Origin of the sequence: Chitinimonas koreensis (assembly GCF_014353015.1) — a bacterium.
Taxonomy (GTDB): Bacteria; Pseudomonadota; Gammaproteobacteria; order Burkholderiales; family Chitinimonadaceae; genus Chitinimonas; species Chitinimonas koreensis.
Genome location: NZ_CP060704.1, coordinates 760,344 through 816,701 on the forward strand (window position 1 = coordinate 760,344; position 56,358 = coordinate 816,701).

At 69.9% G+C, this 56,358-nt stretch carries 50 protein-coding genes (2 of these 50 running past the window's edge); 26 read left to right on the plus strand and 24 right to left on the minus strand.

What is annotated here, in order from left to right:
• Both H9L41_RS03210 and H9L41_RS03215 read right to left on the minus strand, forming a co-directional pair.
• Positions 1-927, minus strand: the 5' portion of a protein-coding gene (locus H9L41_RS03210) for an efflux RND transporter periplasmic adaptor subunit (RefSeq protein WP_051318877.1). 222 nt of this gene lie to the left of the window's left edge; the window shows 927 of its 1,149 coding nt (coding positions 1-927); the start codon lies at positions 925-927; its stop codon lies off the left edge, out of view.
• 994 nt (positions 928-1,921) lie between these two features.
• Complete coding sequence (locus H9L41_RS03215; RefSeq protein WP_028445626.1) at positions 1,922-2,599, minus strand: YiaD family glycine zipper/OmpA-like lipoprotein; 678 nt, start codon at positions 2,597-2,599, stop codon at positions 1,922-1,924.
• Between the two features lie 441 nt (positions 2,600-3,040).
• Here H9L41_RS03215 and H9L41_RS03220 point away from each other — a divergent pair, with 441 nt between their 5' ends.
• The 6 genes from H9L41_RS03220 (at position 3,041) to H9L41_RS03245 (ending at position 8,866) form a co-directional block, all read left to right on the plus strand.
• Positions 3,041-3,679, plus strand: coding sequence for a peroxiredoxin (locus H9L41_RS03220; protein WP_028445627.1), 639 nt, complete (start codon positions 3,041-3,043; stop codon positions 3,677-3,679).
• A gap of 187 nt (positions 3,680-3,866) precedes the next feature.
• A complete protein-coding gene (locus H9L41_RS03225; protein ID WP_028445628.1) occupies positions 3,867-4,415 on the plus strand; it encodes a hypothetical protein in 549 nt (182 codons plus the stop codon).
• A gap of 263 nt (positions 4,416-4,678) precedes the next feature.
• The gene (locus H9L41_RS03230) at positions 4,679-5,680 is read left to right on the plus strand and encodes a sulfate ABC transporter substrate-binding protein (protein ID WP_028445629.1); all 1,002 of its coding nucleotides are present in this window, start codon (positions 4,679-4,681) and stop codon (positions 5,678-5,680) included.
• Positions 5,681-5,896: 216 nt separating this feature from the next.
• Positions 5,897-6,721: a sulfate ABC transporter permease subunit CysT gene (cysT, locus tag H9L41_RS03235; RefSeq protein WP_028445630.1), complete on the plus strand. Its 825-nt coding sequence runs from the start codon at positions 5,897-5,899 to the stop codon at positions 6,719-6,721.
• Between the two features lie 10 nt (positions 6,722-6,731).
• Positions 6,732-7,610: a sulfate ABC transporter permease subunit CysW gene (gene cysW / locus H9L41_RS03240; RefSeq protein ID WP_028445631.1), complete on the plus strand. Its 879-nt coding sequence runs from the start codon at positions 6,732-6,734 to the stop codon at positions 7,608-7,610.
• Positions 7,611-7,825: 215 nt separating this feature from the next.
• Positions 7,826-8,866 (plus strand): sulfate/molybdate ABC transporter ATP-binding protein, encoded by a 1,041-nt coding sequence (locus tag H9L41_RS03245; RefSeq protein WP_028445632.1) that lies wholly within the window; start codon positions 7,826-7,828, stop codon positions 8,864-8,866.
• A 228-nt stretch (positions 8,867-9,094) separates the two neighbouring features.
• Here the strand turns inward: H9L41_RS03245 and H9L41_RS03250 are convergent, their stop codons facing one another.
• The 3 genes from H9L41_RS03250 to H9L41_RS03260 all read right to left on the minus strand — a co-directional run bounded on the left by H9L41_RS03250 (position 9,095) and on the right by H9L41_RS03260 (position 11,006).
• On the minus strand, positions 9,095-9,664 hold the full coding sequence (locus tag H9L41_RS03250) for a YceI family protein (protein ID WP_028445633.1): 570 nt from the start codon (positions 9,662-9,664) through the stop codon (positions 9,095-9,097).
• A gap of 164 nt (positions 9,665-9,828) precedes the next feature.
• On the minus strand, positions 9,829-10,377 hold the full coding sequence (locus H9L41_RS03255; protein ID WP_028445634.1) for a YceI family protein: 549 nt from the start codon (positions 10,375-10,377) through the stop codon (positions 9,829-9,831).
• Positions 10,378-10,478: 101 nt separating this feature from the next.
• Positions 10,479-11,006: a cytochrome b gene (locus H9L41_RS03260; RefSeq protein WP_028445635.1), complete on the minus strand. Its 528-nt coding sequence runs from the start codon at positions 11,004-11,006 to the stop codon at positions 10,479-10,481.
• Positions 11,007-11,239: 233 nt separating this feature from the next.
• On the opposite strand from H9L41_RS03260, the gene H9L41_RS03265 reads away from it, so the two are divergent.
• From H9L41_RS03265 to H9L41_RS03315, 12 genes are all read left to right on the plus strand, one after another.
• Positions 11,240-12,949 carry an Hsp70 family protein gene (locus H9L41_RS03265; protein WP_028445636.1) on the plus strand — a complete coding sequence of 570 codons (1,710 nt, stop codon included), beginning with the start codon at positions 11,240-11,242 and terminating at the stop codon, positions 12,947-12,949.
• Between the two features lie 16 nt (positions 12,950-12,965).
• Positions 12,966-15,068, plus strand: a complete 2,103-nt coding sequence (locus H9L41_RS03270) for a hypothetical protein (protein ID WP_028445637.1) — start codon at positions 12,966-12,968, stop codon at positions 15,066-15,068.
• A gap of 29 nt (positions 15,069-15,097) precedes the next feature.
• On the plus strand, positions 15,098-15,955 hold the full coding sequence (locus H9L41_RS03275) for a J domain-containing protein (RefSeq protein WP_028445638.1): 858 nt from the start codon (positions 15,098-15,100) through the stop codon (positions 15,953-15,955).
• A 489-nt stretch (positions 15,956-16,444) separates the two neighbouring features.
• Complete coding sequence (locus H9L41_RS03280) at positions 16,445-19,036, plus strand: CHASE2 domain-containing serine/threonine-protein kinase (protein ID WP_028445639.1); 2,592 nt, start codon at positions 16,445-16,447, stop codon at positions 19,034-19,036.
• On the plus strand, positions 19,033-19,863 hold the full coding sequence (locus H9L41_RS03285; protein WP_051318878.1) for a Stp1/IreP family PP2C-type Ser/Thr phosphatase: 831 nt from the start codon (positions 19,033-19,035) through the stop codon (positions 19,861-19,863). Before H9L41_RS03280 ends, H9L41_RS03285 begins: the two co-directional genes overlap by 4 nt.
• Positions 19,864-19,884: 21 nt before the next feature.
• A complete protein-coding gene (locus H9L41_RS25465; RefSeq protein ID WP_308419581.1) occupies positions 19,885-20,316 on the plus strand; it encodes an FHA domain-containing protein in 432 nt (143 codons plus the stop codon).
• Positions 20,289-20,621, plus strand: coding sequence for a hypothetical protein (locus H9L41_RS25470; protein ID WP_308419582.1), 333 nt, complete (start codon positions 20,289-20,291; stop codon positions 20,619-20,621). Before H9L41_RS25465 ends, H9L41_RS25470 begins: the two co-directional genes overlap by 28 nt.
• Positions 20,622-20,660: 39 nt before the next feature.
• The gene (locus tag H9L41_RS03295) at positions 20,661-22,886 is read left to right on the plus strand and encodes a CHASE2 domain-containing protein (RefSeq protein ID WP_034606563.1); all 2,226 of its coding nucleotides are present in this window, start codon (positions 20,661-20,663) and stop codon (positions 22,884-22,886) included.
• 73 nt (positions 22,887-22,959) lie between these two features.
• Entirely contained in the window at positions 22,960-23,682 is a 723-nt protein-coding gene (locus tag H9L41_RS03300; RefSeq protein WP_245589182.1) for an MBL fold metallo-hydrolase, read from the plus strand.
• A gap of 32 nt (positions 23,683-23,714) precedes the next feature.
• A complete protein-coding gene (locus H9L41_RS03305; RefSeq protein WP_028445644.1) occupies positions 23,715-26,069 on the plus strand; it encodes a GspE/PulE family protein in 2,355 nt (784 codons plus the stop codon).
• Between the two features lie 29 nt (positions 26,070-26,098).
• Positions 26,099-27,682 (plus strand): HD family phosphohydrolase, encoded by a 1,584-nt coding sequence (locus tag H9L41_RS03310; RefSeq protein WP_028445645.1) that lies wholly within the window; start codon positions 26,099-26,101, stop codon positions 27,680-27,682.
• Complete coding sequence (locus H9L41_RS03315; RefSeq protein ID WP_028445646.1) at positions 27,682-28,884, plus strand: O-antigen ligase family protein; 1,203 nt, start codon at positions 27,682-27,684, stop codon at positions 28,882-28,884. Before H9L41_RS03310 ends, H9L41_RS03315 begins: the two co-directional genes overlap by 1 nt.
• A gap of 13 nt (positions 28,885-28,897) precedes the next feature.
• On the opposite strand, the gene H9L41_RS03320 is transcribed toward H9L41_RS03315, so the two are convergent.
• The 19 genes from H9L41_RS03320 to H9L41_RS03405 form a co-directional block, all read right to left on the minus strand.
• Positions 28,898-30,739: a polysaccharide biosynthesis protein gene (locus tag H9L41_RS03320; protein ID WP_051318879.1), complete on the minus strand. Its 1,842-nt coding sequence runs from the start codon at positions 30,737-30,739 to the stop codon at positions 28,898-28,900.
• Positions 30,736-31,347, minus strand: coding sequence for a sugar transferase (locus H9L41_RS03325; protein WP_028445647.1), 612 nt, complete (start codon positions 31,345-31,347; stop codon positions 30,736-30,738). The genes H9L41_RS03320 and H9L41_RS03325 overlap by 4 nt, the downstream gene beginning before the upstream one ends.
• Positions 31,344-32,513, minus strand: a complete 1,170-nt coding sequence (locus H9L41_RS03330; RefSeq protein WP_028445648.1) for a DegT/DnrJ/EryC1/StrS family aminotransferase — start codon at positions 32,511-32,513, stop codon at positions 31,344-31,346. The genes H9L41_RS03325 and H9L41_RS03330 overlap by 4 nt, the downstream gene beginning before the upstream one ends.
• The gene (locus H9L41_RS03335; protein WP_028445649.1) at positions 32,510-33,673 is read right to left on the minus strand and encodes a D-alanyl-lipoteichoic acid biosynthesis protein DltD; all 1,164 of its coding nucleotides are present in this window, start codon (positions 33,671-33,673) and stop codon (positions 32,510-32,512) included. Before H9L41_RS03335 ends, H9L41_RS03330 begins: the two co-directional genes overlap by 4 nt.
• On the minus strand, positions 33,652-33,897 hold the full coding sequence (locus H9L41_RS03340) for a phosphopantetheine-binding protein (RefSeq protein WP_028445650.1): 246 nt from the start codon (positions 33,895-33,897) through the stop codon (positions 33,652-33,654). The genes H9L41_RS03335 and H9L41_RS03340 overlap by 22 nt, the downstream gene beginning before the upstream one ends.
• On the minus strand, positions 33,894-35,339 hold the full coding sequence (locus H9L41_RS03345; RefSeq protein WP_028445651.1) for an AMP-binding protein: 1,446 nt from the start codon (positions 35,337-35,339) through the stop codon (positions 33,894-33,896). Before H9L41_RS03345 ends, H9L41_RS03340 begins: the two co-directional genes overlap by 4 nt.
• Positions 35,336-36,490, minus strand: a complete 1,155-nt coding sequence (locus H9L41_RS03350; protein WP_028445652.1) for an MBOAT family O-acyltransferase — start codon at positions 36,488-36,490, stop codon at positions 35,336-35,338. Before H9L41_RS03350 ends, H9L41_RS03345 begins: the two co-directional genes overlap by 4 nt.
• 6 nt (positions 36,491-36,496) lie before the next feature.
• Complete coding sequence (locus tag H9L41_RS24325) at positions 36,497-36,622, minus strand: hypothetical protein (protein WP_265583926.1); 126 nt, start codon at positions 36,620-36,622, stop codon at positions 36,497-36,499.
• A gap of 2 nt (positions 36,623-36,624) precedes the next feature.
• Positions 36,625-37,866 carry a glycosyltransferase family 4 protein gene (locus H9L41_RS03355; RefSeq protein ID WP_028445653.1) on the minus strand — a complete coding sequence of 414 codons (1,242 nt, stop codon included), beginning with the start codon at positions 37,864-37,866 and terminating at the stop codon, positions 36,625-36,627.
• The gene (gene wecB, locus H9L41_RS03360; RefSeq protein WP_028445654.1) at positions 37,863-38,954 is read right to left on the minus strand and encodes a non-hydrolyzing UDP-N-acetylglucosamine 2-epimerase; all 1,092 of its coding nucleotides are present in this window, start codon (positions 38,952-38,954) and stop codon (positions 37,863-37,865) included. The genes H9L41_RS03355 and wecB overlap by 4 nt, the downstream gene beginning before the upstream one ends.
• Before the next feature lie 122 nt (positions 38,955-39,076).
• On the minus strand, positions 39,077-40,417 hold the full coding sequence (locus H9L41_RS03365; protein ID WP_028445655.1) for a glycosyltransferase: 1,341 nt from the start codon (positions 40,415-40,417) through the stop codon (positions 39,077-39,079).
• Positions 40,417-41,490, minus strand: a complete 1,074-nt coding sequence (locus H9L41_RS03370) for a glycosyltransferase (RefSeq protein ID WP_028445656.1) — start codon at positions 41,488-41,490, stop codon at positions 40,417-40,419. Before H9L41_RS03370 ends, H9L41_RS03365 begins: the two co-directional genes overlap by 1 nt.
• Positions 41,480-42,421, minus strand: coding sequence for a GNAT family N-acetyltransferase (locus tag H9L41_RS03375; protein ID WP_028445657.1), 942 nt, complete (start codon positions 42,419-42,421; stop codon positions 41,480-41,482). Before H9L41_RS03375 ends, H9L41_RS03370 begins: the two co-directional genes overlap by 11 nt.
• The gene (locus tag H9L41_RS03380) at positions 42,412-43,422 is read right to left on the minus strand and encodes a formyltransferase family protein (RefSeq protein WP_028445658.1); all 1,011 of its coding nucleotides are present in this window, start codon (positions 43,420-43,422) and stop codon (positions 42,412-42,414) included. Before H9L41_RS03380 ends, H9L41_RS03375 begins: the two co-directional genes overlap by 10 nt.
• On the minus strand, positions 43,419-44,741 hold the full coding sequence (locus H9L41_RS03385) for an MATE family efflux transporter (protein ID WP_187523673.1): 1,323 nt from the start codon (positions 44,739-44,741) through the stop codon (positions 43,419-43,421). Before H9L41_RS03385 ends, H9L41_RS03380 begins: the two co-directional genes overlap by 4 nt.
• 59 nt (positions 44,742-44,800) lie before the next feature.
• Positions 44,801-45,898, minus strand: coding sequence for a DegT/DnrJ/EryC1/StrS family aminotransferase (locus H9L41_RS03390; RefSeq protein WP_028445659.1), 1,098 nt, complete (start codon positions 45,896-45,898; stop codon positions 44,801-44,803).
• The gene (locus tag H9L41_RS03395; RefSeq protein WP_051318881.1) at positions 45,895-46,473 is read right to left on the minus strand and encodes an acyltransferase; all 579 of its coding nucleotides are present in this window, start codon (positions 46,471-46,473) and stop codon (positions 45,895-45,897) included. Before H9L41_RS03395 ends, H9L41_RS03390 begins: the two co-directional genes overlap by 4 nt.
• Positions 46,470-47,504: a Gfo/Idh/MocA family protein gene (locus tag H9L41_RS03400; RefSeq protein WP_308417303.1), complete on the minus strand. Its 1,035-nt coding sequence runs from the start codon at positions 47,502-47,504 to the stop codon at positions 46,470-46,472. The genes H9L41_RS03395 and H9L41_RS03400 overlap by 4 nt, the downstream gene beginning before the upstream one ends.
• Before the next feature lie 11 nt (positions 47,505-47,515).
• Positions 47,516-48,820 (minus strand): nucleotide sugar dehydrogenase, encoded by a 1,305-nt coding sequence (locus tag H9L41_RS03405; RefSeq protein ID WP_028445660.1) that lies wholly within the window; start codon positions 48,818-48,820, stop codon positions 47,516-47,518.
• Between the two features lie 175 nt (positions 48,821-48,995).
• Between H9L41_RS03405 and H9L41_RS03410 the strand changes: the two genes are divergently transcribed.
• The 8 genes from H9L41_RS03410 to H9L41_RS03445 form a co-directional block, all read left to right on the plus strand.
• Entirely contained in the window at positions 48,996-49,343 is a 348-nt protein-coding gene (locus H9L41_RS03410) for a hypothetical protein (RefSeq protein ID WP_028445661.1), read from the plus strand.
• An 86-nt stretch (positions 49,344-49,429) separates the two neighbouring features.
• Positions 49,430-49,612, plus strand: coding sequence for a prepilin-type N-terminal cleavage/methylation domain-containing protein (locus tag H9L41_RS26000; RefSeq protein ID WP_028445662.1), 183 nt, complete (start codon positions 49,430-49,432; stop codon positions 49,610-49,612).
• An 86-nt stretch (positions 49,613-49,698) separates the two neighbouring features.
• Positions 49,699-50,052, plus strand: coding sequence for a hypothetical protein (locus H9L41_RS03420; RefSeq protein ID WP_028445663.1), 354 nt, complete (start codon positions 49,699-49,701; stop codon positions 50,050-50,052).
• Positions 50,053-50,223: 171 nt separating this feature from the next.
• Positions 50,224-51,036 (plus strand): ABC transporter permease, encoded by an 813-nt coding sequence (locus tag H9L41_RS03425; RefSeq protein WP_028445664.1) that lies wholly within the window; start codon positions 50,224-50,226, stop codon positions 51,034-51,036.
• A gap of 30 nt (positions 51,037-51,066) precedes the next feature.
• Positions 51,067-54,573 carry a tetratricopeptide repeat protein gene (locus tag H9L41_RS03430; protein WP_084300064.1) on the plus strand — a complete coding sequence of 1,169 codons (3,507 nt, stop codon included), beginning with the start codon at positions 51,067-51,069 and terminating at the stop codon, positions 54,571-54,573.
• Complete coding sequence (locus H9L41_RS03435; RefSeq protein WP_051318883.1) at positions 54,570-55,418, plus strand: hypothetical protein; 849 nt, start codon at positions 54,570-54,572, stop codon at positions 55,416-55,418. Before H9L41_RS03430 ends, H9L41_RS03435 begins: the two co-directional genes overlap by 4 nt.
• Positions 55,415-56,197, plus strand: a complete 783-nt coding sequence (locus tag H9L41_RS03440; RefSeq protein WP_028445665.1) for an FkbM family methyltransferase — start codon at positions 55,415-55,417, stop codon at positions 56,195-56,197. Before H9L41_RS03435 ends, H9L41_RS03440 begins: the two co-directional genes overlap by 4 nt.
• A 10-nt stretch (positions 56,198-56,207) precedes the next feature.
• Positions 56,208-56,358, plus strand: partial view of an ABC transporter ATP-binding protein gene (locus H9L41_RS03445; protein ID WP_034606564.1) — the start only. It continues 767 nt past the right edge of the window; the window shows 151 of its 918 coding nt (coding positions 1-151); it begins with the start codon at positions 56,208-56,210; its stop codon lies beyond the right edge, outside the window.

The window sequence follows — 56,358 nt, forward strand, 5'->3', positions numbered from 1 at the left end:
GGGCCCGGTCTGCACCGCGCCGACCGGCAGCACCACGGCCTGCTTCTCGGTGCCGAGGTCGATCGAGATGCGGGTGAAGGCGCCGGGCCACAGCTTGCGGTCGGGATTGGCGAACTCGGCCTTGAGCCGGATGCTGCCGCTGGCGCTGTCGACCGCGTTGTCGATGAAGGTGAGCTTGCCCTCGAGCGTGCGGCCGTCGGCTAGTTGCACGCGGGCGGCCACCGGGCCGGCGGCCTGGTTGGCCAGCAGCCGGTTCAGTTCGGCCTCGGGCAGGGTGAAGCCGACGCCGATCGGGTCGAGCTGGGTGAGCGTCAGCAGCGGCGCGGTCATGCCCGGCTGCACCAGCGAGCCCGGGTGGACGTCGATCGCGCCGACGCGGCCGGCGAACGGCGCGGCGATGCGCTGGTAGCCCTGGCTGACGCGGGCGCCGGCCAGTTCGGCGCCCTTGGCGGCGAGGCCGGCCTTGAGCGCGTCGTAGTTGGACTGGGCGGTGTCGACCGCGCTTTGCGAGACGAAGCCCTGCGCCTGCAGCGCCTTGCTGCGCGCCAGGTTGCGCTCGGCATCGGCGAGCTGGGCGCGCGTCTGGGCCAGCTCGGCGCCGCCCTGCGCCACCCGCGCGCTGTCGGCCCGGTCGTCGAGCGTGAACAGCGGCTGGCCGGCGCGCACCTCCTGGCCCTCGCGGATATGCACCTGGCGCACCGTGCTGGCCACCTGCGGCCGTAATTCGACGCTGTTGAGGGCGGTGACGGTGCCTTGCGCCTCGAGCTGCAGCGGCACGTCCTGGGCGCGGCTCAGCGCGGTGACGACCAGCTGCGGCCGGTCGCCCTGGCCAGCCGCGGCCTGGCCGCCGGCGGGTTTCAATGCGGCATAGGCGACCAGGGCCACGACTCCGGCCCCCACCAGCCAGAATGCGATACGGCGGGACATGCGTTTCCTCGATGCTGCGGATGACGGCGGTGGCCGGACCGCTGGCGGTCCGACCGGACGGCCGGCGAAATGCTCGCCGACGCTGTTCTCGATAAGGGCGGCGCGGATCGGTTCCGCGGCGCCGCATGATGCCGGCCGATGCCCTGCTTCCGCGCGCCGGGCGGCGCTTACGGCAGGCTTTCGGACGGCGCGCCGAGTGTAGCACCGGGGCTGTAGCGCTCCGATTACACAGATGTATATAAGTACTACGAGCCGGGTGGGCGAATGGATAGCCGTTTGGGGGATATAGGCAGCGCAGGCACCCGGCGGAGCCGGGCGCTCATCGTCGGTGCGTGCTCGACCGCGGCTCGTCCCTGATCCACCCCGACTCCCGCCGCCCTCGCCGCCGCGAGGGGGCCTCGCTGGCGCTCGTTCGCTCTCCGTCGAGGCGGCAGTTAGGCATGTCGCTGCGCTCATGCCGATACCGACGCCGATGCTGGGACGGAACGGTTTTCAAGCCCCTCTCCCGTGTACGGGAGAGGGGTTAGGGTGAGGGCTGATTCATCAAACCACTGCCCCGCCGCCGCGAGGGAGCAGTCGCGCTCTCCGTAGAACGATCACGCAGGCTCAATCGATCGATCAGGCGCCCGGCGTAGCCGGACGCTAATCATTCAGTGAATGCTGAATCGTTGGCGCTCCCCTGATTGATTCCAACTCCCCCGCCCTCGCCGCCGCGAGGGGGCCTCGCTGGCGCTCGTTCGCTCTCCGTTGCGATGGCAGTTAGGCATGTCGCTGCGCTCATGCCGGGACGGGTGCCGATGTTGGAACTGATGTTGGGGCGGTGATCGGTTTTAAGCCCTCTCCCGCGCGCGGGAGAGGGGTTGGGGTGAGGGCTGGTTCTACGAAGAGCAGTCCTTATCTGGCCCTCCGGCCACCTTCTCCCGCGCGCAGGAGAAGGGCCGAGTGCGGCTCGACGGTCAGGGCAGAAGAGGCGAGGCTCCTTATCAATGAACGATCAGTTCGCCACCACCGGCATCACGTAAAGCTCGACCCGGCGGTTCTGCGCGCGGCCCGCTTCGGTGTCGTTGCTGGCGATCGGTTCGCGCTTGCCGTGACCCTGGGCGTCGAGGCGGGCGTCGGCCACGCCGCGGGTGCGGAAGTAGCCGGCCACCGATTCGGCGCGCTTTTCCGACAGCGTCTGGTTGTAGGCCTCGCTGCCCTGGGCGTCGGTGTGGCCGACGATGGTGAGCGCGGTCTTGTTGTAGGTGGTCACCACCTTGGCGATCTTGTCCATGGTGCCGTAGAAGCCAGGCTTGATCTCGCTCGAGGCGGAGTCGAAGGCGGTCGCGGCGGTCATGGTCACCTTGATGGTGTGGTCGGACAGCTTGGCGATGTCGATGTTGCCGGCCTGTACCTCGGGCGCCAGCACCTTCTGCAGATCCTGCGCCTGCTTGTCCATGTAGGCGCCGACGCCGGCGCCGGCCAGGCCGCCGCCGACCGCGCCGATCAGCGCGCCCTTGCCGCGGTTCTTGTGGCCGATGGCGGCGCCGGCCACCGCGCCGCCGAGCACGCCGATCAGCGCGCCTTTCTGGGTGTTGGTCATCGGCTGGCCGTCGCTGGCGCAGCCGGCGGCGAACAGGGTGGCGATCAGGGCGAGGCAGACGCCCTGCTTGGGCTTGAGGATATGGGTCATGAGCGGTTCTCCGGTTGGATCGGTCCCGTCGGACTGGCGGCCGGCCGGCCGGTTCTCGTTCGACGGGACAAGGAACGAGGGGCGCGGATTGTGCCCGCGCGCGCGGCGCGGTTCAAATCGGTCGAATTCGGTTCAATATTCATAAATGGAATAAATGTTGAATTCATAATTCGTTATGGTAATTTTGCGGCGGGGCTAGACTGCCCTTCATCGCTGCGTACGGCGTCGCCATCCCGGCGTTGGACCGCAAGCGGCCCGATCCGTTGTGGCTGCCAGATATGCCAGCGGTTCCCTGTACCGAATCCGTTCAGAATCGCTGCGACGGTCGGCAGAGGGCAGGGCACCTCGTTCGATTTCACGGATGCGGCGCGGCCGGGATGGGCCGGGAAGCCGTCCGGGCCGCAGTCCGCATCCACCTCACCCCCAGCAAGGAGTTTTGCCATGACCCTGCGACTCGGCGACATCGCCCCCGACTTCACCCAGGAATCCACCGAAGGCCCGATCCATTTCCACCAGTGGGCCGGTTCGAACTGGGTGGTGCTGTTCTCGCACCCGGCCGACTTCACGCCGGTGTGCACCACCGAGCTCGGCTACACCGCCAAGCTCAAGGACCAGTTCGCCCGGCGCAACGTCAAGGCGCTGGCGGTGTCGGTCGACCCGCTCGACTCGCACCAGCGCTGGGTGGCCGACATCGAGGAGACCCAGGACGTGAAGCTGAACTTCCCGATCCTGGCCGACCCGGACCGCAAGGTCGCCACGCTGTACGACATGATCCACCCGAACGCGCTGGCCAACCTGACGGTGCGCACCGTGTTCGTGATCGACCCGGACAAGAAGGTGCGCCTGACGCTGACCTACCCGGCCAGCACCGGCCGCAACTTCCACGAGATCCTGCGCGTGATCGACTCGCTGCAGCTGACCGACGAGCACAAGGTCGCCACGCCGGCCAACTGGCAGGACGGCGACGAGGTGGTGATCGTGCCGAGCCTGACCGACGCCGACGAGATCGCGCGCCGCTTCCCCAAGGGTTACCGGGCCGTGCGGCCCTATCTGCGGCTGACGCCGCAACCGAATCGCTAGGACGCCGGCCGGGCGTCCGCGGCGGCCGGGCGGACCTTGCATGCGTCCGACCGGTTCCGCGATCGCCCGATCGGCGGCCTGCGGTGGCGGCCGACCGTCCCGCACGGGCGGCCGTCGTTCCTGCAAGTCGTCCAACTCCATGCTTCGCCCGGCTCGGCCGGGCATTTTTTTCTGGATGGAATCCTTCATGCAGCCCGAACTCCAGCTCCGCCTCGATGCCCTGCTCGCCACCCTGCCGCAGCAATGGGTGGCCGGCCTGCCGCTGGCGGTCGACGAGGCCGGCGTGGTCGGCCGCTTCTTCAAGTGCGAGCTGCGCAGCCGCTTCGTCGCGGCCGACATCGGCGGCGCGACGCTGACGCGGGCCGAACTCGAGGTGCAGGGGCCGGGCGGCGAGCCGTTCCCGCCGGCCAAGCTGTTCACCCTGGCGGCCGGCGCCGACGGCCTGCTCAAGCTCGACCGGCTGTGCCGGCTGATCCACGCGCTCAACCACTTCGTGGTGGCCGGCCGCAGCGAGCCCCTGCTGCTGTCCATCCATCCGCGCCTGTTCGACTACGTCAAGACCGCGCACGGCCGCACCTTCGCCCGGCTGCTCGCGCACTTCGAGCTGGCGCCGGCGCAGGTGGTGCTCGAACTGCCGTCCGGCCTGCCGCAGGCGACGATCGACGGCTACCTGGGCGAGGGCTTCGCGTTGCGCATCGCACCGGCCGAGGCCGCAGCGGAACTGGCCAAGGCCTGAATCAGACTTTGCGGTAGCGAGATAGGTCGGGCTTCATGCCCGACAGCGATGCCGATCGAGGTCGTTGTCGGGCATAAAGCCCGACCTACGAAAACCCTGCCCGGCATGGCGTCGATCGTATCCGTGCGCAGTGAATTGACCCGGCCTGGCCATGCCGGCCACATATTCCAAATATGGTTGATGCTCGAATAAACCATTCTTAATCTGCATAAGGCACCGCTGTTAAGCTCCGCACGTCCCAACCTCGCCCTGGAGCGCTTCTCATGCGGAAGCTCGGCCGTCTGATCGCCCCCCTGCTGCTCGCCAGCCTGTCCGCCGCCGCGCTGGCCGGCCCCGAACTGCTCAACGTCTCCTACGACGTGATGCGCGACTTCTACAAGGATCTGAACCCGGCCTTCCAGAAGGCCTACAAGGCGCAGACCGGCCAGGACGTGACGGTCCAGCAGTCGCACGGCGGCTCGGGCAAGCAGGCGCGCGCGGTGATCGACGGGCTCGAGGCCGACGTGATCACCATGAACATGCCGCCCGACATCGATGCGCTGTACGACAAGGCCAAGCTGATCCCCGAGAACTGGGCGGCGCGGCTGCCCAACGCCAGCCTGCCGTTCACCAGCCTGCAGGTGCTGATCGTGCGCAAGGGCAACCCCAAGGGCATCAAGGACTGGTCCGACCTGGCCAAGCCCGGCGTGCAGGTGGTGATGCCGAACCCGAAGGTGACCGGCAACGGCCGCTACAGCTACCTGGCGGCCTGGGGCTACGCGCTCAGGCAGCCGGGCGGCAACCCGCAGAAGGCGGCCGAATTCGTCGGCGCCATCCTGAAGAACGTGCCGGTGCTCGATTCGGGCGGCCGCGCGGCGACCACCACCTTCATGCAGCGCCAGATCGGCGACGTGCTGCTGACCTTCGAGAACGAGGCCGAGATGATCGCCCGCGAATTCGGCCGCGGCGGCTTCGAAGTGGTCTACCCGAGCCTGAGCGTGCGCGCCGAGCCGCCGGTGACGGTGGTCGACAAGGTGGTCGACAAGAAGGGCACGCGCAAGGAGGCCGAGGCCTACCTCAAGTTCCTGTGGAGCCCGGCCGCGCAGGAGATCGCCGCGCAGAACTACCTGCGCCCGCAGGACCCGGCGGTGTTCAAGAAGTACGCGGCGCAATTCCCCGCGGTGAAGCTGTTCACGGTCGACGAAGTGTTCGGCGGCTGGCGCAATGCGCAGAAGACGCACTTCGACGATGGCGGGACGTTCGATCAGATCTATACGAAAAAGTGAGGAGAGAGGCGTGAGGTGTGAGGGGTAAAAGCCCTCGCAGGCGCGGCAGTGAATCGATTGCCCGTGCTTGCCACGCATACCTTTGCCCGATCACGCCATGGCATTCGATACGAAGCACGGAGGCAGGGCAGTCGCAGTTCCCGCGGGCACTGCCGCTGAGTGCCTCTCTGCCCGTCCCACGCGCCCCCTCACCCCTAACGCCTCACACCTCTCACGATGAAACCCCGCGTCCTCCCCGGCTTCGGCCTGTCGTTCGGCTACACCATCGTCTACCTCTGCCTGATCGTGCTGCTGCCGCTGTCGGCGCTGGTGCTCAAGACCAGCGAGCTGACGCTGGCGCATTTCTGGCAGGTGGTGACCGGCGAGCGCGTGATGGCGGCCTACCGGCTCACCTTCGGCGCCAGCCTGATCGCGGCCCTCATCAACCTGTTCGCCGGCCTGCTGGTCGCCTGGGTGCTGGTGCGCTACCCGTTTCCCGGCAAGCGGCTGATCGACGCGCTGGTCGACCTGCCGTTCGCCCTGCCCACCGCGGTGGCCGGCATCGCGCTGACCACGCTGTACGCACCCAACGGCCTGATCGGCCAGTACCTGGCGCCGCTCGGCATCCAGGTCGCCTTCAAGCCGCTCGGCGTGGTGGTGGCGCTGACCTTCATCGGCCTGCCCTTCGTGGTGCGCACCGTGCAGCCGGTGCTGCAGGATCTCGAGGCCGAGCTCGAGGAGGCCGCCGCCTGCCTCGGCGCCAACCGCTGGCAGACCTTCCGCAAGGTGATCTTCCCGGCCGCGCTGCCGGCGCTGCTGACCGGCTTCACGCTGGCCTTCGCCCGCGCGATCGGCGAGTACGGCTCGGTCATCTTCATCGCCGGCAACATCCCGCTCGAGTCCGAGATCGTGCCGCTGCTGATCATCGGCAAGCTCGAGCAGTACGACTACGCCGGCGCCACTGCGATCGCGACCGTGATGCTGGCCATCTCCTTCGTCCTGATCTTCGTCATCAACCTGATCCAGTGGTGGCACGGCCGCCGCCACGGCATGCGCAAGTGAGGGCGACCCGATGCATACCCTGACCCTGTCCCGCCGTTCGGCCGCCACGCAGGAGCCGGCCTGGATCCGCGGCCTGCTGATCGCCGGCGCGCTGGCCTTCCTAGGCTTCTTCCTGGTGCTGCCGCTGTTCGCGGTGTTCGCCGAGGCCCTGCGCAAGGGCTGGGCGCTCTACTGGACCGCGCTGGCCGAGTCCGACGCGCTGGCCGCGATCAAGCTCACCTTCGTCGTCACCGCCATCGCCGTGCCGCTGAACCTGGTGTTCGGCGTGGCGGCCGCCTGGGCCATCGCCAAGTTCGACTTCAAGGGCAAGAGCCTCCTGATCACGCTGATCGACCTGCCGTTCTCGGTCAGCCCGGTGGTGGCCGGCCTGATCTACGTGCTGATGTTCGGCGCCCAGGGCTGGTTCGGGCCGTGGCTGATGGAGCACGGCGTCAAGATCATCTTCGCGGTGCCCGGCATCGTGCTGGCCACGGTGTTCGTCACCTTCCCGTTCGTGGCGCGCGAGCTGATCCCGCTGATGGAGGCGCAGGGCACCGAGGAGGAGCAGGCCGCGCTGGTGCTGGGCGCCAGCGGCTGGCAGACCTTCTGGAAGATCACCCTGCCCAACATCAAGTGGGGCCTGTTGTACGGCGTGATCCTGTGCAATGCGCGGGCGATGGGCGAATTCGGCGCGGTCAGCGTGGTCAGCGGCCATATCCGCGGCCTGACCAACACCATCCCGCTGCACGTCGAGATTCTCTACAACGAGTACAACTTCGTCGCCTCCTTCGCGGTGGCCTCCATCCTCGCGCTGCTGGCGCTGGTCACCCTGGTCGTCAAGAGCTGGGTCGAGTGGCAGGCGGAACGGGCGATGGCGGCCGAGCGGGCGATGGCGGCGGAAGGAATGTGAAGCGTAAGGGGTGAGGCGTGGGGGACGAGGTGTCGACCCCATCCCCACCCCGGCCCTCCCCTGGAAGGGGAGGGAGCTAGCTGCGGTTGACTGAAAGATCACAGGCGGTGGAGCCGTCGCTGCACGGCTCCTCCCCCTTCAAGGGGGAGGCAGGGAGGGGGATGGGGTTGCACCTCACTCCTCACGCCTCACTCCTCACACACAAGAGGTTTCCGATGAGCATCGAAATCCAATCCATCGCCAAGCGCTTCGGCAACTTCGTCGCGCTCGACAACGTCGATCTCAAGGTCGAGACCGGCGAGCTGCTGGCCCTGCTCGGCCCCTCGGGCTGCGGCAAGACCACGCTCTTGCGCATCATCGCCGGGCTGGAGACGCCCGACGCCGGCCAGATCCGCTTCCACGGCGAGGACGCCACCGGTACCCATGTGCGCGAGCGCCAGGTCGGCTTCGTGTTCCAGCACTACGCGCTGTTCCGCCACATGACGGTGTTCGAGAACGTCGCCTTCGGCCTGCGCGTGCGGCCCAAGCACACCCGGCCGAACGAGGCCGAGATCCGCCGCCGCGTGCACGAGCTCTTGGGCCTGGTCCAGCTCGACTGGCTGGCCGACCGCTACCCGGCCCAGCTGTCGGGCGGCCAGCGCCAGCGCATCGCCCTGGCCCGCGCGCTGGCGGTCGAGCCGAAGGTGCTGCTGCTCGACGAGCCGTTCGGCGCGCTCGACACCAAGGTGCGCAAGGAACTGCGCCGCTGGCTCAAGCGCCTGCACGAGGAGGTGCACGTGACCTCGGTGTTCGTCACCCACGACCAGGAAGAGGCGCTCGAGGTGGCCGACCGCGTGGTGGTGATGAACAAGGGCCGGATCGAGCAGATCGGCACGCCGGAGCAGGTCTACGACGCGCCGGCCACGCCCTTCGTCTACCAGTTCCTCGGCGACGTGAACCTGTTCCACAGCCGCGTGCACGGCGGCTTCGCCCAGGTCGGCGAGCACCCGGTCAGCGCCGGCAGCGCGGTCGCCTACGTGCGTCCGCACGACATCGAGCTGCTGCGCGAGCCGGCGCCGCAGACGCTGGCGGCCAAGGTCGACCACGTGCGTGCGATCGGCTCGGTGGTGCGGCTCGAGCTGAGCCTGGACAACGGCGACCCGGTCGAGGCCGAGCTGAGCCGCGAGGCCTATGCCGGCAAGCGCTACGCCAGCGGCGAGCAGGTCTACATCCGGCCGCGCTCGGCTCGGGTGTTCGCCGAAGATTACTCAATCTAGCCGGTAACACTGGCGGCAAGGCTGTCACCGCAGAGGACGCGGAGGACAGGGAGGAAAGCCACGGCGAGCAAGCTTGCCTCTGCGTCCTCCGCGTCCTCTGCGGTGAATCATTCGCCAGGACGACCTCGGCACAGTGAGACCCGAGCCAGCAAAGACAGCGCAAAACAAAAAGCGAGCCGATCGGCTCGCTTTTTGTTTTGCACCGGCCGGTCGCGCCGGCCGCCCAGCTTACTTCTGCTTCACGGCCTCGACCTGCACCACGATCTTCACGTCGTCGCCGACGAAGGGCACGTAGGCCTTCATGCCCCAGTCGCTGCGCTTGATGGTGGTGGTCACGTCGGCGCCGCAGACGAAATCCTTGCCCATGCGCAGGTCGCACTTGAGCGGCTGGATGTTCAGCGTCACCGGCTTGGTCACGCCCAGGAGGGTCAGCGTGCCTTCGGCCTTGACCGGCTTGTCGCCGTCGAAGCTGAACTTGTCGGCCTTGACCTGCGCGGTCGGGAATTGGGCGACGTCGAAGAAATCCTTGCCCTTGAGGTGTTCGTCGCGCTTGCCGAAGCCGGTCTCGAGCGAGGTGGTCTTGATCGTGGCCTCGAGCTTGCCGCTCTTGGCTGCGCGGTCGAGCTCGAGCGTGCCGGCGGTTTCCTTGAAGAAGCCGCGGGTGATCGAGAAGCCGAGGTGGTTCACCTCGAAGCTCGGGTAGGTGTGGGTTTCGTCCAGCACGAACTTCTCGGTGGCGGCGAAGGAAGCGGCCGACAGGCCGGCGGCGATCAGGGTGGCGAGCAGTTTGGTATGCATGGGAATCCTTTGATGGACGGTGTGTGAGGTGTGGAAGACGGCGTGAAATGTGAAAAGTGAAACGTGAAATGTGGTGCAGCCTTCGGCCGGCGTTGCGTTGCGGCTGCACCGCGTACGTTTCACCGAGCCGCGCAGCGGCGAATCACCTTTCACGTTTCACGGTTTTACTTCGGTACGTACAGCTTGAACTTCACCTGCACCGCATCGGCCACTGCGCCGACGTCGGCCCATTCGCCCTCGCCGACCTTCCAGGCGAGGCGCGACAACGGGAAACTGCCTTCGAACCACTGGCCGCCGGCGTCCGGGCGCACCGTGAACGGCACGTTGAGCGCGGCGGTGCGGCCCTTGAGGCCGAACTGGCCGGTGGCGATGAACTTGCCGGCGCCGTTCGGCTTGAACTGGGTCGCGCTGAAGGTCGCCTTGGGGAAGCGCGCGGTATCGAACCACTCCTTCATCTGCACCGCCTGGTTGGCGTCGCCGGAACCGGCGTCGGTGGCGGCCAGCTCGACCGCGATCGCGACCTTGCCGGTCTCCGGCTTGGCGGCGTCGAAGGCGATGTCGGCGCTGAACTTCTTGAACTGGCCTTCGACCGGCACGTTCATCTGGGTGAAGACGAACTTCACCGAGCTCTTGGCCGCGTCGACCGGCGTCGCGTGGGCCTGGCCCAGGCCGGCCGCGGCCAGCGTCGCGAACAGGAATGCGTATTGTTTCATGGCGGGTTCTGCTCCTTGGGATTCCGGGGCCGCCGCCCGGCGGGCGGCGAGTGTTCTTCTGCTTACGGTATTTCGATGCGGCTAAATACGGCTGGATGCGGCTAGACCATGCGTCGGAGCACGTCGTCGCGGTCGATGAAGTGATGCTTGAGCGCGGCGGCCGCATGCAGCACGGCGAGCGCGATCACGCTCCAGCCGCCCAGCATGTGCAGGGTCTTCAGCGTGCCGGCCAGCGCCTCGTTCTTGTCCATCAGGTTGGGCAGCGGGACCAGGCCGAGCCAGACCACCGGGTAGCCCTTGGCCGACGAGTACAGCCAGCCGCCCAGCGGCACGCCGAACATCAATAGATAGAGCAACGCATGGCCGGCGTGCGCCGCCAGCTTCTCCCACGCCGCCATGTGGGCCGGCAGCGCCGGCGGCCGGTGGCCGAGCCGCCACAGCAGCCGCAGCGCGGCCAGGCCCAGCACGGTGATGCCGATCCACTTGTGGTAGTTGATCAGCTTGAGCTTGCCCGGGCTCAGCGGCATGTCGTCGAACGACAGCGCCAGCGCGAAGGCCGCAATGATGCCGAGCGCGACCAGCCAGTGCAGCAGGCGGGCGGGCAGCGTGTATTTCTGAACGGCGGTCATGAAATCCCCCTAAGGATCGAGCGATGTTTCGCTTTGTGAATCGTTTCGTGCCTTGAGTCGCATTATTCATGCGAGTTCCGCCATGCGATAGCGGATGTTTTTCACGAGCTCATTCAATTTTGGCGAACAAGTGTATCCGGTCCCTCCGCCGCGAGGCCGCTACAGCCGGATTCGCCCTCTGACGTAAAATGGCGGCTTTCCCATTCCAACGATCGCCCTCAAGCGGCATGCCCATGATCATCGGTATCGACCTCGGCACCACCAACAGCCTCGTCGCCATCTGGCGCGACGGCCGCGCCCACATCGTTCCCAACGCGCTCGGCCATAACCTCACGCCCTCGGTGGTCGGCCTCGACGACGACGGCGCCGTGCTGGTCGGCCTCGCCGCGCGCGAGCGGCTGATCACCCATCCCCACCTCACCACCTCGGTGTTCAAGCGCTACATGGGCTCGGACCGCGAGACCGCGCTGGGCCGCCAGCGCTTCCGGCCCGAAGAGCTGTCGGCGCTGGTGCTCAAGTCGCTCAAGGAAGACGCCGAGCGCTTCCTCGGCGAGCCGGTCGAGGAAGCCGTCATCACCGTGCCGGCCTACTTCAGCGACGCCCAGCGCAAGGCCACCAAGATCGCCGGCCAGCTCGCCGGCCTCAAGGTCGAGCGGCTGGTCAACGAGCCGACCGCCGCGGCGCTGGCCTACGGCCTGCACCAGGGCGAGCCGGAAAGCCGTTTCCTGGTGTTCGACCTCGGCGGCGGCACGTTCGACATCTCGATCCTGGAATTGTTCGAGGGCGTGATGGAAGTGCGCGCCAGCGCCGGCGACAACTTCCTCGGCGGCGAGGATTTCAGCGAGGCGCTGATCGACGGCTTCGTCGACGCGGTCGGCAAGCGGCACGGCCTGGCCGACAAGCAGGCCACCCCGGCGGTCTACCAGGCGCTGCGCAAGCAGGCCGAGCAGGCCAAGCGCGCGCTGACCGGCGGCGAGAGCGTGACCATGGAAGTGCTGCACGGCGGCGAGACGCTGAGCTGGGCGATCAGCGACGCCGAATTCCAGAAGCTGTGCGAACCGCTGCTCAAGCGCCTGCGCGAGCCGATCGAGAAGGCGCTGCGCGACGCGCGCCTCAAGGCGATCGACCTCGACCAGATCGTGCTGGCCGGCGGCGCCACCCGCATGCCGATGGTGCGCAAGCTGGTGGCCAAGCTGTTCGGCCGGCTGCCGGCGATGAACATCAACCCCGACGAGGTGGTGGCGATGGGCGCCGCCGTGATGGCCGGCCTCAAGTCGCGCGACGTCACGCTCGACGAAGTGGTGATGACCGATGTCTGCCCCTACACGCTCGGCGTCGAGGTCAGCGAACAGATCGGCCCGGGCCGCTTCCAGCCGGGCTTCTACCTGCCGATCATCGAGCGCAACTCGGTGGTGCCGATCTCGCGCGAGCAGACCGTCAACACCATCGTCGACAACCAGGCGGCGCTGCACGTCAGCGTGTTCCAGGGCGAGAGCCGGCTGGTCAAGGACAACATCTTCCTCGGCGAGATCACCATCCCGGTGCCGGCCAAGCCGGCCGGCCAGGTCAGCGTGTCGATCCGCTTCACCTACGACGTCAACGGCCTGCTCGAAGCCGAGATGACGGTGAGCGAGACCGGCGAGAAGCACCGCCTGATCATCGAGGAGAACCCCGGCGTGCTGACGCCCGAGCAGATCGAGGAGAAGCTCGCCGCGCTGGCCAAGCTCAAGACCCATCCGCGCGAGCTGTTGCCCAACGCCCAACTGCTGGCGCGGGCCGACCGGCTGTTCCAGCAGACGCTCGGCGACGAGCGCCAGTGGGTATCGCAGGCGACCGCCCAGTTCCAGGCGCTGCTCGAGCAGCAGGACGAGGAGGCGATCGCCAAGGGCCGCGAGGAGCTGAAGAAGCTGCTCGACGAGATCGAGGGAGAAGGCTGGCTGTAGGCCGGCCGCTCGAGCCATGCCCTGGGACGAGCTCGGCATCGCCGCGACCCGCGACGAGCGCGCCATCCGGCGCGCCTACGCGGCGCGGCTGAAGACGACCCGGCCCGAGGACGACGCCGCGGGGTTCGTGCGGCTGCGCGAGGCCTACGAGCGCGCGCTGTGGCTGAGCCGGCAGCCGGCCGGGACGATGGCCGATCCGGACGCGGCGGCCGATGAGCCGGCGGGCGGCGCTCCGCGGGCCGCCGATGCGACGGCGGATGGCCCGGCGGCCGGCCTGCCGGCGACCGATCCCGCGGCGACCGCTTCCATCGCAAGCATCATCGAACCCGCCGGGCAGGCGCCGCAGGCGGCGCCCGCCATGGTGGAACCTGCCCCGGACGACGCGCCGGCCGTGCGCACCGTGTTCTGGCGCGACAGCGCCGAGCCGCCGGGCAGCCGGCTGGCCGCCGAGCGGCTGCAGCGCGCCGCCCACGACGCCGCGCTGCCCGACGAAGAGGTGCTGCAATACGCCGAGCAGTACGGCTGGCTGACGATGCCGCCGGGCAGCTCGGCCGCGCAGGCCGAACTGCTGGCGCGGGTGCGCACGCGGGTCCATTTCATCCAGGCCAACCAGGCCGCCGGCCTGATCTGGGATGCGCTGGCCGCCGGCGAGCCGCGCGCGGTCGAGCGCTTCGGCCTGATCGCGCGGCAGTCGCGCTGGGAGCCGCTCGACGCGCGCGAGCTGTTCAAGCAGGTGCTGGCGCATCGCCTGCGCGGCCATCAGCCGCCGCAGCCCGGGCTGGCCGCGGCGATCGCCGACTGGGCCGACTGGCGGACCGCCGCCGGCGCGCCGCGCCCCGGCATCCCCTTCGACGCGGTCATGGTCTGCCTGCAGCTGGCATTGATCGAGCGCTATCCCGAGGCCGATCCGGGTGCGCTGCAGCTCGGCATGGAGGCGCTGAACTGGGTCGCGCATGCGCCCGAACTCGAGGTGGACGCGTTGCTGGCGGCGACGGTCGAGCATGGCTGGTTCGAGCTGGAGCGCGACTGGAGCGGCTGGCCGCAGGAATGGCTGGGCAGCGCTCGCGCGCGGATCTACCAGGTCTGCGCCCGCCGCATGCTGCAGGCGCTGGATGACGGTGACCGCAACGGCTCGGAGCACGCACGGATCGAGCTGTTCCGGCAGTTCGGCGCCGAACCGGCCTGGCGCGATCCGGCCGCCCGCCAGGAGATGGCCGAGCTGCTGGTCCAGCAGTTCCACCAGCACGCCGACTGGCGACCCGACCTCGACTACATGACCCGGCTGGCCGACTGGGCCGGCTGGCTCGACGTCGACGGCACGCCGGCGCCGAACGGGCGCGGCGCGTCGCAGTGGCTGTGCCGGCAGCTCGAACTCGAACAGCGCTGGCAACGCTGGCAGCGCCTGGCCGATTCCGCCCAGCCCGGCTCCTCGCAATACGACCACCGGGTCTTCGCCAGCCTCATGGGCCGGCCCGGACCGTGGCGCCGCCGCTGGTGGTCGCTGTCCTGGCCGTTCCAGCAGTCGGTGCGGCAGACGCTGGCCGAGATCGCCGAACACCTGCCCGAGCTGCATGCGCGCCTGCCGGCCGAGGCGCTCGCCTGGTGGAGCCGACCGCGGGCGAGCGTCTGGAGCGGCAATCCGCTCGCCGTCGTGCTGTGCTGCGTCCTGGCCCTGGCCGGCGGCGGACTGCTGGCGCGCGCGACGGGGATCGGCCCCGGCCTGTCCATGCTGCTCTGCCTGGCCGTGGTGCCGGTGGCGCTGCTTGCCGGCAGCCTCGTCCAGCAGGCCTGGCTACGCGTGCTCGAGACCGGCCGCAGCCGCTGGCCGGCGCTCGATCAGGCCATGCGACGCGGTTTCCGGCCGGTGACCGGCCTGGTCGCCTGCCTGGTGGCGGCGCTGCTGCTGGCCGGGCCGCTCGACGATATGCTGGCGCTGGGCAAGGGCCGATCGGCATTCGGCCTGCTGGTCGCCACCTATGGCTCGGTGTTCGTGTTTTACCGTTATCGCAAGCAGCCTGCCCCGTCCGACCCGCTGGCCGGCGGAGGGTCGATCTTCCGCTGGTGGTGGCTGATCTGGTTCGCCGCGGCGCTGCTCCGTATTGTCTCCGGTACCCATTGAGGGCCGGTGTTTCCACAGAGAACCCAACCATGGACCGCAACGCCTGCTGGCACATCCTCGGCATCGCCGCCACCGCCGACGAGCGCGAGGTGAAGCGCGCCTACGCCAAGCTGCTCAAGACCACCCGGCCCGAGGACGACCCGGACGCCTTCCAGCGCCTGCGCGATGCCTTCGAAGCCGCGCTGTGGGCGGCCGACGAGCTGCGCGGCAAGGGAGAAGGCGCCGAGGCGGACGACGCCGAGCGCGATCCGCGCGAAGTCGCGATCGAGGCCGAACTCAGGCCGCGCATCGAGAAGCTGGCCGACCTCAACGAACAGGGCACGGCGGAGGAGGCGATGGCCGAGCTCGACGCGCTGCTCGACGCCTACGCGCTGCGCGACCCGGCCGCGCGCGATCCGCTGGTGTGGCAGCTGTTCGAGGACGGCATGCTGTGGGTGTGCTGCGACATCGCCGCCAACCACGACGATTTCCTGCGCGCCGCCTGCACGCTGTTCGGCTGGGTCGAGCCGGGCAACTGGCTGGCCGAGAAGGACCCGAAGACGGTCGAATGGCTGAAGCTGCGTCTCAAGGAGGCCGACGCGCTGGTCTCGGTCGACCGCCTGCTCGACCTGTCGGAGGACGGCAGCGAGGCCCAGGCGGTGGCCGAACTCGAGCAGCTGGTCGAGAGCGAGCTGCTGGTCAACGTCGATGTGCGCCACCTGTTCGAGGCTGAGCTGATGGTCGGCCTGTCGGAATTCCAGCCGATGCCGCTGGCGCTGGCGCGGCGTGCCTTCGAGCTGTTCGGCTGGCGGCGCGACCACCGCCACCTCGAGGAATACCACCCCGATGCCTGGCGCGAGTTCCGCAAGAAGGCGGCCATCCTGTCCTTCCTCGGCCGGGCCGGCTGACGGCGTCCGGCGTTTGCCGCGGCTCGAGCAGCTGAATCGAATGCCCGGCCTGATCCAAGACGCTGCCGGAGCCTTGGCGGACGCCCCCATGGCGGGACATGCCCTTGGGCTTTCTCGGGCGTCCAGCGTCCGTTGCCCAGGCTTGCCCGCACTCATTCGCAATTCAACGTCTGAATGAGGTCGGGTGGCTGAATCACGGGCGGTTGCCCCGGGGCGCTGTCGAGCGTCAGCGAGCTTCCCCGCGGCGGCGGGGCGGAGGGAGAGGGCTCGATCGGAGGCCGCCGTCGTTCGAGCCTTCACGGACGGCCAGCGCCGGGTTCCCCGGGGCCTGTGCTGCACCAGGTCGTGATTCGACGTTCGAAGTTGCAATCAGGCGCCACGCAAGCCAACTTTTTCCGACCGGGAAACCGCATCCACGCTGGCGTTGCGCGGCATCGCCATCTAATCTTCCAACAACCCGTAAAGCATCCCGGGTAGGGAGAGAACAATTTGAAATCCGCCTTCTGGAAAGCCGACTGGTTCGTCGGCCTGGTCGTCGTCGTCGTGTTCACCGTGGCGAGCCTCAGCACCAATCTGCTGGCCGCCCTGGAGCGCAAGGCCTACGACACCGGCGCCGGCCTGACCCATCGTGCGCCGAGCGACCGCATCGCGGTGATCGGCGTCGACCAGCAGAGCCTCGACAACATCGGTCGCTGGCCTTGGTCGCGCGATGTCCACGCCCGCCTGATCGACAAGCTGGCGGCCGCCAAGCCCAAGGTGATCGCCAGCACGGTGCTGTTCACCGAGGCGCAGGAAGACAAGGGCGCGGGCTATATCAAGCAGCTGCTCGACCTCTACCGCAAGCAGCATGCCGCGGCGCCGGCCGCGGATGCGCCGGCCGAACCCGCCGCCGAAGGCGAGGCGGCCGCCGAGCCGCCGGCTCCGGCCCCGCGCGACCAGTTCGGCGCGCTGCTGGAGGACGCCGCCCGCAAGCTCGATTTCGACGCCCAGCTGGCCGCCAGCATCGCCCGCGCCGGCAACGTGGTGGTGCCGATGCTGCTTGACCTGGGCGACCCGCAGGGCAACCCCGACCACGAGACGCCCGACTACGTGCGCCGCAACGAGGTGCAGGCGACCGGCGACCCGTCCGGCGGCCTGCCGCTGCCGACCCAGCGCATGGTGGCGCCGATCGAGCGCATCGGCGCCAAGGTGGCCGGCATCGGCCACCTGGTCACGCTGCCCGACGCGGCCGACGGCGTGGTGCGGTCCGAGGCGCTGGCGGTGCGCTACTACGACCAGCTCTATCCCTCGCTGGCGCTGCGCATCGCGGCGCAGAGCCTGAACCTGCCGCCCAAGCAGGTCGCGGTGCAGTTCGGCGACAAGGTCGCGCTCGGCGGCCTGACGATCCGGTCCGACGCCGATTCGCTGATGCTGACCTACTACTACCCGGACCGCGACGGCAAGCTGGCCTTCCAGCCCGATTCCTTCTTCGACGTGCTGAACGACAAGGTGCCGGCCGACAAGTACCGCGACAAGATCGTGCTGATCGGGCCGGTCGCCCCCGGCCTCGGCACCTCCTTCACCACCCCGGTCGGCAGCGGCTACTCGCCGGTGATGATGCTGGCGCACAACGTCTCCAGCATCCTGCAGCAGGACTACTACAGCTCGCCGGGCTGGGCGCCGTGGCTGCAGCTCGCGCTGTCGCTGCTGGTCGCGGCCTACCTGATCGCGCTGCTGCCGCGGCTCAGCGCCGGCCAGGCGGCCAGCGTCACCGCGCTGCTGTTCGTGCTGCTGGTCGGCATCCAGTTCGGCTTCCTGGTCGGCAAGCTGCTGTGGCTGCAGCTGATGACGCCGGCGGCGCTGCTGCTGGTCGGCCACCTGGTGCTGACCACCAAGCGCTTCCTGGTCACCGAGCGCGGCAAGGAGGCGTCCGAGCTGTCGGCCGCCGAGTCGAACCGCATGCTGGGCCTGGCGTTCCAGGGCCAGGGCCAGCTGGACATGGCCTTCGACAAGTTCCGCAAGGTGCCGATGGACGACACCATGATGGACACGCTGTACAACCTGGCGCTCGATTTCGAGCGCAAGCGCCAGTTCAACAAGGCCGAGTCGGTCTATCGCCACATGGCCGGCCACAACCCCAAGTTCAAGGATCTCGAGCAGAAGCTGAGCCGAGCCAAGCAGATGGCCGAGACGGTGATCCTCGGCGGCGGCGGCAACCGCGGCAACGCCAGCACGCTGATCCTCGACGGCGGCGCGGTTGAGAAGCCGATGCTGGGCCGCTACCAGGTCGAGAAGGAGCTGGGCAAGGGCGCCATGGGCGTGGTCTATCTGGGCCGCGATCCGAAGATCGGCCGCGTGGTGGCGATCAAGACCATGGCGCTGAGCCAGGAATTCGAGGCCGACGAGCTCGAGGAGGCGCGTACCCGCTTCTTCCGCGAGGCCGAGACGGCCGGCCGCCTCAACCATCCGAACATCGTCACCATCTACGACGCCGGCGAGGAGCACGACCTGGCCTATATCGCGATGGAATTCCTCAAGGGCAAGGACCTGGCGCCGCACACCAAGCCGGGCCAGCTCTTGCCGGTGATGGAAGTGATGCACATCGCGGTGCAGACCGCCGAGGCGCTCGACTACGCGCACCGCCAGCACGTCGCCCACCGCGACATCAAGCCGGCCAACATCATGTACGAGCACGACAGCAAGGTGGTCAAGGTCACCGACTTCGGCATCGCGCGCATCACCGATTCGAGCAAGACCAAGACCGGCATGGTGCTGGGCACGCCGAGCTACATGTCGCCCGAGCAGTTGAGCGGCAAGAAGATCGACGGCCGTTCCGACCTGTTCAGCCTCGGCGTGATGCTGTACCAGATGAGCGTGGGCATGCTGCCCTTCCAGGGCGAGTCGATGGCCGAGCTGATGTACCGCATCGCCAACGAGCCCTACCGCAATCCGAAGGAACTGAACCCGAACCTGCCCGACGCGCTGGTGGCGGTCATCGACAAGGCGCTGAAGAAGAACGCCGACGAACGCTTCCAGACCGGCCAGGAATTCGCCGACGCGATCCGGCAGGCCGCCGCCACGGTGAAAGGTCGGACCGCATGAAGACCCTCGCCCACGCGCTCGAGATCCACGGCCTGACCGATGCCGGCATGGTGCGCGGCCACAACGAGGACGCCATCGCCTACGACGCCGATGCCGGCCTGGCCATCCTGGCCGACGGCATGGGCGGCTACAACGCCGGCGAAGTCGCCAGCGGCATCGCCACCACGCTGCTGAGCCAGAGCATCAAGGCCGCGATCGAGGTGGTCGCGCCGCACCTGCCCGAGTCGATGAGCGGCAAGCCGGCCGCCCACCGCATCCTGCGGCTGGAGATCGAGAAGGCCAATCTCGCGATCTTCCAGACCGCCCAGAGCCAGCCGCAGTGCGCCGGCATGGGCACCACGCTGGTCACCGCGCTGTTCTACGACAACCGCCTCACGGTCGCCCACGTCGGCGATTCGCGGCTGTACCGGCTGCGCCAGGGCGAACTCGTCGCGCTGACGCGCGACCATTCGCTCCTGCAGGAACAGCTCGACGGTGGCCTGATCACGCCCGAGGAAGCCAAGCGCTCCCAGAACAAGAACCTGGTCACCCGCGCGGTCGGCATCGACCCGCAGCTGGACCCGGAACTGAACGATCACGAGGTGCAGGTCGGCGATCTCTACCTGATCTGTTCGGACGGGCTGAACGACATGGTCGACGACGAGGACATCGCGCTGGTGCTGACCACGCTGACCGGCAATCTGCCGCTCGCCGCCGAGCAATTGATACAGATGGCCAACGACAATGGCGGACGCGACAATGTCTCCGTCATACTGATCCGGGTCAACCGCGACTTCGCAGCCGTCCGCAGCTTGTGGAGCAAGCTGTTCGGCTGGCTCGGCCGCTGAATAATTCGAGGACATACACCGATGGCAAAACTGATTCTGAGTCTGGACGGCATGGTGCTGCGCGACTTCAAGCTCGACCGCAGCGAAGTGAAGATCGGGCGCAAGCCGCACAACGACCTGCAGATCGACAACCTGGCGGTCTCGGGCGAGCACGCGCTGGTGGCCGTGATCGGCGGCGACGCCTTCATCGAGGATCTCGACAGCACCAACGGCACGCTGGTCAACGGCCAGCCGGTCAAGCGCCAGCTGCTCAACGACGCCGACGTGATCGAGATCGGCAAGTACAAGCTCAAGTACCTGAGCGAGGCGCCGAGCAAGGCGGCGCCGGGCGCCGAGGATTTCGAGAAGACCATGGTGATCCGGCCCGGCGCGCTCAAGCAGGCCGCGCCGTCCCCGCGCCGGCCCCGGCACCGGCGCCCGCGCCGATGTCGTTCCAGGCCGGCGACACGGTGATCGAGCTGCCGCCGTCGCAGCCCAAGCCGGCGCCTGCGGCCGAGCGCGCCGCCGCGATCAAGGTGCTCAACGGCGCCAACGCCGGCAAGTCGCTCGACCTGGTCAAGAACCTGACCTCGATCGGCAAGCCGGGCGTGCAGGTCGCCATCATCACCAAGCGGCCCACCGGCTACTTCATCACCCATGTCGAAGGCCCGAGCCGGCCGCTGGTCAACGGCCAGCAGATCGGGGTGCAGGCCGAGGAGCTCAAGTCGCACGACGTGATCGAGCTCGCCGGCGTGCAGATGGAATTCTTCTACAAGTGAGCCACAAGGCCGCGGCCACCGGCCGCGGGTGCCCAATCTATGAAGACGTTGCGCAAGTACTGGCTGCAGCTGCTGCTCAGCTTCCTGGTGGTCGCCTACCTGGTCGGCTACGCCGCCCTCGCCTGGCGGCCGCGGGCGCTCGAGCACCTCGACCTGTGGCTGTACGACGCCCGGGTGATGCTGACCATGCCCGATACGGTCGACCCGCGCATCGTCATCGTCGACCTCGACGAGAAGAGCCTGGCCGAGGTCGGCCGCTGGCCGTGGTCGCGCGAGGTGGTGGCGCGGCTGGTCGACCGGCTGACCGGCGAATACAAGGCGGCCGCGGTCGGCTTCGACATCGTGTTCGCCGAGAAGGACGACAGCTCAGGCCTGCCGGTGCTGCGGCGGCTGGCGCAGACCGAGTTCCGCGACGACGCCAACTTCCAGGCCAAGCTCGAAGGCCTGGCCGGCCGGCTCGACTACGACAGCGTGTTCGCCGCCAGCCTGAAGGGCCGGCCGGTGGTGATGGGCTACTACTTCAGCTTCGAGGAGCACGCGCCGGCCGCCGGCATGCTGCCGCAGCCGGTGCTGCCGGCCGGCATGTTCAAGGGCCGCAACGTGCTGCCGATCCGCGCCTCGGGCTACGGCGCCAACCTGCCGGTGCTGATGCAGTCGGCCACGCTGGCCGGCCACTTCAACCCGCTGCCCGATACCGACGGCGTGACGCGCCGGGTGGCGATGCTGGTCGAGCACGACGGCAAGTACTACGAATCGCTGTCGCTGGCGATGGTGCGGACCTTCCTCACCTTCCCCAAGATCGAGCCGATCTACGGCGAATCGCCGCTGAAGTCCTACCAGCCGCTCGAAGGCCTCAAGGTCGGCCCGCTGCGGGTACCGGTCGACGAGAGCGTGCGGGCGCTGGTGCCCTACCGCGGCGGCGCGCGCAGCTTCCGCTACGTGTCGGCCACCGACGTGCTCAACGGCCGCGTGGCGCCGGCCGAGCTGGCCGGCCGCATGGTGCTGGTCGGCACTACCGCGCCGGGCCTGCTCGACTTGCGGGTGGCGCCGGTCGGCGCGGTCTACCCCGGGGTCGAGGTCCACGCCAACCTGATCGCCGGCATGATGGACAACGCGCTGCCCTCGCAGCCCGACTACCTGCGCGGCGCCGAGATCCTGCTGCTGCTGGCGATCGGCGGCGGGCTGATGTTCGCGCTGGTTCGGCTCAACCCGATGCCGGGCACGCTGGTGACGGTGGCGCTGGCATTGCTGGTCACCGCCGGCGATTTCGTGCTGTGGAAATACGCCCAGCTGGCGCTGCCGCTGGCGGCCACGCTGATGGCCATCGTGCTGCTGTACGCGATCTCGATGGCCTACGGCTACTTCTTCGAATCGCGCAACAAGAAGCAGATGGCCAGCCTGTTCGGCCAGTACGTGCCGCCCGAGCTGGTCGAGAAGATGAGCGAGGAGCCGGAGAAGTACTCGATGGACGGCCAGAGCCGCGAGCTCACCGTGCTGTTCTCCGACGTGCGCAGCTTCACCACCATCTCCGAGAGCATGGAGCCCAAGGAGCTGACGCGCTTCATGAACGAGTTCCTGACCGCGCTCTCGGACGTGATCCGCACCCGTTACCTCGGCACCATCGACAAGTACATGGGTGACTGCGTGATGGCCTTCTGGGGCGCGCCGATCCACGATCCGGACCACGCGCGCAACGCGGTGCTGGCCGGCCTCGACATGCAGCGCGCGATGGCGGCGCTGGGGCCGACCATGAAGGAACGCGGCTGGCCCGAGATCCATATCGGCGTCGGCGTGAATACCGGCCGCATGACGGTCGGCGACATGGGCTCGCAGATCCGCAAGGCCTACACCGTGATGGGCGACGCGGTGAACCTCGCCTCCCGGCTCGAAGGCATCACCAAGCAGTACGGCGTCGGCATGATCGTCGGCGAGCAGACGCGCGATGCGGTCAAGGAAGGCATCGTGTTCCGCGAGCTCGACCGGGTGCGCGTCAAGGGCAAGGACGAACCGGTCACCATCTACGAACCGATCGGCGCGGTGGAGGTGGTCGAGAAGGCGCAGAAGAGCGACATCGACGTGTTCCACAAGGTGCTCAAGCTCTATCGGGCGCAGGACTGGGACATGGCCGAGCTGCAGCTGATCAACCTGCGCAACCGCCAGCCCGACTGCAAGCTGTACCAGCTCTACCTCGACCGCATCGCCGCATTCCGCCAGACGCCGCCGCCGGCCGACTGGGACGGCGTCTACGCGTTCGATACCAAATAAGACCGGAACGGACGGGCAGGGGACAATCATGCGGCTCAAGGTGCTCGGATGCAGTGGCGGGATCGGCGGCGGGATGCGCACGACCTCCTTCCTGGCCGGCCGGCATACCCTGATCGACGCCGGTACCGGGGTCGGCGATCTGTCGGTGGCCGAGCTCAGCCAGATCGACCACCTGTTCCTCACCCATGCGCATCTGGATCACATCCTGATGCTGCCGCTGCTGGTCGACACCGTCGGCGCGATGCGCGACAAGCCGCTCAACGTCTACGCCAGCAGCGCCACGCTCGACATCCTTTCCACCCACGTGTTCAACTGGCGCGTCTGGCCGGACTTCCGCGAGATCCCGAACAAGGCGGCGCCTTTCGTGCGCTTCGTGCCGTTCGAACTCGGCGAGTCCTTCCAGGTCGAGCCGGAGCTGACCATCACCGTGCTGCCGGCGCTGCACACCGTGCCGGCGGTCGGCTACCGGCTCGACTCGGGCCGCCACAGCGTGGTGTTCACCGGCGATACCACGGTCAACGACGCGTTCTGGCCGGTGGTCAACGAGGTCGACAACCTCAAGGCGCTGATCATCGAGACTGCTTTCTGCAACCGCGAACGCGCACTGGCCGAGGCCTCGCGCCACCTCTGCCCGGCCATGCTGGCCGAGGAGCTGGCGCGGCTCACCCGGCCGGCCGAGATCTACATCACGCACCTGAAGCCGGGCGAGATCGAGCTGACCATGCAGGAGATCGGCGAGGACGCCGCCGCCTTCCGGCCCCGGATGCTCAAGAACGGCCAGACCATCGAATTCTGATCGCGTCACATATTCCTTCGATCGCGTAAGTCATGAACCAGCCCGCCGCACCCGAACTCAGCATCGAACTGCAGCTCATCCGCGACCTGCAGGCGGTGACCAACAAGATCCACGCGACCACCAACGTCGACGAGATCATGCTCGAGGTGAGCCAGCCGATCTGCGAGCTGTTCAACGCCGACCGGCTGACCATCTACGTGGTCAACGAGGAAAAGAACGCGATCGTCTCCAAGGTCAAGACCGGGCTCAATTCGTTCAAGGACCTCAAGCTGCCGATCTCGGAGCAGAGCGTGGCCGGCTACGTGGCGATGAGCGCCTCGCTGGTCAACGTCAAGGACGTCTACGATCAGGCCGAACTCAAGGCCATCCACCCGCAGCTGAGCTTTCTGCAGGAAGTCGACAAGCGCACCGGCTACCGCACGCGCCAGATGATGGTGGCGCCGATCGTCGAGGAGAAGAGCGGCGAGCTGATCGGGGTGGTGCAGCTGATCAACAACCGCGCCAGCCGGCCGTTCCCGGCGCTGGCCGAGAAGGGCGTGCAGGAGCTGTGCAAGACGCTGGCGATCGCGCTCAAGCAGCGCCGGCCGGGCGGCCCCTTCATCGCCAAGTCGCGCTACGACTACCTGGTCAGCGACGGCCTCCTGTCGGCGACCGAGCTGGAGCAGGCGATCCGCGGCGCGCGCGAGCACGGCCTCGACGTCGAGGAGATCCTGGCGCGCGATTTCCAGGTGACCCAGACCCAGCTCGGCGCCGCGCTGGCGCGCTTCTTCAACCTCGAGCACGAGCCGTTCAAGCCCGACCGCGTCAAGCCGATGGACCTGCTGCGCACCATCAAGCGCGATTTCGCCGAGGCGACGCAGTGGCTGCCGGTCGAGGAGGGCCGCGAAGGCCTGGTGGTGGTCGCCACCGATCCCGAGCGCGTGCGCAGCAGCGGCATGGCCATCCAGGTGTTCCCCGGCAAGAAGCTGATCTACCGCGTCTGCACGCTGCGCGAATTCCGCCAGACGCTGGAGCTGTTCTTCGGTTCGGACGGCAGCGACGGCAGCTCGATCGGCGACCTCCTGTCGAGCATGGGCGAGGACGACGACGAGGACGGCGGCGTCAGCAGCGAGGCGATCTCGCTGGCGCAGGACAACGAGCTGGTGAAGCTGGTCAACAAGGTGATCGTCGACGCCTACCACCAGGGCGCTTCCGACATCCATATCGAGCCGTTCCCCGGCAAGGCCAAGACCGAGATCCGCTTCCGCAAGGACGGCTCGCTGCAGCCCTACATCGAGGTGCCGGCGGCCTACCGCGACCCGATCGTGACGCGGCTCAAGATCATGTGCGACCTCGACATCTCCGAGCGCCGCAAGCCGCAGGACGGCAAGATCAAGTTCAAGAAGTACGGCCCGCTCGACATCGAGCTGCGGGTCGCCACCGTGCCCACCGCCGGCGGCATGGAAGACGTGGTGATGCGGATCCTGGCCTCGGGCGAGCCGATCCCGCTCGACAAGATGGGCTTTTCCAAGCGCAACGAGGCCAACCTCAAGAAGGTGATCTCCAAGCCCTACGGCCTGTTCTTCGTCTGCGGTCCGACCGGCTCGGGCAAGACCACCACGCTGCACTCGGTGCTCAAGCACCTGAACACGCCCGAGACCAAGATCTGGACCGCCGAGGACCCGGTCGAAATCACCCAGAAGGGCCTGCGCCAGGTGCAGATGAACCCCAAGGCCGGGCTCAACTTCGCCACCGCCATGAAGGCCTTCCTGCGCGCCGACCCGGACGTGATCATGGTCGGCGAGATGCGCGACAAGGAAACCACCTCGACCGGCATCGAGGCCTCGCTGACCGGTCACCTGGTGCTGGCCACGCTGCACACCAACTCGGCGCCCGAGTCGATCATCCGCCTGCTCGACATGGGCATGGATCCGTTCAACTTCGCCGACGCGCTGCTGGGCATCCTGGCGCAGCGGCTGGCCAAGCGGCTGTGCGCCAAGTGCAAGCAGGCCTACCAGCCCGAGGAGGCCGAGCTCGACGCGATCGTGCACGAATACGCCGAGGAGCTGAAGAACACCGCCAGCTGGGCGCGCGACCCGGCCTCGGCGCAGAAGGCGCTGCTCGACGAATGGCGGCGCGATTTCGCCAAGGATGGCAAGTTCACGCTGTACAAGCCGGTCGGTTGCGAGACCTGCGGCGGCACCGGCTACAAGGGCCGGGTCGGCCTGCACGAGCTCCTGGTCGGCACCGATCCGGTCAAGAAGGCGATCCAGGGCCATGCGCGGGTGGCCGAACTGTTCGCCATCGCGCTCGACGAAGACATGCGCACGCTCAAGCAGGACGGCATCGAGAAGGTGCTGCTGGGCATCACCGACCTGCATCAGGTGCGGGCCGTATGTATCAAGTAGGCCAGCCGGGGACGGAGGGCAGGGACGCCATGCAGACCGCCGACGAACTGATGCAGCGCCTGGAGATGCTCAACGCGATCGGCATCGCGCTGTCGAGCGAGCGCGACATCGGCCGGCTGGTCGAGCTGATCCTGCTGGCCTCGAAGAACCTGGTGAACGCCGATGCCGGCACGCTCTACCTGGTCGACGGCGACCAGCTGCATTTCGAGATCGTGCGCACCGATTCGCTCGGCATCGCCATGGGCGGCAGTACCGGCCGACGGCCGCCGATGCCGCCGATCCCGCTGCATCACCCGGACGGCACGCCGAACACCAGCACGGTGGTCGGCTGCGCCGCGCTCCTGGGCGAGACCATCAACATCGCCGACGCCTATACCGCGGTCGGCTTCGATTTCTCCGGCACCAAGCGCTTCGACGAGACCAACGGCTACCGTTCCAAGTCCTTCCTCACGGTACCGCTGCGCAACCACGAGAACGAGATCATCGGCGTGCTGCAGCTGATCAACGCGATGAACCCGGCGCGCGAGATCGAGGATTTCAGCGCCGAGGACCAGCGCCTGGTCGAATCGCTCGCCTCGCAGGCCGCCATCGCGCTGACCAACCGCCAGCTGATCAACCAGCTCGAGATCCTGTTCGAGTCGCTGATCAACCTGATCAACACCGCGATCGACGACAAGAGTCCCTACACCGGCGGCCACTGCGAGCGCGTGCCGGCGCTGACCATGCTGCTGGCCGAGGCGGTCAACCGCGTCAACTGGGGGCCGTTCAAGACCTTCCACATGACCGAGAAGGACCGTTACGAGCTGAAGATCGCCGGCCTCTTGCACGACTGCGGCAAGATCACCACGCCGGTGCACGTGGTCGACAAGTCGACCAAGCTCGAGACCATCGCCGACCGCATCGCGCTGATCGACACCCGCTTCGAGGTGCTCAAGCGCGATGCCGAGATCGCGCGGCTCAAGGGCGAGCTGGCCGATGCCGATCACGCCACATTGTGCGAACGTTACAACAGCGACCGCGAGTTCCTGCGGCGGGTCAACGTCGGCGGCGAATTCATGCGGCCGGAGGACCAGCAGCGGGTGCACGCGATCGCGGCGTATTCGTGGATCGACGAGCACGGCCGGGCGGCGCCTTTCCTCAGCGCCGACGAGGTCGAGAACCTGACCATCGCGCGCGGCACGCTGACCGCGGCCGAGCGGCAGATCATCAACCACCATATCGAGGTGACCATCCGCCTGCTCGAGGCGCTGCCCTGGCCCAAGCACCTGAAGAACGTGCCCGAGTACGCCGGCGGCCACCACGAGCGGATGGACGGCAAGGGCTACCCGCGCGGGCTGACGCGCGAGCAGATGAGCGTGCAGGCCCGGATGATGGGCATCGCCGACATCTTCGAGGCGCTGACCGCGCGCGACCGGCCCTACAAGCCGGGCAAGACGCTGTCCGAGTCGCTGACCATCCTGGCCCGCATGGCCCGCGACCGGCACATCGACCTGGAGCTGTTCGAGGTGTTCCTGCGCGAACGGGTCTACGGCGAATACGCGCAGATGTTCCTCGAACCGCAGCAGATCGACGCCGTCGATACCGAAGCCCTGCTGAAGCTGGCCCGCGATTGATGCCGCCGCTGTCGCGTTCCTGGCCCTGGCTGGCGGGCCTGTTCCTCTGTTCCCTGCCGTTCTACTACCTCGATCCGCTGCGGCTGGGCCTGTTCGCGCTGCTCTGCCTCGCCGTGCTGCCGGCCTGGCTGCAGCAGCGGCCGTTCGCCTGGTCGCGCGCGGCGACGGCCTGGGCGCTGTGGGCGGGCTGGGCGGCCCTGTCGCTGGCCTGGTCGCAGCGGCCCGACTACACCCTGTCGCGGCTCGGCAACGACGTGGCGGCGCCCTTGCTGCTGCTCGGCCTGTTCGGATTCCTCGGCCGTCTCGGGCCGGTCTGGCGCGCGCTGCAGTGGGCTGCCGCCGTCATGCTGGCGGCGATCGCCGCATTGCTGCTCGGCAATCGGGCCGGCCTGCCGATCCCGCTGTTCTATCCCGGCTGGCTGCAGGACACCCCGGTGGCCAGCACCGCGCTGGTGCTGCTGCTGCCGCTGCTGTTGCCGGCCTGGTTCTCCGGCCGCCGGGCCCTGCAGGCGGTGGCCGCCTTGCTGTTCGCGCTGGCCTGGCTGGCGGCCGACCTGGTCGGCAACCGCATGTTCTGGCCGGCGGCCGGGCTCGGCCTCGGCGCCGGGCTGCTGTGGAAGGGCTGGCACGACCGCGCGGCGCGGCGGCTGGCCTGGGGCACGCTGGCGGCGGTGGCGCTGCTGTTCGCGATCGGATTCGAGGCCGCGGCGCTGGCCAAGCCGGCCTCCTACACCGATGCCCGCGTGCAGGGCGGCGCCGTCGCACTGGTGGCGCATTCGGAACGCTACGAAATCTGGCAGTTCTGGTGGACCCAGTACCTCAAGCAGCCGTGGTTCGGCGTCGGTTTCGGCCGCTACCTGCCGAACATGCTGTACGCCGAGTTGCGGCCGGCCGCGCTGCCGGTCAGCCACGTCAGCCATGCCCACAACCTGTTCTTCGACGTCGCGCTGCAGCTCGGCGCGGTCGGCCTGGCACTGTTCCTGTGCGCCTGCGCGCAACTGGCCCGGGTGGCGCTGGGCGCCGCGCGGCGCGATCGCACCGCCTGCGCCGTGCTGCTGGCGCTGCTGGTCGGCTGGCTGGCCAAGAACCTCAGCGACGACGGCTGGCAGGACGGCTGGCTGTGGCTCGCCTTCAGCCTGTTCGGCGCAGTCGCCGCGCGCATCGCGGTGGACGAGGGCGATCCGTCCGCCGGCCGGCCCTAGGCCGTCCGGCCGTTCAGCGGCACATCCGTTCCACCAGCGCGCAGGCGGCGTCCACCCGGCCCTGGCGGCACTGTTCCTCGAGTTCGGCGAAATAGGCCGCGGCGTCGTCCAGCTCGGCCAGCGGCGCACGCTCGCGCGCGATGCGCGGATGGCGGGTCGGTACCGCCTCGTGCTCGATCAGCAATTCCTCGTGCAGCTTTTCCCCCGGCCGCAGGCCGGTGAAGCGGATCTCGACGCTGCCGTCCGGATTGGCCTCGTCGCGCGGGCTCAGGCCGGACAGCTGGATCACCTTGCGCGCCAGCTCCACGATCGGCACCGGCTCGCCCATGTCGAGCACGAAGATCTCGCCGCCCTGCGCCATCGCGCCGGCCTGCAGCACCAGCTGCGAGGCCTCGGCGATGGTCATGAAATAGCGCGTGACCCGCGGATCGGTGACCGTCAGCGGGCCGCCCTGGGCGATCTGCTGGCGGAACAGCGGCAGCACCGAGCCCGACGAGCCCAGCACGTTGCCGAAGCGCACCGCGCAGAACACCGTGGCGCTGCGCTGCGACAGGTGCTGCACCACCCGTTCGGCCAGCCGCTTGCTGCGGCCGAGCATATTGCCGGGCCGTACCGCCTTGTCGGTCGAGATCAGCACGAAGCGCTTCACCCCGGCCTGGTCGGCCGCCAGCGCGCAGCTCAGCGTGCCCAGGCTGTTGTTGAGGATGGCCTCGAGCGGATTGAGCTCGAGCAGCGGCACGTGCTTGTAGGCGGCGGCGTGGTAGACCGTGTCGACGCCGGCCATCAGCGCCGCCATGCCGGCCCGGTCGCGGATCGAGCCGAGCACCGGCACCAGCTCGGGCGCATCGGCGCGTTCGCGCAGCTGCTGCCGCAGCGCCTGCTCGATCTGGTACAGCGCCAGCTCGCTCTGCTCCAGCAGGATCAGCCGGCGCGGCCGCATGGCGGCGATCTGGCGGCACAGCTCGGCGCCGATCGAGCCGCCGGCGCCGGTGACCAGCACCGCCTGGCCGTCGATATTGGCGTGCAGCAGCTCCTCGATCGGCGCGACCGGATCGCGGCCGAGCACGTCTTCGATGTCGATGGCGCGGAACTGCTCGATGTCGACGTGGCCGGCGGCGATGTCGGCGGCGTCGGGCAGCATGGCCAACGCGGCGCCGAGCGGGCTCAGCCGCTCCAGCAGCGCGCGCCGCATGGTGCGGTCGAGCGGTTCGGCCAAGAGCAGCGTGCGTATGTGCAGGGCTTCCACGACCGTTTCCAGCTCGCTCAGCGGGTAGACGCGCAAACCCGCCACGGTGCGGCCGATGAACTCGGGCCGCGAATCGAACAGCGCTGCCGGCCGGTAGCGGCGGCCGCCTCGCAGCGCGGCCAGCACCGCGCGGCCGGCGGCGTCGGCGCCGTAGACCGCGGCGACCACCCGCTCGCGTTCGGGCCGGCGATCCTCGCGCAGCAGCGCGCGGGCGGCGAAGCGGGTCGCCACCATGTAGACCGCCGCCAGCAGCCAGTAGATCAGCACCGAGCTGCGCGGCAGCCCACTGGTGCGCAGCATGGTCGACAGCGCGGTCAGCGCCAGCGTCGACAGCGTCGCGCCGAGCAGGATCACCGAGATCATCTGCTCGGTCAGGTAGCGCACCACGGCGCGGTAGAGGCCGATGTGCAGGAAGATCGGCAGCGAGGCCAGCGGCAGCGCGGCGAACAGCCAGAAGAACTCGAACACGTCGGGCTCGAAGGTGCCGAGCCGCAGCGCGATGGCGGTCCACAGCGCGAGCGGCAGCACCACCAGGTCGGACAGCGCGACCAGGCCGCTCTTCCAGCGCTGCGGCAGGTGGATGGCGAGTTGGCGCAGCGTCTCGATCATGGCGCCCTCCGCTTGCCGTACAGCGCCAGCAGGGTGTCGAGCAGGATGCGGCAGTCGCCGGCCAGGCTGCGGTTGCGCACGTAGTCTTCGTCGAGCGCCAGCTTGGCCGGCAGCACGCGTTCCAGGTAGCAGCGCTCGGCGTCGTCGGCGCCGGCCAGCAGCGCTTCCTCGTCGCGGTAGGCCAGCGCGGCGCGCGCGGTGATGCCGGGCGGCACCGACAGGATCAGCGCCCGGCTGGCCGCCGGGTAGCGTTCCACGTAGCGCGGCACCTCGGGCCGCGGCCCGACCAGGCTCATGCTGCCGCCGATCACGTTGAACAGCTGCGGCAGCTCGTCGAGCTTGTGGCGCCGCAGCCAGCGGCCGCAGCGGGTGATGCGGTCGTCGCCGCCGGCGGTGACGGCCGGGCCCTGGCCCTCGGCGCCGTGCCGCATGGTGCGGAACTTGAGGATGGCGAACGGCCGGCCATGGCGGCCGATGCGCTGCTGGCGGAACAGCGCCGGGCCCGGCGAATCGAGCCGCACCGCGCAGCCGATCAGCAGCATCGGCAGCAGCAGCAGCAGCGCGGCCGGCACGGCGAGCAGCAGGTCGAACACGCGCTTGGCCCTCATCCGAGCAGGGTCCGCAGGGCGGCGGCCACGCGGTCCTGCTCGTCGTCGCGCATCAGGTGGTACAGCGGCAGGCTCAGCAGGCCCTGGTAGGCGGCCTCGGCCACCGGGAAATCCTCGGCGCGCAGGCCGTAGCGGTCGCGCCAGTAGGGCTGCCGGTGCAGCGGCACGTAGTGCACGCTGCAGCCGATGCCGCGCTCGGCCAGCGCGGCGAACAGCGCGTCGCGCGTCAGCCGCGCCCCGGCGTGGAGCCGCACCGGGTAGAGGTGCCAGGAATGCAGGCCGCCGGCGGATGGGTCCGCATCGGCCGGCAGGGTCAGCGGCAGCCCGGCCAGCAGCTCGGCGTAGCGCCGCGCCAGCCGTTCGCGGCCGGCGCGGAAGGCCTCGACCTTGGCCAGCTGGTGCAGGCCGACCGAGGCGGCCAGGTCGGTCAGGTTGTACTTGAAGCCGGGGGCGACCACCTCGTAGTACCAGGCCGCGCCCGGCGTGCGGAAGCGGTCGTAGGCGTCGCGGTCGATGCCGTGCAGCCGCATCACCGCGGCGCGGCGGGCGATCGCCGGATCGCGGGTGACCAGCATGCCGCCCTCGCCGGTGGTCATGGTCTTGTTGGCGTAGAAGCTGAACACCGTGGCATCGCTGTCCAGCGTGCCGACCAGCCGGCCGCGATGGCGCGCCGGCAACGCGTGGGCGGCGTCCTCGACGATGCGCAGGCCGTGGCGCGCGGCGATCGCGGCCAGCGCGTCCATGTCGCACGGCAGGCCGGCGTAGTGGACCGGCATGATCATGCGGGTGCGCGGCGTGATGGCGGCCTCGACCGCGGCCGGGGCGAGGTTGAGCGTGACCGGGTCGACGTCGACGAACACCGGCTCCGCGCCCAGGTAGCGCACCACCTCGGCGGTGGCGGTGAAGGTCAGCGTGCTGGTGATCACCTCGTCGCCGGGGCCGAGGCCGAGCGCCTCGAGCGCCAGGTGCAGGCCGGCGGTGGCCGAGTTGACCGCCAGCGCGGTGACGCCCTCGCCCAGCATGGCGGCGAAGCGCGCTTCGAATTCCTTGACGCGCGGGCCGCTGGTCAGCCAGCCCGAGCGCAGGGTGGCGACCACTTCGGCGATCTCCTCGTCGCCGATGTCGGGCCGCGAGAAGGGGATGGGGGGCAGGCTGGCAGGATTCATGGCGGGGTCGATCCGGAAGGGGAGGCGGGCAGCCCGAAATGGCCGGACAGGCGCTGCGCGATCATGACCCAGCCGGCCGCGCCGGTGTGCATCGGGTCGCGCAGGATGCCGTCGCGGTAAGGCTCGGCCCACAGGTCGTAGAGGCCGAAGCCGCGCGCGCGGATGGCGGCGTCGGCGGCGTCCAGCGTCGGCCGGTAGTGCTCGAGGCCGCTGTAGACGCGCGGATTGAGCGGCAGCATCACGAACAGCGGCTTGCGGCGGTAATGCGACAGCTGGGCCAGCAGCGCGTCGAGGTCGCGCAGCTCGCGGTTGCTTGCCGGCGCCGGCAGCGCCGGCTTGCGCCGCGGCAGGTGCTGGTCGGCCAGGTAGGTCTGGAAGTAGTGGTCGTCGACGCCGTAGGCGTTGTGCGCCCGCGCGGCCTCGTAGCCGTGCGCGGCGGCCAGCTCGGCCGGCCAGTCGACTGCGCCGGCCGGCGCCGGCCGCGGCGCTTCGCTGCCGGCGTCGCGCAGCAGCGTGCGCAGCCGGCCGACCGCCTGCTCGCCGTCGAGCAGCCCGGCGGTCAGCCGCGGCCAGTCGCGGCAGCGACGCGCCAGCCAGTGCGCGTCGGCGGCCGGATCGATCGCAGCGGCGTCGGCTGCCGCGACGTCGTTCCGCTCGCCGGCGGCCGGCGCGCGGCACAGCCGCAGCAGGTTCAGCGGCGACAGCACCTCGTTGCGGATCACCTCGGGCTCGTTGCCCAGGCCGCTGTCGAACCAGGTCGGCGACACCAGCACCACGATGCGGGCATTGCGGTAGGCGGCCGGCGAGGCCGTCATGCGCAGCGCCAGCGCGATGCTGGCCAGCTGCATGCCGGCGTGGCCGTAGGCGCCGACCGGCTGGCCCAGCCGCGCCGGCAGGTAGTGCTGCGGCAGGTAGGGGCTGTCGCCGCTCAGTTCGGACGAGCCGAACACCACCGGCACGCCGTCGGCCAGCCGCTGCGCCAGGCTCGGGATCGACTCCGCGCCGGTATAGCCGGTGTAGTGGCGCGCGTAGCGGGCCTCGTCGCGCTGCGGCGCCCACTGCGCCAGCGCCGCCAGCGACAGCAGCGCGGCCAGCAGGCTGCCGGCCGCCAGCAGCGGCCAGTACAGCCAGCCGGCGCTCAGGCGTGCAGCTTGTTCCATACCAGCTGGGCGATGGCGCGGCAGGTCTCGAACTGCTCGGGCTTGATCTCGGCGGCGGCGATGCGGGTGCCGAAGCGTGTTTCGAGCTGCAGCGCGAGGTCGACCAGGCTGATCGAATCGAGCAGGCGGCTGCTGATCAGCGCGGTATCGGCATCGACCGGCTGCAGCACGAGGGTTTCGACTTCCTGGCGGATGGCGTCGATCAGGGCGGGTAGATCGTTCATGGGGCTGGATTCGGGTTGGGGTTGGCCTGCCAGAGCCGCAGCAGCTGCTGGCGGTCGGTCTTCTGGTTGGCATTGGCGGGCAGGGCGTCGATCGGCCGGTATTCGGCCGGCCGCATATAGGCCGGCAGCACGGCGGCGACGGCCCGGTCGAGCGCGGCCGGATCGAGTGCGGCCGGCTCGGCTTCGGCCGGCACCAGGTAGGCGACCAGCCGGATGCACTGGCCGCCGCGCATGATGGCGATCACCGCGGCGCGCGCGACCGCCGGCAGCGCTTCGAGCACCGCCTCGATCTCGCCGAGCTCGACGCGGTAGCCGTTGAGCTTGACCTGGCTGTCGAGCCGGCCGTGGCAGAACAGCATGCCGTCGACCAGCCGGCCGGCGTCGCCGGTGCGGAAGGCGCGGCGGCCGCCGTGCAGGAACAGCCGTTCCTGGTTCAGCTCGGGCCGGTTCAGGTAGCCGGCCATCACATGCTCGCCGACGATGGTGATCTCCTGGCTGGCCGGGTCGATCAGCAGCTCGCAGCCGGGCTTGGGCCGGCCGACCGGCAGCGGATCGTGCTGCGCCGCGATGGCCGGGGTGATCTCGACCAGGGTGGTGGCCACCGTGGCCTCGGTCGGGCCGTAGCTGTTGAGCACCCGTGCCTGCGGGAAGCGCGCGTGCAGCTGGCGCACCAGCCGGTTGGGCAGGATCTCGCCGCAGAACAGGAAGGTGTCGAGCCGGTCGAGGTAGTGGGCGGCGAACTCGTCCGACAGCACCTGCTGCCAGGCGAACGACGGCGTCGACACCCAGGTGGTGACGCCATGGCGGCGCAGCCGGGCCAGGAAGCCGGCCGGATCGGCGACCTGGGCTCGGCTGTTCAGCACCAGCGCGGCGCCGCGCCACAGCGCGTGCAGCAGCTCGTACATCGACAGGTCGAAGCTGAACGGCGCCTGGTTCATCCAGACCGCGTCGTCGCCGATGCCGAATTCGGCGTCCATCCATTGCAGCAGCGAGGCGACGGCGGTGCGGGGGATCTGCACGCCCTTGGGTTCGCCGGTGCTGCCCGAGGTGAACACGATGTAGGCGAGGCCGGGCTCGATCGGCGCCGTGGGTTCGCCGGCCGCGGCGATCAGCTGGTCGCCGTCGATGCGGTAGCTGCCGGCCCCGCCGAGCGCGACGATGCGTTCGATGCGCGCCTCGGGGTAGATCGTGTCGAGCGGGATCCACGGGCTGCCGTGCAGCAGGCAGCCGCAGACGGCGGCGACGAAGCGGGTCTGTTTGTGACCGATTACGGCAAGCGGGCGGCCCGGCCGGTGGTCGGCGGCGACCAGCCGGTCGCGGAAGGCCTCGGCCTCGGCGCGCAGGCCGGCCCAGCTCAGCTCGCCGTCCTCGCCGGCCACGGCCAGCCGGGCCGGATCGCGCGCGTCGTCGCGGAAGCAGCCCGCGATGGGATCGAATCTCATGGATGAAAACGCCCGCTGAACAGGTAGAGCGCCACGATGGCGAGATGGAACATCAGGAACCAGGCGCCCAGCCGGTACAGCCGCAGCGCCAGCGGGCGCGGTTCCAGCCGCGCCAGCACGCCGCGGCGCCAGCGCTGGGCGTAGAGGTTATGCAAGACCGATGCCAGGCCGAACAGCGCGCCGCTGGCCAGGTAATGCCAGGCCAGGCCGTTCCAGGCGCCCATCAGCAGGAAGGTGGCGAACAGCGCCAGGCTCTGGTTCAGCAGCCGGTGGCGGCGCAGCCGCTCGGTGCCGGCCAGCTTCATGTAGATCGGCTTGAAGAAGTAGTCGTTGAGGAAGCTGCCGAGCGAGATGTGGAAGCGCCGCCAGAACGACTGCGGGTCGAGCGCCAGCCAGGGCCGGTCGAAGTTGGCCGGCAGGCTGACGCCGATGCAGCGCGCCAGGCCCAGTGCCATCAGCGAATAGCCGGCGAAGTCGCAGTAGAGGAAGACCGAGTAGCCGTAGGCATCGCCGGCGGTGTCGAGCCAGCCGGCCGGCGCCGCGAAGCGGTCGAGCCAGCAGGCGGCGACCAGCTGGGCGGCGCCGAACTTGAGCACGTAGCCCTGCGCCAGCCAGTGCAGGCCGGTCGCGGCGGCTTCGCGCGTCATGCCGGCGTAGCCCTGAGCCAGGTCCTGCGCGAAGCGGTAGGAGCGGTCGATCGGCCCGGCCGACAGGCTCGGCGGGAACAGCAAGAAGGCCAGCGTCGGCGCCGCGCCGAGCGGCGCCTGGTAGGGACCGTCGAGCAGCAGCTGGATCGCGCGGAAGCTCAGGTAGGACAGGCCGAGCACGCCGAAGGCCCCCAGCTGCGGCGCATGCGATTCGGGCGCGATGGCCGACAGCTTGTAGCAGAGCAGCGGCAGCAGCGCGGCGAACAGCGCGACCGGCGTGCCGATGCGGCCGGCCAGCCGCAGCCGGTAGAGGCCGTACAGCCCGGCCGCGTAGCCGACCAGCAGCCAGCCCTTGGGAATGGCCGCCAGCGCGTAGGCCAGCGCGATGCCGGCCAGCAGCCGGTCGAACGGCAGGCGCCGCGCCAGCCAGGGCCGCGCCAGGTGCAGCAGCGCCACCAGGGCCAGCGCCGCGGCGAAGAAGGAGAGGGACGAGAACGGCAGCACGGGCGGTTAGAACTGCTGGTAGACGAAATCGACGTAGCCGCCGTCGAGCGGCTGGGCGGCCCGGTCCGACAGGCTGAGCCACAGCGCCCACCACAGCAGGAACAGCAGCAGCGCACGCTTGAGATGGCGCATGGTCAGGCCGCCCTGGCCGCGGCCAGCGCGCCGAGGAAGCGCGTGGCCAGCGCCGGGTAGAGGTGGTGCGTCTCGGCGTGGCGGCGGCCGGCCCGGCCCATGCGCGCGCGCTCGGCCGGGTCGAGCGCCAGCAGCCGGCGGATGCCGGCCGCCAGTGCCGGCGGATCCTCGGCCGGCAGCGTCAGGCCGCAGCCGGCTTCGCCGACCGGGTCGTTGCCGGCCTCGATCGCGCACAGGATCGGCCGGCCGGCCATCATGTAGTCGATCAGCTTGTTGGGGCTGATGCCGAAGCGGAACAGCGGCTCGCGCTGCAGGCCGATGTAGAGCGCGTCCATCTCGCCCAGCAGGGCCGGGATCGCGGCCTTGGGCACCGGCGGCAGGAAGTGCAGGTCGGCCAGCTGCAGCGCCTGCGCGCGCGCCTCGAGCCGCGCCTTTTCCGGGCCGTCGCCGACCAGCAGGAAGCTCACCGGCTCGTCGCGGCACAGCGCGGCGGCGTCGAGCAGGCTGTCGAGCGCGTTGGCGATGCCGTGGGCGCCGGCGTAGGCGATCAGGCTGCGGCCGGCGGCGCGCGCACGGGCGACGATCCGGCCGGCCGCTTCGGGCAGCGGCGCCTGCCGGGCCGGCTCCCATTCGTCGGCCGCGATGCCGTTGGGCACATAGTGGAACTTGGCGGCCGCCATGCCGTGCGCCTCGAGGTGGGCGCGCGCCATCGGCAGCATCGACACCACCACGCCGGCCTCGCGGCAGGCGCGGTCCTCGGCGTGCTGCAGCAGGCGGATGAAGGGGTGGCGCGGCGACATGCCGCCGAGCTCGATCGGCGACAGCGGCCACAGGTCGTGCACCTCCCAGGCCAGCACCGCGCGGTGGCGGCGCGCCAGCCGGCGGGCCGGGTGGATGTCGAGCGGGTAGGTGCTCGAGGCGATCACCGCGTCGGGCGCGAACGGCAGCGCCGCTTCGTGCCGCCACAGCCGGTACAGGAAGGTGAAGATGTTGCGTACCCGGCCGACGCCGTTGCCGTGATAGCGCGGCGCGGCCAGCCACAGGTAGTCGATGCCGTCGACCGTTTCGTGCCGCCACGGCCGGCCGGCCAGCTCGGGCTGCTGCTGGCGCACGTGCGAGAACGAGGCGGCGACGATGCAGACGCGGTGGCCCTGCCGCACCCATTCGCGCGCCAGGTAGTAGGGCCGGTATTCCATGCCGTGCGCCGGGCTGCCGGCGTAGTGGTTCAGGTAGACGATGTTCATGCGAGATCGGCGGCCAGTCGCGCCACGATGCGGCGGGCGGCGTCGCCGTGGCCGTAGGGCGCGACGTCGGCGCCGCGGCTGCCGGCCGCCGCTTCGATCGCCGCCGCGATCGCCGTCGCGTCGCCGGGCGGCGCCAGCCGGTTCCAGCCGGCCTCGACCAGTTCGGTCCACTCGGTCTCCTCGCGCAGCGTCACGCAGGGCACGCGGTGGAAGAACGCTTCCTTCTGCAGCCCGCCCGAGTCGGTGGCGACCACCGCGGCGTGGCGCGTCAGCAGCGTCATGTCGCCGTAGCCGATCGGCTCGACCAGCCGCAGGCCGGGCGCGTCCGGCAGCAGGCCGGCGGCCGCCAGCGCAGCGCGGGTGCGCGGGTGCAGCGGCACGATCACCGGCCGCGCGCGGGCGGCGCGGGCCAGGCCGTCGATCAGGCTGGCCAGGTGTTCCGGGCTGTCGGTATTGCCGGCGCGGTGAAGCGTGGCCAGCACGTAGGCGCCGGCTTCGAGCTGCCAGCGCTGAGCCAGCGCGGCGGCGTCGCCGGCGCGTTCGCGCCATTGCAGCGCCAGGTCGTACATCACGTCGCCGACCTCGACGATGCGCTCGTCCGCCATGCCCTCGCGCAGCAGATGGGCGCGCGCGGCCGCGGTCGGCGTGAACAGCCAGTGCGAGACGCGGTCGACCAGGCAGCGGTTGATCTCCTCGGGCATCGCCCTATTGTGCGAGCGCAGGCCGGCCTCGACGTGGGCGACCGGGATCTGCAGCTTGGCCGCGGCCAGCGCGCCGGCCAAGGTGGAATTGGTGTCGCCGTAGACCAGCACCGCGTCCGGCCGCTCCTGCTGCAGCACGCGTTCGAGCTCGATCAGCATGCGGCCGGTCATCGTACCGTGGCCGCCGCCGTGGATGGCCAGGTGATGGGCCGGCGCGGCCATGCCGAGCTCGCTGAAGAAGATGTCGGACATGCCGGCGTCGAAATGCTGGCCGGTGTGGACCATCACCTCGTGCAGTCCGCCGGCCTGCCGCAACGCGGCCGAGACCGTGCTGGCCTTGATGAACTGGGGGCGTGCGCCGAGGACGGTGAGGATTTTGGTGGTCATGGTCGATGCTTCAGGGCGGCGGTATCCGGCGTCTCCCGCAGCCGGCCGGCGCGGATGCGTTGCCGTCGTCGCGGCCCGCATGATAGCAAAGGATATGCCAATGCAATGACGGGCGCCGGCGGTCAGCGCCGGGCCGCGCGGCGGGCCTGTACTTCGCCGAGGTAGTCGAGCAGCGCACCGGTCAGCGACTCGCGCGAGAAGCGCTCGATCGAGCGGTCCGGCCGGTACGTCGCGGTCTCGCCGCCCAGCAGCGCGACCAGCCGGTCGGCGATGGCGGCGGTGTCGTGCTGCGGCACCACCGCGCCGGCGCCGCATTGGCCGATCAGCTCGGCCGCGGCGCAGTCGGCCGGGCCGATCATCAGGATCGGCCGGCCGGCGCGCAGGTATTCGAAGATCTTGCCGGTCATCACGCCCTGCACCGACTCGCCGCTGCCGCCGACCACCAGCAGCAGCGCGTCGGCCGACACCATCTCGCGCAGCGCTTCGCGGTGGGCCATGTAGCCGACCCGCTCGAGCACGCCGGGATGGCACGCCTCGAAGCGCTGCAGCGCACCGTCGAAGCGGCTGCCGATATTGCCGATCAGGCGGACCTGCAGCTGCTGCGCTTCGAGCCGGCCCTGTTCCAGCGCGAGGGCGGCGGCATCGAGAAGCGGCTCGGGCGATTGGTGGCCGTAGAAGGTGCCGACATGCACGATGCGCCGGATATGCGGGTTGCGCGGCAAAGGCTGCAAGTCGGCGAAGTCCGCCTCGTCGAAACCGTTGCTGATCGCCCGGACCGGCAGGGCCGTGCGGCTACGCTGGGCGGTCAGGCGGGCTGCAAGTGTCTCGGTGACGGTCGTGACGCCGTCCGCCGCGTCGAGCAATGCGGCTTCCAGCCGCCGGTCCAGCGTCCGCCGCCAGCGCGGTGCCTGGTAAGCGGGGTTCCCCAGCCACAGGTCGCGGAAGTCGGCGACCCAGGCCGTGCCGCTCGCACGCGCCAGCCGCCAGGCCAGCCAGTGGGCCGAGACCGGCGCCGAGGTCGACAGGATCAGGTCGATGCGGCCCGATTCGACCAGCCGCCGCGCCTGCGGATAGGCCGCCGCAGCCCAGGCGCGCTGCTCGTCCGGGTATTGCAGCGCGCTCCACAGCCGCAGCAGCCGCTCGCGCCAGCCGCCCGTGGCGGACAGGGGGGCGGACTGGACGGCGGCGGGCCGGGCCGGCTTGGTCGCCGCGGTGCCGCTGCGGCGGCGCCGCAGCCAGGCCAGCACGCGCGCCGGCAGCGGCGCATGGGCGATCCGGATCACTTCGGCGCCGGCCGGGATCTCGGCCAGCATGCTGGCATCCTGGGTGTAGTGGGGGTTGTCGGCGCAGATCACGGTCAGCTCGACGCCGGCGCGGGCCAGGTACTTGCTGAACTTCAGCGGCCGCTGCACGCCGGCGCCACCGAGCGGCGGGTAGTAGTAGGCGATCAGCAGGATGCGCATCAGCGTCGCTTCGCCAGCAGGGCCTGGTACAGCTCGGCCATGCGGTCCATCTCCTGCGCGCGCGAGGCGCGCGCCGCGACGATCGCGCGGTTGTGCCGGCCCATCTCCGCTCGCCGCGCCGCCGGCGTGTCGAGCACGGCCAGCATCGCGGCGGCGATCGCGTCGACGTCGTGCGGCGGCACCAGCCGGCCGCCGCGCGGGTCGACCCACTGCCGGTTGGCCGCCAGGTCCGACACCAGCACCGGCCGCTCGGCCGCCATCGATTCGAGCAGCGACATCGCGGTGGCGTCGCTGCCGGGGATCGACACCGACAGCTGGGCGCGCTGCAGCAGCGCGATCAGCGCCGCCTCGTCGAGCTGGCCGTGGAAGCTCACCTGCGCGGCGATGCCGAGTTCGTCGGCCTGGCGGCGCAGCGCGGCCTCCAGGGAGCCGCCGCCGAGCAGGTGCAGGTGCATCGGCCGGTCCGGCCGCTGCCTGCTGGCGCGGGCGAAGCCGGCCAGGATGCGGTCGATGTTGTAGAGCGGCTCCCAGCTGCGCAGGCTGACGATGCGGAACACCCCGTCGTCGTCCGCCGCTGGGCCGGCGCCGAAGCGGGCCAGGTCGACGCCCCACTGGATCTGCTCGAGCCGCGCGCGCGGCCGGTAGCGGGCGATCGCCTCGAGCGCATCCTGCGAATCGGCGGTGACCAGGTCGGCCCGGCGCAAGGTCCAGCCGGTCAGCTGGCGCATGAGCCGGCTGCGCTGCGGCGTCACCAGCACGTCCGAACCCCAGGCGGTCAGCACCAGCGGCCGGTGGCCGCTGGCGGCAGCCCAGAATCCATAGGAGGTCAGGTAGTGGCCGTGCACCAGGTCGGGCCGCAGGCGGCGCACCAGGGTACGCATCCGCGCCGCGCGCGCGACCCAGTGCAGCGGACCATGGCCGTGCTCGGTCATGGTGATCACGTCGACGCCGGGCGCCGACCAGCCGCGGCGCGAGATCAGCGTGGCATGGAAGCCGCGCCGCACCATCTCGCAGACCCAGCGCTGGGTGTGGACGCTGCCGCCGTCGCCGAAGAAGCAGAGCCTAGCGGCCATCGCGGACCTCCCGCAGGTTCAGCCAGGGCAGATGGCGTTCGAGCGCGAGGTAGGCGACGCGGCTGGCGCCGAACTTCTCCTTGAAGCGGCAGACGCCCGCCAGCCCGTTGCTGGCGCCGAAGTTCAGCGAGGCATAGCCCTGCTGGCCGTAGTGGCGTAGCGCCTGCCACATCAGCTTGTCCATCGGCGAGGACTTGAGCGGGCTGTCGAGCAGGCCCGAGCCGAAATAGAACACTTCGTCGCGTCCCTTGAGAAAGACCGCCGCGGCGACGCTGCGGTCCTGGTGGCGGGCGAACCAGAAGTCGGCGATGCCGCTGTCGCCGAGCACCTGGAAGAAGCGCTCGCCGTAGAGCCGGGCCGGCCGGTTCGACCAGCGCGTGCTGCCCTGCAGGTAGACGCGGTGGTATTCGGCCGCGCCGGCGCCGTCCTGCCGCTCGATCGCGTAGTGCTCGGCGCTGTGCCGCAACTGGGTCTGCAGGCGCTTGCCGAAGCGCGAGTACAACTGGTCGGGCTCGGGCGACAGGCGCAGCAGGTGGGTGTGGTGCAGCGTGCCGGCCTGGCCATCCGGCGTCGGCATGGCCGGGTCCGCCTGCGGCGGCAGCACCAGCGCGATCTTGAGCCAGTAGCGGGCCGACAGCGCGGCGCGGTAGCCGGCCAGCTGCGCGTCCGCGTCCGGCGGCGTGGCGGCCAGCCAGGGGCTGGCGCCGCCCAGCGGCATGGCCTCGAAGATCGGCAGGCCGAAGCGGTGGCGCAGTGCGCCGGGCAGGTAGAGCGGCCCGTCCGGCCGGTCGACCGCCAGCGCGCAGAATCGGTAGTCGATGTCCTGGTCGGCGGCGACGGCCTGCACCCAGGCCGCGGTCTGGAAACCGTTGCAGGGCAGCGGCTGCAGCGCGGCCTCGGCCTCGGCGCCGAGCAGCAGGGTCACGCGCATTGCAGCCCTCCGCGGAAATCCACCCGCGGCAGCAGGCTGCCCACCGGCAGCCCGGCCGGTGCCGCCAGCCAGATGCGCAGCGTGTCGTCGGCGACCGCGACGTCGAGCCGGCGGCCGCGGCTGGCGCAGACCTGGCCCGGTAGCGCGTCCGCCGTGCGCCGGCCGAGTCGGGCCACGCGGCGGACCGGCAGGCTGCGGCCGTCGTCGAGCCGCACGGCCGGCAGCACCAGCGGCCGCAGCGCGGCGACCCAGCGCAGCAGCGTGGCGGCCGGCAGCTGCCAGGCCAGGTGGCGGTCGCGTTCGAGGCGGGCCTGGCTGCAGTGCGACAGCGGCGCGTCCTGCGGCGCGAAGACCAGCCGGCCGGCGCGCCAGTCGTCGAACAGGCGGTCCAGCGCGCGCGCCATCGCCGGCGCCAGCAGGTCGAACAGCAGCGCGCCGAGGTCGGCCGCCCGCGCCGCGTCGACGCGCTCGGCGGCGACGATCTCGCCGCCGTCGATCGCCGGCCGCATGCGGTGCAGCGTGAAGCCGGCCTCGCCGTCGAGGAACATGTAGGGGCCGGGCACCGCGCCGGCGTAGCGCGGCAGCAGGCCCGGATGCAGGTTGAGCCACAGTCCCGGGCAGCCGTCCAGCGTGCCTTGCGAATACAGGATGCGCGAGGTGACCGTGAGCACCAGCGCCGGCTGCAGCCGCGCGACCAGCGCCGCGACGTCGGCGTCGTCGGCGACCGTCGCCAGCGCGACGCGGTGACGTTGGGCCAGCCGCCGCAGGCGGGCGAAGGCGAGCGCCGGGTGCAGCAGCGGCCAGTGGCGATGGCGGTCGCGCGCCGACAGCAGCCCGCGCAGCCGGCCGCGCAGGCGGGCGACCAGCCCGGCGCCGGCCGGCGGCACGGCCACGGTGAGCGCGCAGCGGCGGGCGAAGCCGAGGTCGAGCAGGTCTTCCAGCGTCCGCGCGCCGAGGCCCGGCTGGGTCAGCAGCAGCACGGTGGGCAGCGCGCCGCTCATGGCGGGCCTCCGCGCAGCATGTCGCGCCGGTCGAAGCCGGCATGGCGCGCGAACACGAACAGCGACGCCAGGATCGAGATCAGGTAGGCGACCGAGGAGGCCAGCGCCGCGCCGGCCAGGCCCAGCCGCGGGATCAGCAGCAGAGACAGCGTCAGGTTGATCACGGTGGAGAAGGCGACCAGCTTGGTCGGGATGTCCGGCCGGCCGAGGTGGTTGGTGTAGAAGGTCGACAGGATGCCGGCCGCGCCGAACAGCACGCTGCCCGGCAACAGCAGCATCAGCGGCGTCAGGCTGGCCTGGTATTCGGCGCCGATCACCCGCGGCAGCAGCAGCCAGGCGCCGAGCGCGAGGCAGGGCGCGGCCAGCGCCAGCAGGACGAAATTGATGCGCATGATGCGCAGCGTCAGCCGGGCCGACTCGCCCGGCTCGGCGGCGCCGATCTTGCGGAAGGCCGCCATGGTCGACGAGGAGGAGATCAGCCACAGCAGCTCGGACAGCGCGACCGCGATCGAGTACACGCCCATCGCGTCGAGGCCGAGCAGCAGCTCGACCAGCAGCAGGTCCATGCGGTAGTTGAGGAAGGCCACCACGTTGGCCAGCCCGACCTGCAGCACGAAGCGGTACTCGGCCAGCAGGCGGCCGATATTGGCGCGCGCCAGGCCGACGTATTTCCACACCGAGCCGAGCGCGTAGCTCGAGGCCAGCACGTTGGCGGCGGCCCAGGAACAGACGATGGAGCCGAGCGTGATCGGCGGCGCCAGCAGCGCGATCAGGCCGCAGCTGGTGACGAAGGCGAACGGCATCAGGATGTTGTTCAGGTTGAACCGCAGCATGCTGCCCTGGCCCAGGTAGAGGCCGTTGGCGATCTGCGGCCACAGCGCGCCGGGCACGATGATGGCGAGCCATTTCAGCTGGTCGTAGGGCGCGGCAGGCGGCCACAGCGCGAGGCCGAGGAAGGGCAGCCCGGCGACCGCGCCGATCAGCGCGCCGAGCGCCATGCCGCTCGAGGCGAGTTCGGGCGCGGCCTCGCCGTGGCGCGCGATGCGGTGGGACAGCAGCGAGCCGAGGCCGGAGAAGGCGGTGGCGAAGGTGGCCACGATCAGCGTCAGCAGCGAATAGACGCCGCGATCGGTCGGCCCGAGCCGGGCGGTGACCACGGTGACGATCACGGTCAGCACCAGGCTCGCGATGCGGAAGCCGAAATTGATCGCGGTGCCCTTGGCGATCGAGCTCATGCGCGCGGTCGCTCCCGGCCGGCCGTGGCCGGGCGCCGGCCAGCCGCCGCCGCGCCGCAGGGCGGCGATGACGGGTGGGGGCATGGTGCGGTCGGCTGGCGGGCATGTGGAGGGCTGGAGTGGGGCCGGCGGAGCGCCGGCCGTCAGCGCAGCGCGGCGCGCAGGCCGTCGGCGATGAAGGTCTGCTGCGCCGGGTCGAGGTAGGGGTGCATCGGCAGGCTGAGCACCCGCCGTGCCAGCCGCTCGGCGACCGGCAGCGCACCGGCCGGCCGGGCCGGGTCGAGGAAGGCCGGCTGCAGATGCAGCGGGGTCGGGTAGTGCACCGCGGTCGGGATGCCGGCCGCCTTCAGCGCGGCGGCGACGCGCTCGCGCTCGTCGAGCTCGATGGTGTACTGCGCCCAGGCCGAGCTGCAGCCCTCTGCGAGCTTCGGCGTCGCCACGCAATCGGCCAGCAGCGCATCGTAGCGGGCGGCGGCCTGGTCGCGCCATGCCAGCTCGCGGTCGAACACCGCCAGCTTGGCCAGCAGGATGGCCGCCTGCAGCGTATCGAGCCGGCCGTTCAGGCCCAGCCGCACGTGGTGGTAGCGGCCGTCCTGGCCATGGGTGCGGATCTGCCGCATGCGGCGGGCCAGCTCGTCGTCGTCGGTGAAGCAGGCGCCGCCGTCGCCGTAGCCGCCGAGCGGCTTGGACGGGAAGAAGCTGGTGCAGCCGACGGTCGACAGGCCGCAGGAGCGGCGGCCGCGGTAGCGCGCGCCGAAACTCTGCGCGCCGTCCTCGACGACGGGCAGGCCGTGGCGGCGGCAGATCGCCTCGATCGCGTCGAAATCGGCGCACTGGCCGTACAGGCTGACCGGCATCACCGCGCGGGTGCGCGGCGTGATGGCGGCCTCGATGGCGGCCGGGTCGATGTTGTAGCTGTGCGGGTCGACGTCGACGAACACCGGCGTGGCACCGACCAGCAGGATCACCTCGGCGGTGGCGGCGAAGCTGAAGGCGGTGGTGATCACCTCGTCGCCGGGGCCGATCTCCAGCGCCATCAGCGCGATCTGCAGCGCGGTGGTGCCGTCCGACACGCCGATGCAGTGGCGCACGCCGGCGTAGGCGGCGAGCTGGCGCTCGAGCTCCGCCACCTCGGGGCCGAGGATGTACTGGCCGTGCGCCAGCACCCGCGCGATGGCGGCGTCGATGTCGGTCTTGAGGGCCTGGTACTGCTGCTTGAGGTCGACGAATTCGATGGTCATGCCGGATCGGTTTCCTGGAAATGGCATTGGCCGGCCTCGATGCGATAGCCGCTGCCGCAGTCGGCGCAGCGCGGCGCATCGCCGGCCGGCAGCTTCTCGCCGCAGCGGCACACCCAGCCGACCCGGCGGGCGGGCACGCCGACCATCAGCGCATAGGCCGGCACGTCGCGGGTGACCACCGCGCCGGCGCCGATCATCGCGTATTCGCCGATCGAATGGCCGCAGACGATGGTCGCGTTGGCGCCGAGGCTGGCGCCGCGGCCGACCGTGGTGGGGCGGTAGGCATGCTTGCGCGAGACGTGGCCGCGCGGGTTGACGACATTGGTGAACACCACGCTGGGGCCGCAGAACACGTCGTCCGCCAGCGTCACACTGTCGTAAATCGACACATTGTTCTGAATTTTGACACCCCGGCCGACGACGGCCTTGCCGCCGACGTAGACGTTCTGGCCGAGCGAGCAGTCGGCGCCGATCTCGGCACCGGCGCTGACGTGAGTCCAATGCCAGATGCGGGTGCCGTCGCCGACGCGGGCGCCGTCGTCGACGATGGCGGTGGGATGGGCCTGGTAGCTCATGGCGCCAGCGGCAGGGTGACGCGCTGGCCGGTCGCGGCGGCGCGGTAGGCGGCCTCGAGCAGTTCCAGCGACTTCAGGCCTTCGTCGCCGCCGACCTCGGCCTCGCCGGCGCCGGCCAGCGTGTCGAGCACGTTGCGGTAGTAGCGGACGTGGCCGAAGCCGTAGACCGAATCGGTGGCGTAGCTGCTGTCGCCGATCGCCTCGTCGCCGGGCTGCGCGTCGGCGAACTGCCAGCGTTCGATCGCGTTGACCGCGGTGCCGCCGATGCGCACCGTGCCGCGCTCGCCGAGCACCGTCAGCGAGCCCTCGAGGTTGGCCGGATAGGTCAGCATCGACACGTTGAGGCTGCCCAGCGCGCCGCTGGCCCAGCGCAGCGCCAGCACGCCGCTGTCCTCCATCTCGATGCGGCGCGCCTGGGTGGCGGTATAGCACTGCACGCTCTCGACCGGGCCGAACAGCCAGGCCAGCAGGTCGACGTAGTGGCTGGCCTGATTCATGAAGGCGCCGCCGTCGAGCGTCCGGGTGCCGCGCCAGGGCGCCTGGTCGTAGTAGGACTGCGGCCGGGTCCAGAACACGTTGGAGGTGATCTGGAAGATGCGGCCGAAACGGCCCTGGTCGATCGCCTGCTTGAGCTGCACGATCGGCGCGTTGTAGCGGTTCTGCTTGACCACGAACAAGCGCACGCCATGCTTCCGTGCCGCTTCGACCATGGCCAGGCCGTCGGCCAGCCGGGTCGCCATCGGCTTCTCGGTGATGACGTGGCAGCCGGCCGCGGCGGCGGCGATGGCCTGCGGCGCATGCAGGCCGGATGGGGTGGCCAGGATCACCACCTCGGCGTCGCCGGCGGCGAGCAACGGGTCCAGGCCGGCATAGGCGGCGCAGCCGAAGCGTTCGGCGGTCCGGGCTAGCAGGGTCGGGTCGGTGTCGCAGACGGCGACCAGCTCGGCGCGGTCCCGGTGCTGGGCCAGGGCGTCGAGGTGGCGTTCGGCGATGCGGCCGCAGCCGACCAGGGCGAAGCGGGTACGGGACACGGTGGGACTCCTCAGGCGCGCACGATATGGTCGGCGCCGTCGCGGAAGCGGCCGCGCGTGTCGACGATCAGGCGCGCGCGTTGGCGGATCAGCTCGTAGTCGAAGGCATCGTGGTCGGTGGCCAGCAGCACGCAGTCGTATTCGGCCAGCGTGGCCGCGTCGAGCGGGCGGCTGGCGAGGTCGAGCCGGTGGCTGCGCTTGGCCGGGAACGAGGGCACGTGCGGGTCGCTGTAGTCGACCTGGGCGCCGAGTTCCTGCAGCTTGACCAAGAGCTCCACCGACGGCGATTCGCGCACGTCGTCGACGTTGCGCTTGTAGGCCAGGCCCAGCAGCAGGATGCGGCTGCCGGCGACCGAGCGGCGGTGCCGGTTCAGCGCCTGGACCAGCTTGCCGATCACGTAGTCCGGCATCGCGCCGTTCACCTCGCCGGCCAGCTCGATGAAGCGCGTGTGCACGCCGTATTCGCGTGCCTTCCAGGTCAGGTAGAACGGGTCGACCGGGATGCAGTGGCCGCCGACGCCCGGGCCGGGATAGTAGGGCACGAAGCCGAACGGCTTGGTCGCCGCGGCGCGGATCACCTCGTAGATGTCGATGCCCATGCGGTCGGCCACCACCTTCATCTCGTTGGCCAGGCCGATGTTGACCGAGCGGTGGATGTTCTCGAGCAGCTTGGCCATCTCGGCGGTCCGCGTCGAGGACACCGGCACGACCTGCTCGAAGGCGCTGCCGTACAGCGCCAGCGCGGCTCGCTGGCAGGCGGCCGTCTGGCCGGCGCAGAGCTTTGGGATGGCGGCCATCGTGATGCTGTCGTTGGCCGGGTCCTCGCGCTCGGGCGAGTAGGCCAGGAAGAAGTCGGTGCCGAGCGTGAAGCCGCGCGCCGCGATGCGCGGGGCCAGCGCCTCGTCGGTGGTGCCGGGATAGGTGGTGCTTTCGAGCGACAGCAGCTGGCCGGCGCGCAGGTGCGGCAGCAGGGCGTCGAGCGTGTCGAGCACGAAGGACAGGTCGGGTTCGCGGTGGCGGTCGAGCGGCGTGGGCAGGCACAGCACCAGCGCATCGACCTCGGCGGCCCGCGCCATGTCGGCGGTTGCCGTCATGCCGGCCTGCTGCGCCGCGGCGATCTGCCCGGCGCCGATATGGCCGATGTAGCTCTGGCCGGCCGCGAGCCGGGCGATCTTGGCCTGGTCGCGGTCGAAGCCGACCACGCGGAAACCTTCCTCGGCAAAGCGCAGCGCCAGCGGCAGGCCGACGTAGCCCAAGCCGACGATGCCGACCACGGCCTGCCGGCCTTCGATGCGCGCCAGGAATCGATCGAGCATGGCTTGCGTTTCCTCTGGGTGGATGGGGAAGAACACGGCATTTTGCTGCGTTTTCATGGCGTTTGCATAGCTCCGTTTCCCGAGCTTGGCACGTTGATTGCTGTAGCCGTTGCCATGGATTGGCGTACGCCTGTGACGGATGGCCCGAGCGGTGCGGTACGTGAGGAACAGCGAAATGAAGAATGGCGTGAGGGTGGCTTATCGCAGCGGTGCCATCGGGCTCGCCGGCCTTCTGGCCGTACCCGCCCAGGCCGCGGTGCTGGATGGCTGCATCAGCGGCGTCTCGGTCGTGGTGGTCGGCGCCCAGGCCAACTACGTGAAGGAAAGCTTCACGCCGCAGTGTTCCAAGGCCATCTCGCTGAAGTACCAGGACAACGGTACGGACATCACGGCCAAGGCCGCTTCCGCAAAAGGCATGCATACCTTCGGCGGCAGCAGCTTCACCGGCTCGGTGTTCCAGTGCGAGAGCAGCAGCGTCGCCCTGCCGCACAGCAGTATCAGTCCGTCTTTGACGGGATGTTGATCGTCAGGCATGCTATTTGCATGTTCGGTGTGAAGCACCAGTCGGTGTGACACGTTCGCTCCACCCCTTTGAAAAAGGAAGCAACCATGAAGCAACTGCAAAAGGGCTTTACCCTGATCGAGCTGATGATCGTCGTCGCGATCATCGGTATCCTGGCCGCGATTGCGATCCCGCAATTCAGCGAATACCAGAAGAAGAGCCAGGACAAGGCCGCCCAGGCCGATGCCCGCAACTTCCTGACCCAGGCCGTGGCGAACTCGGGCGGCTAATCGCTCCCGTATTTCCCCTCAGCCTAGATCGCTCTGCCGCAAGGCGCAGGGCATCGAACCGAATTCCTCTTCTCAGGAGAAAATGAATGGATAAGAGCACTAAGATCGTTGTGATGGGTGGCGTGCTGGCCATTGGCCTGCTGTCCCAGGCACAAGCCGCAGGCAACGCCTGCTCGGTCGGCACCGGTGTCGCGATTGCCGGCAACTCGGCCAGCTTCATCAAGGATTCGTTCACGCCGAAGTGCTCCACCGGCGTGGAAGCTTCGTACTTCCAAAGCACGACCGCCGTTTCGGTGCGTTCGGGCTCGTCCAAGGGCATGCACACCTTCGGTGGCACGTCCGACGGCGGCGGCGTGGCCCAGTGCGAAAGCTCGAGCGTTTCGGCCCCGGCTACCACCGCGGCTACCGCTCCGACGTCCGCCACGAACGGCTGCTCCTAAGCTTCAATCTCGCCCCGGCGAGATCTGCGAAATGCCGGCCCAGGTCGGCATTTCGCTTTTCTATCGGCCGATTCGGCCATCTCCCTCCGCATCGATCCCCTGGTTCCGCACTTGAACCGGAAGGCGGAGCAAGGTTTGATATCGGCTTGGACTCGAGGGATCCGCTTACCGATGAACGGCCTCACGCTTCATTTCCTGGTCGCCCTGAAATCCGGCCTGCGCAGCCACGGCATGCGCCTGATCCTGATCCTGGGCGTCTTCCTCATGTTCGTCGCATTCCTCGCGGCGGCCTTTTCGCTACGCCAGCCCCTGATCATCGCGATGGACGTCGGCCTGTCCGGCATCCGCATCACGGCATTGCTGCTGGCGCTGTTCTGGGTGCAGGAAGTCTTCAGCAAGGACGTCGAGAACAAGACGGTCCTGTTCATGCTGGCCTATCCGTTGCCGCGCTGGCACTACGTGCTGGGCCGCTATGCCGGCATCCTGGCGCTGAGCGCCCTGGCGGTGCTGGTCCAGGGCCTGCTGCTCAAGGGCGTGGTGATGCTGTCGGCCTGGGGCTACGCCGATTCCTCCGCGCCGCAGGGCTGGTTGCCCTATGCGCTGACGCTGGGCGGCATCTTCCTCGACATCGCGGTGGTCACCGCCTTCGCCGTGCTGCTGGCCGTGATCGCCGAAACGCCCTTCCTGCCGGTGGTGGTCGCCTTCGCCTTCGCCATCGCTGCGCGTGGCCTGGGTTCGGTGCTCGACTACCTGCGCTATTCGCCGCGCGCCTCGTCCGAGGAAGTGACCGGCTATCTGCCCTGGCTCGAGATGCTGCAATGGGCGATGCCCAGCCTCGATCGCCTCGACTGGCGCAATACGGTGCTCTACGGCGTCTGGCCGGTCCCGGCCGAGTTCGGCTGGTCGATCCTGATGGCCGGCTTCTACCTATTGCTGTGTCTCGGCCTCGCCATGGTGCTGTTCGAGCGGCGCCAGTTCCAATAATCGACGGCGCTGTCCGGGGATTGCCAAAAAATGTCACTTCTTGACGAGAATCGCACCGAGAGCCTGCTCGATGCCATGCTGGCCCGCCTGCAGGCCGGCGAACCCGCCGTCGTGATCGAGGCGCTGGCCGACTTCGCTGCGGCGGACGAGATCGAGCGCGCGCGCTGCGATTTCCTGCTGGCGCTCGCCTACCACCTGTCGGGCGAGATCGATGCGGCCGAGCGCCACTACCGCGCCTCGCTGGCGCTGCAGCCCGACCAGTCGGGCACCATGCTGAACCTCGCGCTGCTGCTGTACCGCCAGGCCGGCAGGGTCGAAGCCGCAGTCGACGTACTCCACGAGCTGGTCGCCCGCTACCCGGCCTATGTCGATGCGCGCATGCTGCTGGCCGACTGCCTGAACGAGCTGGAGCGGCCCGAGGAGGCGCGCAGGCAGTTGCGCGAGCTGCTCGACATCGATCCCGACGATCGGGTGGTCTGGACGCGCTACATGGATTTCCTGCTCGGCGACCATCCGCTGGAAGCTGCGCTGCTGGAGCGGCTCGCCGGCGACGAAGGGACCGCCGTCGTCGCGGCCGGGCTCGGCCAGCTGGGCCTGGACCAGGCCGCGACCGAGCTGTTCGAGCAGGCCGGTGCCGCCGCCGTCGGCGACCAGCAGGTGGCGCTGGTCGAGCGCCTGTACGGCTACAACCTGATGGTGCGCCGCCGATTCGACGAAGCGATCGAGCGCTACGAGCGGGCCATGGCTCTGGGGCCGGTCGATGCCGGCCTGCACTTCAGTTATGGCTGGTCCCTGCTCAGCACCCGGCGCTATGCCGAAGCCTGGCCGCATTTCGCCCACCGGGCGCGCTCGTTCTGGCTGAACGACCGGCCGATCCCCGAATGGCGCGGCGAATCGCTCGAAGGCAAGCTGCTCTACGTGCACAGCGAGCAAGGCGCCGGCGACGTGATCAACAGCCTGCGCTACCTGCCGGCGCTGCGGCGGCTCGGCGCGCGCGTGGTGTTCGATACTTATGCGGAGGTGCTCGCGCTGCTGGCGCGGACCGACGATGCGGTGCCGACCGATCAGGACTACGACGCCACGCCCGACTACCAGGTCCGCCTGATGGATGTGCCGATGGTGCTTGGCTGGGGTCTCGCCGACATTCCGAACGCCGCCTACCTGCAGCCCTCGGCCGAGCTGGTCGCCCACTGGCGCGGGCAGCTCGACACGCTGCTGCCGGCCGGCCGCAAGCGGGTCGGCCTGGTCTGGGCCGGCAATCCGAAGCAGAAGAACGACGTGAACCGCTCGCTGGCGCTGGCCGACCTGGCGCCGCTGGCGGTGCTGCCGGGCGTGAGCTGGATCTCGCTGCAGAAGGGCGCCGGCGAGGTCGAGCTCGGCACGCTGCCTGACGGCCTTGAACTGCTGCAGCTCGGCGAGCGGCTTGGCTCCTTCGCCGATACCGCCGCGGTCATCGCCAATCTCGACCTGGTCGTCACCGTCTGCACCTCGGTGGCCCACCTGGCCGGTGCCATGGGCAAGCCGGTCTGGGTGCTGGTCACCGCGCGCAATCCCGATTACCGCTGGCACGCCGACGGCGAGTCGAACGAGTGGTACCCGTCGGCGCGGCTGTTCCGGCTGCAGCAGGCCGGTCAATGGCAACAGCTGGTGCGCGGCACGCTGCGGCCAGCGCTGGCCGAATGGCTGGGCGAGGGCGTCGAGCTGCCGGCGCCGCAGCGGTCAGTGCTGGCCTGGCTGGCCGGCGCGACGCCCGAGCCGGCGGCGGTTGCCGACTGGGCTGCAGCCTGCGACGGCGAGGCTGGCTGGCAGGCCGCGGTACGGCTGGCGCACGAGCACGCGCGGGCCTTCGGCGGCGATCGGCTCGGCGCCGGCCTGCGCGCTCACGGCCGCACGCTGGCCGAGGCCCAGCCCGCGCTGCGGCTGGGCCGCATGCGCCGGCTGGCCGAACGGCGCGAATGGCTCGAACTGATCGAGATCGCTGCCGCGCTGCTGGCGGAGGGCCGCCTGAGCCGCGAAGGCTGCCGGTTGTGGTTCGACGCGCTGGTCGAGCTCGGCCGGCTTGACGAGGCGGCCGGCGTACTGGAGCGGCTCGGCGAATACGCGCGCGACGGCGAATGGCATTTCCGCCTGGGCCGCATCGCCTGGCGGCAGGGGCGGTCGGCGGAAGCCGAGGCCGCCTTCGCCGAGGCCGTACGGTGCCTGCCGCGGCATGCGGCGGCCCATAACGGCCTGGCCTTCGTGCTGGCCAGCCGCGGCGAGGAGGCGCGTGCGCTGCTGCTGTACCAGCGCGCCGTGCTGCTCGAGCCGAACCTGGCGCTGGCCTGGCTCAACATCGCCCGGCTGGCGCAGGGCCGCGCCGCACTCAAGCTGTGGGAGGCCGCCGCGCGGCGCTACTACGCGCTCGAGCGCAACGCGACCGGCGCCGAGCAGCTGGCGGTGGCGCTCGATACACAAGGCCGCTTCGAAGAGGCGCTCGACTATCACCGCCGGGCCGCCGAGCTGCAGCCGGACAATATGCTGTCGCAGTTCAACATCGGCGCCGCCCTGGGCCGCCTGCGCCACTACGACGAAGCGCTGCCGCACCTGCGCGCAGCCACCCGGCTGCCCGGCGCGACGGCCACCGCCTGGATGGGCCTGGCCTGGGAGCTGCTCGCGCGCGGCGTGATGGACGAAGGCTGGGACGCCTATGCGCGCGGGCTGTCGATCAAGCACAGCGCGATGCCTGAGTGGGACGGTTCGCCGCTGAACGGCCGCCGCCTGGTGGTGTTCCAGGACCAGGGCTACGGCGACCTGTTCCAGTTCGTCCACCTGCTGCGGGAGATCGACGGCGACGTCACGCTGGCGGCCTTTCCGCTGGCGCGCGAATTGATGCAGCAGCAGGACTTCCCCTGCCGGGTGATCGCGGCCGAGGAGGTGGACTGGATGCAGCCGCAGTTCGACTGCTACATCGCGCAGATGAAGCTGCCGCAGCGCCTGCACGCCGACCTGCTCGAACCGCGCGCGGCGCCGCCCTACCTGCGCGCGCCGGCCGACCGCGTCGCCCACTGGGCCGGGCGCCTGGCCGGCGTCGAGGGGCTCAAGATCGGTTTCGTCTGGTCCGGCAATCCCAAGTTCGCCGGCAATGCCACCCGCTCGACCCGGCTGGCCGACTGGCAGGCGGTCGGCACCGTCGAGGGCGTGCGGCTGTTCAGCATGCAGAAGGACGAGGCCTCGAACCAGGCGCTCGACATGGCCGGCTTCCCGCTCGAGAACCTGGCGCCCGAGCTCGATTCCTTCGGCGAGACGGCCGCCCTGATGATGAATCTCGACCTGGTCATCAGCACCTGCACCGCGGTAGCCCACCTGGCCGGCGCGCTCGGCCGGCCGGTCTGGGTGCTGGTGCCGTCGCAGGGCCCCGATTGGCGCTGGCTGCGCGAGCGCGACGACAGCCCGTGGTATCCGACCGCGCGGCTGTTCCGCAAGCGGCCCGACCAGTCCTGGCCCGAGCTGCTGGAACAGGTGGCCGCGGCGTTGCGCGACAAGGTGGCGCAGGCATGAGAAAGCCCCTGCGGCTCTGGCCCCTGCTGCCGCTGGCGGCGTTGTTCGCCGGCTTCGTCTACAGCGTGGAGCGCCTGCCGGTCTACCCGCGCGAGCGGACGCAGGCGGCGCTGAGCGTCACCCTGCCGCGACCGGTGCAGGTGATGCTCAGCGGCGGCGACCGTTTCCTTGCCGCCAACCTGGCGACCTGGATCGCGGTGACCATCGGCACCGACCACCTCGATCCGCTCACCGCCAAGGCGCTCGGCCGCGTCCAGACCGACGCGGCCTGGCTCAACCCGGCGCACGAGGACAACTACTACATCGCGGCGGCGGTGCTGCCCTGGGCCGGCCAGGTCGAGGCTTCGCAGCAGGTGCTCGGCCGCGCGGTCGACGGTCGGCCGGCCGACCTGTATCCGCCGTTCTTCCTCGGCTTCAACCGGCAGTATTTCCTCGGCGACTACCTCGGCGCCGCCCGCGCGCTGGAAATCGCGGCCCGGCGCGCGCCCAGCCTCGGCCAGCGCAACATGCTGCTCGACATGGCGGCCAAGTGGAGCGAGCGCGAGGAGAGCCCGGCGCTGGCCAAGGCCACCATCAAGGCGCTGGCGGCGCAATCGCCCGATCCGGGCCTCAAGCAATACCTCGACCTGCGCATCAAGCGGGTCGAGACGGTGCAGATGCTGCGCGACGCCGCCCGGCGTTTCCGCCTCCAATCCGGCAGGCCGCTGAGCCGGCTCGAGGAACTGGTCGAGGCCGGCCTGATCGACCATATCCCGCAGGATCCGCTCGACCAAGGCGGTTTCGTGGTGGTCAACGGCACGGTGGTGCCAAAAATCCAATTGCAGCAGAAACGGGTCGCACAATGAACCAGCCACAGCCCTTCAACGTCCTCGGCGACTGGCGCCACGGCAAGATCCTGTACAACCGGCACGACCGCTACATCGGCCGCAGCCTCGAGGTCTACGGCGAATTCTCCGAAGGCGAGGTCGCGCTGTTCGGCCTCCTGCTCAAGCCCGGCATGCTGGTGCTCGACATCGGCGCCAACATCGGCTGCCACACCGTGCCGATGGCGGCCATGGTCGGTCCGGCCGGCCGGGTCTATGCCTTCGAGCCGCAGCGCATCGTGTTCCAGACCTTGTGCGCCAACCTGGCGCTGAACAGCGTCGCCAACGTGCACGCCATGCAGCTGGCGCTCGGCAGCGCGCCGGGCAGCCTGCGCCAGATGGCGGTGGACTATGACGACGAGAACAACTTCGGCGGCGTGGAGCTGGGCGAGGACCAGCAGGGCGAAGAGGTGGAGGTGCGCCGGCTCGACGACCTGGACCTGCGCGGCTGCGCCTTCATCAAGCTCGACGTCGAGGGCATGGAGCGCGAGGTGCTGGCGGGCGCCACCGCGCTGATCGCCGCCGAGCGGCCCTGGATGTACGTCGAGAACGATCGTCCCGACCGCTCCGCCGCGCTCAAGCAGTACATCCACGACCTCGGCTACGACATGTTCTGGCACACCCCCCGACTGTTCAATCCCGACAACTTCCGCGGCCATCCGGTGGATATCTTCGACGAGATCTGTTCGCGCAACATGCTGTGCATCCCGCGCGAGCTCGGCATCGAGGTGCCGGGCCTGGAACCGGTGCGATTGAGTTGAGGCAGGAACCATGACCCATCACGTGATCCGCCTGCAGGGCATCGGCAAGACCTATCGCGGCAAGCTCGGCCGCCGCACCGAGGCGCTGAGCGACATCGACCTGTCGATCGTCGAGGGCGAGGCCTTCGGCTTCATCGGCCAGAACGGCGCCGGCAAGAGCA

What these genes read in the sequence shown, in the direction of transcription:
- H9L41_RS03215 (WP_028445626.1), bottom strand. Translation starts at nt 2,599, where the DNA reads ATGACCCATATCCTCAAGCCCAAGCAGGGCGTCTGCCTCGCCCTGATC.
- H9L41_RS03220 (WP_028445627.1), top strand. Translation starts at nt 3,041, where the DNA reads ATGACCCTGCGACTCGGCGACATCGCCCCCGACTTCACCCAGGAATCC.
- H9L41_RS03225 (WP_028445628.1), top strand. Translation starts at nt 3,867, where the DNA reads ATGCAGCCCGAACTCCAGCTCCGCCTCGATGCCCTGCTCGCCACCCTG.
- H9L41_RS03230 (WP_028445629.1), top strand. Translation starts at nt 4,679, where the DNA reads ATGCGGAAGCTCGGCCGTCTGATCGCCCCCCTGCTGCTCGCCAGCCTG.
- cysT (WP_028445630.1), top strand. Translation starts at nt 5,897, where the DNA reads ATGAAACCCCGCGTCCTCCCCGGCTTCGGCCTGTCGTTCGGCTACACC.
- cysW (WP_028445631.1), top strand. Translation starts at nt 6,732, where the DNA reads ATGCATACCCTGACCCTGTCCCGCCGTTCGGCCGCCACGCAGGAGCCG.
- H9L41_RS03245 (WP_028445632.1), top strand. Translation starts at nt 7,826, where the DNA reads ATGAGCATCGAAATCCAATCCATCGCCAAGCGCTTCGGCAACTTCGTC.
- H9L41_RS03250 (WP_028445633.1), bottom strand. Translation starts at nt 9,664, where the DNA reads ATGCATACCAAACTGCTCGCCACCCTGATCGCCGCCGGCCTGTCGGCC.
- H9L41_RS03255 (WP_028445634.1), bottom strand. Translation starts at nt 10,377, where the DNA reads ATGAAACAATACGCATTCCTGTTCGCGACGCTGGCCGCGGCCGGCCTG.
- H9L41_RS03260 (WP_028445635.1), bottom strand. Translation starts at nt 11,006, where the DNA reads ATGACCGCCGTTCAGAAATACACGCTGCCCGCCCGCCTGCTGCACTGG.
- H9L41_RS03265 (WP_028445636.1), top strand. Translation starts at nt 11,240, where the DNA reads ATGATCATCGGTATCGACCTCGGCACCACCAACAGCCTCGTCGCCATC.
- H9L41_RS03270 (WP_028445637.1), top strand. Translation starts at nt 12,966, where the DNA reads ATGCCCTGGGACGAGCTCGGCATCGCCGCGACCCGCGACGAGCGCGCC.
- H9L41_RS03275 (WP_028445638.1), top strand. Translation starts at nt 15,098, where the DNA reads ATGGACCGCAACGCCTGCTGGCACATCCTCGGCATCGCCGCCACCGCC.
- H9L41_RS03285 (WP_051318878.1), top strand. Translation starts at nt 19,033, where the DNA reads ATGAAGACCCTCGCCCACGCGCTCGAGATCCACGGCCTGACCGATGCC.
- H9L41_RS25465 (WP_308419581.1), top strand. Translation starts at nt 19,885, where the DNA reads ATGGCAAAACTGATTCTGAGTCTGGACGGCATGGTGCTGCGCGACTTC.
- H9L41_RS25470 (WP_308419582.1), top strand. Translation starts at nt 20,289, where the DNA reads ATGTCGTTCCAGGCCGGCGACACGGTGATCGAGCTGCCGCCGTCGCAG.
- H9L41_RS03295 (WP_034606563.1), top strand. Translation starts at nt 20,661, where the DNA reads ATGAAGACGTTGCGCAAGTACTGGCTGCAGCTGCTGCTCAGCTTCCTG.
- H9L41_RS03300 (WP_245589182.1), top strand. Translation starts at nt 22,960, where the DNA reads ATGCGCACGACCTCCTTCCTGGCCGGCCGGCATACCCTGATCGACGCC.
- H9L41_RS03305 (WP_028445644.1), top strand. Translation starts at nt 23,715, where the DNA reads ATGAACCAGCCCGCCGCACCCGAACTCAGCATCGAACTGCAGCTCATC.
- H9L41_RS03310 (WP_028445645.1), top strand. Translation starts at nt 26,099, where the DNA reads ATGCAGACCGCCGACGAACTGATGCAGCGCCTGGAGATGCTCAACGCG.
- H9L41_RS03315 (WP_028445646.1), top strand. Translation starts at nt 27,682, where the DNA reads ATGCCGCCGCTGTCGCGTTCCTGGCCCTGGCTGGCGGGCCTGTTCCTC.
- H9L41_RS03320 (WP_051318879.1), bottom strand. Translation starts at nt 30,739, where the DNA reads ATGATCGAGACGCTGCGCCAACTCGCCATCCACCTGCCGCAGCGCTGG.
- H9L41_RS03325 (WP_028445647.1), bottom strand. Translation starts at nt 31,347, where the DNA reads ATGAGGGCCAAGCGCGTGTTCGACCTGCTGCTCGCCGTGCCGGCCGCG.
- H9L41_RS03330 (WP_028445648.1), bottom strand. Translation starts at nt 32,513, where the DNA reads ATGAATCCTGCCAGCCTGCCCCCCATCCCCTTCTCGCGGCCCGACATC.
- H9L41_RS03335 (WP_028445649.1), bottom strand. Translation starts at nt 33,673, where the DNA reads ATGGAACAAGCTGCACGCCTGAGCGCCGGCTGGCTGTACTGGCCGCTG.
- H9L41_RS03340 (WP_028445650.1), bottom strand. Translation starts at nt 33,897, where the DNA reads ATGAACGATCTACCCGCCCTGATCGACGCCATCCGCCAGGAAGTCGAA.
- H9L41_RS03345 (WP_028445651.1), bottom strand. Translation starts at nt 35,339, where the DNA reads ATGAGATTCGATCCCATCGCGGGCTGCTTCCGCGACGACGCGCGCGAT.
- H9L41_RS24325 (WP_265583926.1), bottom strand. Translation starts at nt 36,622, where the DNA reads ATGCGCCATCTCAAGCGTGCGCTGCTGCTGTTCCTGCTGTGGTGGGCG.
- H9L41_RS03355 (WP_028445653.1), bottom strand. Translation starts at nt 37,866, where the DNA reads ATGAACATCGTCTACCTGAACCACTACGCCGGCAGCCCGGCGCACGGC.
- wecB (WP_028445654.1), bottom strand. Translation starts at nt 38,954, where the DNA reads ATGACCACCAAAATCCTCACCGTCCTCGGCGCACGCCCCCAGTTCATC.
- H9L41_RS03365 (WP_028445655.1), bottom strand. Translation starts at nt 40,417, where the DNA reads ATGCGCATCCTGCTGATCGCCTACTACTACCCGCCGCTCGGTGGCGCC.
- H9L41_RS03370 (WP_028445656.1), bottom strand. Translation starts at nt 41,490, where the DNA reads ATGGCCGCTAGGCTCTGCTTCTTCGGCGACGGCGGCAGCGTCCACACC.
- H9L41_RS03375 (WP_028445657.1), bottom strand. Translation starts at nt 42,421, where the DNA reads ATGCGCGTGACCCTGCTGCTCGGCGCCGAGGCCGAGGCCGCGCTGCAG.
- H9L41_RS03380 (WP_028445658.1), bottom strand. Translation starts at nt 43,422, where the DNA reads ATGAGCGGCGCGCTGCCCACCGTGCTGCTGCTGACCCAGCCGGGCCTC.
- H9L41_RS03385 (WP_187523673.1), bottom strand. Translation starts at nt 44,741, where the DNA reads ATGCCCCCACCCGTCATCGCCGCCCTGCGGCGCGGCGGCGGCTGGCCG.
- H9L41_RS03390 (WP_028445659.1), bottom strand. Translation starts at nt 45,898, where the DNA reads ATGACCATCGAATTCGTCGACCTCAAGCAGCAGTACCAGGCCCTCAAG.
- H9L41_RS03395 (WP_051318881.1), bottom strand. Translation starts at nt 46,473, where the DNA reads ATGAGCTACCAGGCCCATCCCACCGCCATCGTCGACGACGGCGCCCGC.
- H9L41_RS03405 (WP_028445660.1), bottom strand. Translation starts at nt 48,820, where the DNA reads ATGCTCGATCGATTCCTGGCGCGCATCGAAGGCCGGCAGGCCGTGGTC.
- H9L41_RS03410 (WP_028445661.1), top strand. Translation starts at nt 48,996, where the DNA reads ATGAAGAATGGCGTGAGGGTGGCTTATCGCAGCGGTGCCATCGGGCTC.
- H9L41_RS26000 (WP_028445662.1), top strand. Translation starts at nt 49,430, where the DNA reads ATGAAGCAACTGCAAAAGGGCTTTACCCTGATCGAGCTGATGATCGTC.
- H9L41_RS03420 (WP_028445663.1), top strand. Translation starts at nt 49,699, where the DNA reads ATGGATAAGAGCACTAAGATCGTTGTGATGGGTGGCGTGCTGGCCATT.
- H9L41_RS03425 (WP_028445664.1), top strand. Translation starts at nt 50,224, where the DNA reads ATGAACGGCCTCACGCTTCATTTCCTGGTCGCCCTGAAATCCGGCCTG.
- H9L41_RS03430 (WP_084300064.1), top strand. Translation starts at nt 51,067, where the DNA reads ATGTCACTTCTTGACGAGAATCGCACCGAGAGCCTGCTCGATGCCATG.
- H9L41_RS03435 (WP_051318883.1), top strand. Translation starts at nt 54,570, where the DNA reads ATGAGAAAGCCCCTGCGGCTCTGGCCCCTGCTGCCGCTGGCGGCGTTG.
- H9L41_RS03440 (WP_028445665.1), top strand. Translation starts at nt 55,415, where the DNA reads ATGAACCAGCCACAGCCCTTCAACGTCCTCGGCGACTGGCGCCACGGC.